This is a genomic window from Mesorhizobium onobrychidis (assembly GCF_024707545.1).
GTDB lineage: Bacteria > Pseudomonadota > Alphaproteobacteria > Rhizobiales > Rhizobiaceae > Mesorhizobium > Mesorhizobium onobrychidis.
Genome location: NZ_CP062229.1, coordinates 4500269 through 4553539 on the forward strand (window position 1 = coordinate 4500269; position 53271 = coordinate 4553539).

61 protein-coding genes and 1 pseudogene (1 of these 62 running past the window's edge) are annotated in these 53271 nt (G+C 61.7%); 12 read left to right on the plus strand and 50 right to left on the minus strand.

The features are described from left to right. From pdhA to IHQ72_RS22385, 7 genes are all read right to left on the minus strand, one after another. Window positions 1-178: the beginning of a pyruvate dehydrogenase (acetyl-transferring) E1 component subunit alpha gene (gene pdhA, locus IHQ72_RS22355; RefSeq protein WP_374120268.1), read on the minus strand. Its footprint begins 863 nt before the window's first position; the window shows 178 of its 1041 coding nt (coding positions 1-178); the start codon lies at window positions 176-178; its stop codon lies off the left edge, out of view. 171 nt (window positions 179-349) lie between these two features. Further along, window positions 350-673 (minus strand): FtsB family cell division protein, encoded by a 324-nt coding sequence (locus tag IHQ72_RS22360; protein WP_258117302.1) that lies wholly within the window; start codon window positions 671-673, stop codon window positions 350-352. 185 nt (window positions 674-858) lie between these two features. Further along, complete coding sequence (gene eno, locus IHQ72_RS22365; protein WP_258117303.1) at window positions 859-2133, minus strand: phosphopyruvate hydratase; 1275 nt, start codon at window positions 2131-2133, stop codon at window positions 859-861. A gap of 402 nt (window positions 2134-2535) precedes the next feature. After that, on the minus strand, window positions 2536-2901 hold the full coding sequence (locus IHQ72_RS22370; protein WP_258117304.1) for a PRC-barrel domain-containing protein: 366 nt from the start codon (window positions 2899-2901) through the stop codon (window positions 2536-2538). Between the two features lie 185 nt (window positions 2902-3086). Next, complete coding sequence (locus IHQ72_RS22375; protein ID WP_095494875.1) at window positions 3087-3290, minus strand: dodecin family protein; 204 nt, start codon at window positions 3288-3290, stop codon at window positions 3087-3089. 102 nt (window positions 3291-3392) lie between these two features. Then, window positions 3393-4223, minus strand: coding sequence for a 3-deoxy-8-phosphooctulonate synthase (gene kdsA, locus IHQ72_RS22380; protein ID WP_258117306.1), 831 nt, complete (start codon window positions 4221-4223; stop codon window positions 3393-3395). Further along, window positions 4220-5143: a VOC family protein gene (locus IHQ72_RS22385; RefSeq protein ID WP_258117307.1), complete on the minus strand. Its 924-nt coding sequence runs from the start codon at window positions 5141-5143 to the stop codon at window positions 4220-4222. The genes kdsA and IHQ72_RS22385 overlap by 4 nt, the downstream gene beginning before the upstream one ends. Window positions 5144-5288: 145 nt before the next feature. Here IHQ72_RS22385 and IHQ72_RS22390 point away from each other — a divergent pair, with 145 nt between their 5' ends. Continuing rightward, window positions 5289-5414, plus strand: a complete 126-nt coding sequence (locus tag IHQ72_RS22390) for a hypothetical protein (RefSeq protein ID WP_258117308.1) — start codon at window positions 5289-5291, stop codon at window positions 5412-5414. Window positions 5415-5442: 28 nt separating this feature from the next. Here IHQ72_RS22390 and IHQ72_RS22395 read toward each other — a convergent pair whose 3' ends face one another. Beyond that, a complete protein-coding gene (locus IHQ72_RS22395) occupies window positions 5443-5733 on the minus strand; it encodes a Dabb family protein (RefSeq protein WP_258117309.1) in 291 nt (96 codons plus the stop codon). Between the two features lie 106 nt (window positions 5734-5839). After that, window positions 5840-5974, minus strand: coding sequence for a hypothetical protein (locus IHQ72_RS22400; protein ID WP_258117310.1), 135 nt, complete (start codon window positions 5972-5974; stop codon window positions 5840-5842). Window positions 5975-6214: 240 nt separating this feature from the next. Between IHQ72_RS22400 and IHQ72_RS22405 the strand changes: the two genes are divergently transcribed. Further along, window positions 6215-7471, plus strand: a complete 1257-nt coding sequence (locus tag IHQ72_RS22405; protein ID WP_258117311.1) for an SAM-dependent methyltransferase — start codon at window positions 6215-6217, stop codon at window positions 7469-7471. Here the strand turns inward: IHQ72_RS22405 and IHQ72_RS22410 are convergent. From IHQ72_RS22410 to IHQ72_RS22420, 3 genes and pseudogenes are all read right to left on the minus strand, one after another. Further along, complete coding sequence (locus tag IHQ72_RS22410) at window positions 7468-8418, minus strand: IS481 family transposase (protein ID WP_258117312.1); 951 nt, start codon at window positions 8416-8418, stop codon at window positions 7468-7470. The genes IHQ72_RS22405 and IHQ72_RS22410 overlap by 4 nt on opposite strands. A 64-nt stretch (window positions 8419-8482) precedes the next feature. Continuing rightward, a pseudogene (locus tag IHQ72_RS22415) lies at window positions 8483-8696 on the minus strand (5'-nucleotidase C-terminal domain-containing protein); the annotation flags it as partial. Window positions 8697-8825: 129 nt separating this feature from the next. Then, window positions 8826-10091 (minus strand): NAD(P)/FAD-dependent oxidoreductase, encoded by a 1266-nt coding sequence (locus tag IHQ72_RS22420; RefSeq protein WP_258117313.1) that lies wholly within the window; start codon window positions 10089-10091, stop codon window positions 8826-8828. A gap of 353 nt (window positions 10092-10444) precedes the next feature. Here IHQ72_RS22420 and IHQ72_RS22425 point away from each other — a divergent pair, with 353 nt between their 5' ends. Continuing rightward, entirely contained in the window at window positions 10445-11047 is a 603-nt protein-coding gene (locus IHQ72_RS22425; RefSeq protein ID WP_374120405.1) for a 5-formyltetrahydrofolate cyclo-ligase, read from the plus strand. On the opposite strand, the gene IHQ72_RS22430 is transcribed toward IHQ72_RS22425, so the two are convergent. Beyond that, window positions 11044-11517, minus strand: a complete 474-nt coding sequence (locus IHQ72_RS22430; RefSeq protein WP_258117315.1) for an Lrp/AsnC family transcriptional regulator — start codon at window positions 11515-11517, stop codon at window positions 11044-11046. The two genes, IHQ72_RS22425 and IHQ72_RS22430, sit on opposite strands and share 4 nt — an antisense overlap. 159 nt (window positions 11518-11676) lie before the next feature. On the opposite strand from IHQ72_RS22430, the gene ald reads away from it, so the two are divergent. Both ald and IHQ72_RS22440 read left to right on the plus strand, forming a co-directional pair. Beyond that, window positions 11677-12792 carry an alanine dehydrogenase gene (ald, locus tag IHQ72_RS22435; RefSeq protein ID WP_258117316.1) on the plus strand — a complete coding sequence of 372 codons (1116 nt, stop codon included), beginning with the start codon at window positions 11677-11679 and terminating at the stop codon, window positions 12790-12792. Window positions 12793-12992: 200 nt separating this feature from the next. Then, entirely contained in the window at window positions 12993-14291 is a 1299-nt protein-coding gene (locus IHQ72_RS22440; RefSeq protein WP_258117317.1) for an outer membrane protein, read from the plus strand. Between the two features lie 240 nt (window positions 14292-14531). Here the strand turns inward: IHQ72_RS22440 and IHQ72_RS22445 are convergent, their stop codons facing one another. The 7 genes from IHQ72_RS22445 to IHQ72_RS22475 form a co-directional block, all read right to left on the minus strand. After that, window positions 14532-14999: a DUF1203 domain-containing protein gene (locus IHQ72_RS22445; RefSeq protein ID WP_192365496.1), complete on the minus strand. Its 468-nt coding sequence runs from the start codon at window positions 14997-14999 to the stop codon at window positions 14532-14534. Between the two features lie 77 nt (window positions 15000-15076). Then, window positions 15077-15883: a 4-hydroxy-tetrahydrodipicolinate reductase gene (dapB, locus tag IHQ72_RS22450; RefSeq protein WP_258117318.1), complete on the minus strand. Its 807-nt coding sequence runs from the start codon at window positions 15881-15883 to the stop codon at window positions 15077-15079. A 315-nt stretch (window positions 15884-16198) separates the two neighbouring features. Further along, window positions 16199-16756 (minus strand): OmpA family protein, encoded by a 558-nt coding sequence (locus IHQ72_RS22455; RefSeq protein WP_258117319.1) that lies wholly within the window; start codon window positions 16754-16756, stop codon window positions 16199-16201. Between the two features lie 99 nt (window positions 16757-16855). Then, entirely contained in the window at window positions 16856-17419 is a 564-nt protein-coding gene (locus IHQ72_RS22460; protein ID WP_258117320.1) for a GNAT family N-acetyltransferase, read from the minus strand. Further along, entirely contained in the window at window positions 17419-18276 is an 858-nt protein-coding gene (gene sseA, locus IHQ72_RS22465; RefSeq protein ID WP_258117321.1) for a 3-mercaptopyruvate sulfurtransferase, read from the minus strand. Before sseA ends, IHQ72_RS22460 begins: the two co-directional genes overlap by 1 nt. 39 nt (window positions 18277-18315) lie before the next feature. Next, window positions 18316-19059 carry an alanyl-tRNA editing protein gene (locus IHQ72_RS22470; protein WP_258117322.1) on the minus strand — a complete coding sequence of 248 codons (744 nt, stop codon included), beginning with the start codon at window positions 19057-19059 and terminating at the stop codon, window positions 18316-18318. Further along, window positions 19059-20093: a cysteine synthase A gene (locus IHQ72_RS22475; RefSeq protein WP_258117323.1), complete on the minus strand. Its 1035-nt coding sequence runs from the start codon at window positions 20091-20093 to the stop codon at window positions 19059-19061. Before IHQ72_RS22475 ends, IHQ72_RS22470 begins: the two co-directional genes overlap by 1 nt. A gap of 212 nt (window positions 20094-20305) precedes the next feature. On the opposite strand from IHQ72_RS22475, the gene IHQ72_RS22480 reads away from it, so the two are divergent. Together IHQ72_RS22480 and IHQ72_RS22485 are read left to right on the plus strand one after the other, a co-directional pair. After that, on the plus strand, window positions 20306-21127 hold the full coding sequence (locus IHQ72_RS22480; RefSeq protein ID WP_258117324.1) for an SDR family oxidoreductase: 822 nt from the start codon (window positions 20306-20308) through the stop codon (window positions 21125-21127). 98 nt (window positions 21128-21225) lie between these two features. Next, the gene (locus IHQ72_RS22485) at window positions 21226-22200 is read left to right on the plus strand and encodes an alpha/beta hydrolase (protein WP_258117325.1); all 975 of its coding nucleotides are present in this window, start codon (window positions 21226-21228) and stop codon (window positions 22198-22200) included. A gap of 102 nt (window positions 22201-22302) precedes the next feature. On the opposite strand, the gene IHQ72_RS22490 is transcribed toward IHQ72_RS22485, so the two are convergent. Then, window positions 22303-23721: a DEAD/DEAH box helicase gene (locus IHQ72_RS22490; protein WP_258117326.1), complete on the minus strand. Its 1419-nt coding sequence runs from the start codon at window positions 23719-23721 to the stop codon at window positions 22303-22305. A gap of 388 nt (window positions 23722-24109) precedes the next feature. Here IHQ72_RS22490 and IHQ72_RS22495 point away from each other — a divergent pair, with 388 nt between their 5' ends. Together IHQ72_RS22495 and IHQ72_RS22500 are read left to right on the plus strand one after the other, a co-directional pair. Further along, the gene (locus IHQ72_RS22495; protein ID WP_258117327.1) at window positions 24110-25642 is read left to right on the plus strand and encodes an acyl-CoA carboxylase subunit beta; all 1533 of its coding nucleotides are present in this window, start codon (window positions 24110-24112) and stop codon (window positions 25640-25642) included. A gap of 7 nt (window positions 25643-25649) precedes the next feature. After that, window positions 25650-26720 (plus strand): M48 family metallopeptidase, encoded by a 1071-nt coding sequence (locus IHQ72_RS22500; protein WP_258117328.1) that lies wholly within the window; start codon window positions 25650-25652, stop codon window positions 26718-26720. Window positions 26721-26754: 34 nt separating this feature from the next. Here the strand turns inward: IHQ72_RS22500 and IHQ72_RS22505 are convergent, their stop codons facing one another. Next, window positions 26755-28758 (minus strand): hypothetical protein, encoded by a 2004-nt coding sequence (locus IHQ72_RS22505; protein WP_258117330.1) that lies wholly within the window; start codon window positions 28756-28758, stop codon window positions 26755-26757. Further along, on the minus strand, window positions 28755-30287 hold the full coding sequence (locus tag IHQ72_RS22510) for an NAD(P)H-hydrate dehydratase (protein WP_258117331.1): 1533 nt from the start codon (window positions 30285-30287) through the stop codon (window positions 28755-28757). Before IHQ72_RS22510 ends, IHQ72_RS22505 begins: the two co-directional genes overlap by 4 nt. Before the next feature lie 397 nt (window positions 30288-30684). Here IHQ72_RS22510 and IHQ72_RS22515 point away from each other — a divergent pair, with 397 nt between their 5' ends. Together IHQ72_RS22515 and glnA are read left to right on the plus strand one after the other, a co-directional pair. Then, the gene (locus tag IHQ72_RS22515) at window positions 30685-31023 is read left to right on the plus strand and encodes a P-II family nitrogen regulator (RefSeq protein WP_095494897.1); all 339 of its coding nucleotides are present in this window, start codon (window positions 30685-30687) and stop codon (window positions 31021-31023) included. A 54-nt stretch (window positions 31024-31077) separates the two neighbouring features. Beyond that, window positions 31078-32487: a type I glutamate--ammonia ligase gene (gene glnA, locus IHQ72_RS22520; protein WP_258117332.1), complete on the plus strand. Its 1410-nt coding sequence runs from the start codon at window positions 31078-31080 to the stop codon at window positions 32485-32487. Between the two features lie 152 nt (window positions 32488-32639). On the opposite strand, the gene IHQ72_RS22525 is transcribed toward glnA, so the two are convergent. Next, window positions 32640-33680: a glutamine synthetase beta-grasp domain-containing protein gene (locus tag IHQ72_RS22525; protein ID WP_258117333.1), complete on the minus strand. Its 1041-nt coding sequence runs from the start codon at window positions 33678-33680 to the stop codon at window positions 32640-32642. A 317-nt stretch (window positions 33681-33997) separates the two neighbouring features. Between IHQ72_RS22525 and IHQ72_RS22530 the strand changes: the two genes are divergently transcribed. Continuing rightward, window positions 33998-34192 (plus strand): DUF2735 domain-containing protein, encoded by a 195-nt coding sequence (locus IHQ72_RS22530; protein ID WP_128345508.1) that lies wholly within the window; start codon window positions 33998-34000, stop codon window positions 34190-34192. Between the two features lie 88 nt (window positions 34193-34280). Here the strand turns inward: IHQ72_RS22530 and IHQ72_RS22535 are convergent, their stop codons facing one another. From IHQ72_RS22535 to rplP, 26 genes are all read right to left on the minus strand, one after another. Continuing rightward, window positions 34281-36170, minus strand: coding sequence for an MFS transporter (locus IHQ72_RS22535; protein WP_258117334.1), 1890 nt, complete (start codon window positions 36168-36170; stop codon window positions 34281-34283). Window positions 36171-36455: 285 nt separating this feature from the next. After that, window positions 36456-37247 (minus strand): ATP12 family chaperone protein, encoded by a 792-nt coding sequence (locus IHQ72_RS22540; protein WP_258117335.1) that lies wholly within the window; start codon window positions 37245-37247, stop codon window positions 36456-36458. Between the two features lie 11 nt (window positions 37248-37258). Further along, window positions 37259-38116: a DMT family transporter gene (locus tag IHQ72_RS22545; RefSeq protein WP_374120406.1), complete on the minus strand. Its 858-nt coding sequence runs from the start codon at window positions 38114-38116 to the stop codon at window positions 37259-37261. Window positions 38117-38184: 68 nt separating this feature from the next. Continuing rightward, a complete protein-coding gene (locus IHQ72_RS22550) occupies window positions 38185-39165 on the minus strand; it encodes an RluA family pseudouridine synthase (protein ID WP_258117338.1) in 981 nt (326 codons plus the stop codon). Between the two features lie 132 nt (window positions 39166-39297). Continuing rightward, window positions 39298-39675, minus strand: coding sequence for a fluoride efflux transporter CrcB (gene crcB, locus IHQ72_RS22555; RefSeq protein ID WP_029352249.1), 378 nt, complete (start codon window positions 39673-39675; stop codon window positions 39298-39300). Between the two features lie 69 nt (window positions 39676-39744). Beyond that, complete coding sequence (locus IHQ72_RS22560; protein WP_258117339.1) at window positions 39745-41055, minus strand: replication-associated recombination protein A; 1311 nt, start codon at window positions 41053-41055, stop codon at window positions 39745-39747. 51 nt (window positions 41056-41106) lie between these two features. Next, the gene (locus tag IHQ72_RS22565; protein WP_258117340.1) at window positions 41107-42594 is read right to left on the minus strand and encodes a Do family serine endopeptidase; all 1488 of its coding nucleotides are present in this window, start codon (window positions 42592-42594) and stop codon (window positions 41107-41109) included. 191 nt (window positions 42595-42785) lie between these two features. Continuing rightward, window positions 42786-43217 (minus strand): 50S ribosomal protein L17, encoded by a 432-nt coding sequence (gene rplQ, locus IHQ72_RS22570; protein WP_023799277.1) that lies wholly within the window; start codon window positions 43215-43217, stop codon window positions 42786-42788. A gap of 96 nt (window positions 43218-43313) precedes the next feature. Then, the gene (locus tag IHQ72_RS22575; protein ID WP_023799278.1) at window positions 43314-44324 is read right to left on the minus strand and encodes a DNA-directed RNA polymerase subunit alpha; all 1011 of its coding nucleotides are present in this window, start codon (window positions 44322-44324) and stop codon (window positions 43314-43316) included. Between the two features lie 183 nt (window positions 44325-44507). Next, window positions 44508-44897 (minus strand): 30S ribosomal protein S11, encoded by a 390-nt coding sequence (rpsK, locus tag IHQ72_RS22580; RefSeq protein ID WP_023799279.1) that lies wholly within the window; start codon window positions 44895-44897, stop codon window positions 44508-44510. A gap of 157 nt (window positions 44898-45054) precedes the next feature. Continuing rightward, window positions 45055-45423: a 30S ribosomal protein S13 gene (gene rpsM, locus IHQ72_RS22585; RefSeq protein WP_029352234.1), complete on the minus strand. Its 369-nt coding sequence runs from the start codon at window positions 45421-45423 to the stop codon at window positions 45055-45057. Between the two features lie 199 nt (window positions 45424-45622). Beyond that, window positions 45623-46234, minus strand: a complete 612-nt coding sequence (locus IHQ72_RS22590) for an adenylate kinase (protein WP_258117352.1) — start codon at window positions 46232-46234, stop codon at window positions 45623-45625. Then, window positions 46231-47571, minus strand: coding sequence for a preprotein translocase subunit SecY (secY, locus tag IHQ72_RS22595; RefSeq protein ID WP_095494912.1), 1341 nt, complete (start codon window positions 47569-47571; stop codon window positions 46231-46233). Before secY ends, IHQ72_RS22590 begins: the two co-directional genes overlap by 4 nt. 193 nt (window positions 47572-47764) lie before the next feature. After that, window positions 47765-48238: a 50S ribosomal protein L15 gene (rplO, locus tag IHQ72_RS22600; protein ID WP_258117353.1), complete on the minus strand. Its 474-nt coding sequence runs from the start codon at window positions 48236-48238 to the stop codon at window positions 47765-47767. Window positions 48239-48260: 22 nt separating this feature from the next. Further along, window positions 48261-48458, minus strand: a complete 198-nt coding sequence (rpmD, locus tag IHQ72_RS22605; RefSeq protein ID WP_258117355.1) for a 50S ribosomal protein L30 — start codon at window positions 48456-48458, stop codon at window positions 48261-48263. 25 nt (window positions 48459-48483) lie between these two features. Continuing rightward, window positions 48484-49047, minus strand: coding sequence for a 30S ribosomal protein S5 (gene rpsE, locus IHQ72_RS22610; RefSeq protein WP_006333394.1), 564 nt, complete (start codon window positions 49045-49047; stop codon window positions 48484-48486). Window positions 49048-49202: 155 nt separating this feature from the next. After that, window positions 49203-49562 (minus strand): 50S ribosomal protein L18, encoded by a 360-nt coding sequence (gene rplR, locus IHQ72_RS22615; protein ID WP_029352225.1) that lies wholly within the window; start codon window positions 49560-49562, stop codon window positions 49203-49205. Between the two features lie 85 nt (window positions 49563-49647). Then, on the minus strand, window positions 49648-50181 hold the full coding sequence (gene rplF, locus IHQ72_RS22620; RefSeq protein WP_023799285.1) for a 50S ribosomal protein L6: 534 nt from the start codon (window positions 50179-50181) through the stop codon (window positions 49648-49650). Window positions 50182-50293: 112 nt separating this feature from the next. After that, window positions 50294-50692: a 30S ribosomal protein S8 gene (gene rpsH / locus IHQ72_RS22625; protein ID WP_006205453.1), complete on the minus strand. Its 399-nt coding sequence runs from the start codon at window positions 50690-50692 to the stop codon at window positions 50294-50296. A gap of 12 nt (window positions 50693-50704) precedes the next feature. Further along, window positions 50705-51010, minus strand: coding sequence for a 30S ribosomal protein S14 (gene rpsN / locus IHQ72_RS22630; RefSeq protein WP_029352223.1), 306 nt, complete (start codon window positions 51008-51010; stop codon window positions 50705-50707). A gap of 27 nt (window positions 51011-51037) precedes the next feature. Further along, on the minus strand, window positions 51038-51616 hold the full coding sequence (gene rplE / locus IHQ72_RS22635; protein WP_023799287.1) for a 50S ribosomal protein L5: 579 nt from the start codon (window positions 51614-51616) through the stop codon (window positions 51038-51040). Then, the gene (rplX, locus tag IHQ72_RS22640) at window positions 51609-51923 is read right to left on the minus strand and encodes a 50S ribosomal protein L24 (RefSeq protein WP_013531428.1); all 315 of its coding nucleotides are present in this window, start codon (window positions 51921-51923) and stop codon (window positions 51609-51611) included. The genes rplE and rplX overlap by 8 nt, the downstream gene beginning before the upstream one ends. Window positions 51924-51935: 12 nt before the next feature. Beyond that, entirely contained in the window at window positions 51936-52304 is a 369-nt protein-coding gene (rplN, locus tag IHQ72_RS22645; protein ID WP_006205457.1) for a 50S ribosomal protein L14, read from the minus strand. Window positions 52305-52386: 82 nt separating this feature from the next. Continuing rightward, window positions 52387-52626 carry a 30S ribosomal protein S17 gene (rpsQ, locus tag IHQ72_RS22650; RefSeq protein ID WP_023799288.1) on the minus strand — a complete coding sequence of 80 codons (240 nt, stop codon included), beginning with the start codon at window positions 52624-52626 and terminating at the stop codon, window positions 52387-52389. 11 nt (window positions 52627-52637) lie between these two features. Further along, window positions 52638-52838 carry a 50S ribosomal protein L29 gene (gene rpmC / locus IHQ72_RS22655; protein ID WP_006205459.1) on the minus strand — a complete coding sequence of 67 codons (201 nt, stop codon included), beginning with the start codon at window positions 52836-52838 and terminating at the stop codon, window positions 52638-52640. Window positions 52839-52851: 13 nt separating this feature from the next. Further along, window positions 52852-53265 (minus strand): 50S ribosomal protein L16, encoded by a 414-nt coding sequence (gene rplP / locus IHQ72_RS22660; protein WP_023799290.1) that lies wholly within the window; start codon window positions 53263-53265, stop codon window positions 52852-52854. Between the last annotated feature and the right edge of the window lie 6 nt (window positions 53266-53271).

A 53271-nucleotide genomic window follows, 5' to 3' on the forward strand; every position in this document is an offset into this window, starting at 1 on the left:
TGAAGCCCATGCCGTAGAGCTGGCCGGCCTTTTCCTCGAAGCGGCGGATAAGCAGCATGCGCCGGTAGGCGTCAAGCTCCTCGTCCTTGGTGAAGTCGACAGGTTTGGGGGCTGAAAGCCCCGCCGATTTGCCGTCGGATCTAGATTTGGCAGGCGCTTTTCTGGCGGCGGTGGCCATGCATCACTCCCTGTTGGCGTCTCTTGCGGACACTGAGGGAGATCAGTTCTCCCCACCGATTTGGGGAGGCTAACACGCGAGAAAGCGTTTCGCCATGCTGAAAAATGCATGGCTGACATGCATCTAAGCGATTAAAATCGTTGTAAATATCGGCGATTAACTCGAATTTGGTTATCTTGCCGTAACCGGTAACATGATGGTGATTTCGTCGGCATGGGACATATTGAGCGCCTTGCGCGCCTGCTCGTCGAGCATGTCCTTCTCCAGCGTGCCCTGATGCATCAGCTGAACGCGCCGCTGCAGATCGATCCGGCGCGCCTTGACGGCATCGAGCTTGCTTTGCAGATCGACGGCTTCGGTTTCCAACCGATACTTGGAATAGATGCCGAACTCGCCGTGATAGGCGTGGAAGCCGAAATAGGCGAGGAATGCCACGCAGAGCGAGGGAATGATCAGCCGACCGGTATTTCTCTGCTTGTGCTGACGTGTCCACATGATCCAAATCCCTTAGAGCGCCGCGCGTCCTCTTGGACGCGCAAAGGACGCTCTAACACTCTGCGACCTAGCCCTTTCTCGCTCGATTGTGCTTAATGGACGGTTACGGACGACCGGATTTGGCGGTGTTGAAACAGAAAAGGCGGGGAATGCCCCGCCTTTTCATTCGGGTTATTTGTGTGGACTCAGCCTTTCACGATCGACTTGCCGGCGTAGAGCGCCTGCTTGCCGAGCTCTTCCTCGATGCGGATGAGCTGGTTGTACTTGGCCATGCGATCCGAGCGCGACAAAGAGCCCGTCTTGATCTGCCCGCAATTGGTGGCAACGGCGAGATCGGCGATGGTCGAATCTTCGGTTTCGCCCGAGCGGTGCGACATGACAGCGGTGTAGCCGGCCTTGTGCGCGGTCTCGACGGCGTCGAGCGTTTCGGTCAGTGAGCCGATCTGGTTGACCTTGACCAGGATAGAATTGGCGACGCCCATGCGGATGCCGTCGCGCAGCCGCGCCGTATTGGTGACAAACAAATCGTCACCGACCAGCTGGGTCTTCTTGCCGATGAGGTCGGTCAGCGTTTTCCAGCCATCCCAATCGTCTTCGGCCAACCCGTCCTCGATGGTGATGATCGGATAGTCCGCCGCGAGCTTGGCCAGATATTTGGCCTGGGTCCTCGGGTCGCGGGTCTTCTTCTCGCCTTCGTAGACGTAGTTGCCGTCCTTGAAGAATTCGGTCGCGGCGCAATCGAGGCCGAGCGCAACCTCTTCGCCCGGCTTGAAGCCAGCCTTCTCGATCGATTCCATGATGAAATCGAGCGCAGCGGGCGCGCTTTTCAAGGTAGGAGCGAAGCCGCCCTCGTCGCCGACATTGGTGTTATGGCCGGCGTCCTTCAGCCGCGTCCTCAATGTGTGAAAGATTTCCGAGCCCCAGCGCACGCCGTCACGCAGTGTCGGCGCACCGATCGGCAGGATCATGAATTCCTGGAAGTCGATCGGGTTGTCGGCATGGGCGCCACCGTTGATGATGTTCATCATCGGCACTGGAAGCACATGCGCCTTGGTGCCACCGACATAGCGGTAGAGCGGCAGGCCGGCCGCTTCCGCCGCAGCCTTGGCGACAGCCAGCGAGACGCCGAGGATGGCATTGGCACCGAGCCGGCTCTTGTTGGGCGTGCCGTCGAGCTCGATCATGGTCTGGTCGATGTGGATCTGGTTCTCGGCTTCCATACCGCCGATCGCCTCGAACAGATCGCCATTGACGGCCTCTACCGCCCGCAGGACCCCCTTGCCGAGGTAGCGGGCGCCGCCGTCGCGCAGTTCGACCGCCTCATGCGCCCCGGTCGAGGCGCCGGAGGGCACCGCAGCGCGGCCCATCGAGCCGTCTTCGAGCACGACGTCGACCTCAACGGTCGGGTTTCCGCGGCTGTCCAGGATTTCACGCCCGACAATGTCGATGATGGCAGTCATTGCGATGTCCCCGATTGATCTGACGAAGCGTCGCGCACGTCTTAGCCAAAGTGCTGCAAAACGCAATCGGGGCGTCCGCAAATATTGCCGCCACCTCCGCCACATCGATTCACGAAGCACAAATTGCTGTCATCATAAGTCATGTCAGTCATAAGTCTTGGCGGCATGCGGCTTTCTGGTTTATGCTCGCGCTGCGCGGGGCGAAACAGGAGGAGTTTCGCCATGTCTCAGTTGAGCGGTATTGTGAGTTTGTTCCTGATCGCGGCGGCGTTTTTGACGTCGTGTGACACTCAGCAGCCTCAACAGGGCGCGGTAGAGTTGTCGACCCTTGCGGCGGAGTAGATATCCTGCAAAAAGGCCCCCGGTCCAACCGGGGGCCTTTTTGATTCCGGCAGAGCAAGGTCAATGCCAATAAGGCTCGACCTTGTAGTAACTGTATGAAGCATCACGCGCGCCCTCGCCGTCGGCGCCCGTCAATTCGTTGATCGAATAGGCGGGAGCAGCCTTCAGTTGCTCCTTCGTGAACGGCACGACGTAGCCGCCCTTGTCCTCGTCATAGTCGAGGCTCGCCCACGGAATGGCGTGGTACTTCTCGCCGATGCCGAGAAATCCGCCAAAGCCGATCACGGCAAACATGATTCCATTCGACAACTTGTCGAGCATGACATCCTCGATGTCGCCGATGTGCGTGCCTTCCGTGTTGTAGACGGATGTGCCGATGACCCGCGAGGCGGCGATGGCTTCAGTGTGTCCTGTCTGGGTGGTCATTGTGTACTCCTCGTTGTCGTTGACGCTATGCCTGACAATGAGGGGCGCGGATGAAGGTTCCAGAGTTTTCGACGCTAGAGCGGGATGCATTCAAATTGAACTGAGCATCCCGCTCTATCTATTTGTTTTAGCCGCATTTCTGCGACGTCAAGTGATTCCACTTGGCTGCAAAATGCTCTAACCGGTCACTCAGCGAGGATGAAGGTGACCTTCATGTTGACGCGATACGCGGAGATCTTGCCGTCCTCGACGACCACCTTCTGGTCCTGGATCCAGGCGCCTTCGACGTTCTTCAAGGTCTTTGCGGCGCGCGCAATTCCCAGTTCGATGGCTTCCTGAAAACTCTTATTAGACGATGATGTGATTTCGGTGACGCGGGCGACGGACATGGCTTTCTCCTCCAAGGCACTCTGTTGCCTGGGCAGCGTACAACCGGCACCTGTTGACCACAAGTTTAGGGGCCGGGACTTGGGCCCGGCCCCTCAGCTTGCTCAGCCCTTGGCGACGCGATCGAAAGCCATCAGCCTTTCGAGCAGCGCCCGAAGGTCCTTCAGCGGCACCATGTTGGGACCATCGGAGGGGGCATTGTCGGGATCCTGATGCGTCTCGATGAAAACACCGGCGACACCGACCGCAACCGCGGCGCGCGCCAGCGTCTCGACGAAGCGCCGATCGCCACCTGAGGAGCCGCCCTGGCCGCCCGGCTGCTGCACCGAATGCGTGGCGTCGAAAATCACCGGCGCGCCGATCTCGGCCATGATCGGCAGGGCGCGCATATCGGACACCAGCGTGTTGTAGCCGAAGGACGCGCCGCGCTCGGTGACCAGCACGTTGGCGTTTCCGGAACCGGTGATCTTGGCGACAACGTTCTTCATGTCCCACGGTGCGAGGAACTGGCCCTTCTTCACGTTGACGACCTTGCCGGTTCTTGCCGCCGCGATCAGCAGATCGGTCTGGCGGCTGAGGAAAGCCGGGATCTGCAGGATATCGACATGCGGCGCCACAAGCGCGCACTGTTCCTCGGTGTGGATATCGGTCAGGATCGGCAGCGAAAACGCCTTGCGCAAATCGTCGAAGACGGGCAGCGCCGCATCGAGGCCGGCGCCGCGCGTGCCGCCAAGCGAGGTGCGGTTGGCCTTGTCATAACTGGTCTTGTAGACGAGGCCCAGCCCCAGCTTCTCAGTCAGTTCCTTCAGCGCGCCAGCCATGTCGAAGGCGTGCTGGCGCGATTCAAGCTGGCACGGGCCGGCAATCAGCGATAGCGGCGCGGTGTTGCTGAAGACGACATTGCCGACAGTTACGGACGAATTGGGCTTGCTCATGCGATCTCCCGGAAAATGAAGGCCGCACCCTGCCCGGATGCCGGCCGCACGACAATATCATCGCCGCGTATGTCGTGTTCGACGGAACTGGCTGCAAGCAGCTTGGCGACCGTGTCTGCGAAGCGAACTGAAAAGACGATCCCCGCGAAGCGGAGTTCCGATGGCGCGCCGGCAGGTATGCCGAAGCGCGTTTCGAAAGCAACGGGGTCAAGCAGGGTCAAGGTTGCGTTCGGCAGGCCAAACGCCGTGCTGCTCCCCTGTCCGGCAGCCGGACTGCGCGTCGCGATCGAAATCAATCGGTGCTGTTCGGATGGCTGGTTGCTGACCGCCACCACTTCGATGATGCCGGTTGCGCCATTGGCGTGGATCTGCAACGCGGTGCGGTCTACTTTCGGCGCATTGATCCGCTCGCAGGCGAACAGGAATGCGTCCGTCGCCCCGGTGCCGGAGGCGAAGGCCAGTTTGAACGATGCCGTGTCGCTCTCTCCCGCCGGGTCGGTGAAGGCGCGCGAAAAGCTCAGCATGTCTCCGGCAGACAGGCCGGCTTCGACATAGCGCACGTGATCGGCATCCGCATCTTCGGTGCCCAAGACCAGGGCGGAAAATCCCTCATTGCCGCGCTTGTCGCGATAGGCGCGATCGCGCGCGACGAAGACGTTGCCGTCGGCGATCGCTTTCGCCACCGCCTGCTCGTTGCCCACCGCCAGCGGCTCGAGATAGGTGCCGTCCTCAAGGAAGACACAGCAGTTTTCCGTCCCGAAAGGATGGATGCCGGTCGGCGCCACGACAAAGCCAAGCGAAACCAGCCGCGCCCGCGCCACGTCGAGGCTCGCGGTCGGCAGCACAAGATGGTCAAGCGGATAGGTGCCCGGCGGATAAGGGCCTGGCGGATAAGGGCCTGCTGTCTTCGTCTCGGTCATCCCGGCGCGGTGTGCATCATTCCGGAAGTTGGTTCAAGAGCCTCGCCTGACGCCGCAAGGATCCAAGGCAGCCGATCGCGTGGCCGCATTACGCGAACCTCCGGGATACTTGCCGCTGCCGGAAAACCAACCTATGTGGTCCAAAATGAGAAAGATCCTTTTCATAGCGGCAGCGGTCATCGCAATGGCTGTTCTCGCCATGCTGGTCTGGGACGCGCCGAAGCGGCCGGGCGCCGCTTCGACAGAACCGACCGCCGCTCAGACGGAGTAACGTTGCACCTGCTTCGCTCAATTTCCCTTCAGGTTGCAGCCACAACATCCGCCGAATATCGCAATTCGCGCAGCGGTTTGACCTGGCTGGTCGTCTCGGCATAGAGCGGATGCGCCTTGTAGGCGGCCAGAGCGCCATCATCCTCGAACTCGGCATAAACGACCACGTCGATCTCGTCCGAAAGCGGGTCAACCTTGCTGTTGAGCGTCACCTCGAATAGACGGGAATGGGGGATGTTGCCCAGCGCCAGCAAGCCCGTGCGTACGGCCTCGACGTCCTCTTTGTGCCGCGCGCTGAAGAAAACGATATGCCGGATCAACCCCAGCCTCCTCGATCGATGTGCAAGCATGTTTTGTGTGGGCAAAACGGTCGCGTCAACCGGCAACGATGTCGCGGCGACAACGCATTGGACAGGGAAAAGAACCCTACACCATCCCGGTGATGTAGCGCATGATGCGCGTTATCTCCCTGACCGTGGTGTCGAGATAGTGGCCCTGATTGTAGAGTCCGTCCCAGATCAGGAAGAACGTGACGGCGCAGATGACGATGACATAACGCATGGCTATAACTACTGCACCTGGGTGGCTGCAACCATAGTGATTCCGGCGTTGATCAGCGCCCTCCCCCAAAATCTATCCATTGATCCATGTTCGCTTGCCTTGGCTCTTGAAGTTCCCTTTGATGACGTGAAAGATTGCTGCGGGGATTCATCGGGAAGCGGCGCGCCCTGGCGAATGAACTGAGAGAGAGTGGAAACCGGCCATTTTGCGCCGGCGCCGCAGAGGTCCCGGGGGCGTGACATGGCTCACAAGGAAGACACCGGTGTTGCGTCGGGCGACGCGGTCAAATTGGACGAATTCAATTTCGCCGAGACCGTCAAAGGCCTGCCGGCCAAGGCGCGCATGGTGCTGTCGGCGGCGATGAACCTGCCGCGTGGCTCGCTCAAGGTGAGGATGCCGGACGGCCGCGCCGTCCTCGTCGGCGGCAAGGGCCCGGGTCCGGACGCCGAACTGGTGCTCAAGAACTGGCGCTTGCCCGGCCGTGCCTTCACCGGCGGCACCATCGGCATCGCCGAATCCTACATCGACGGCGATTGGGACAGTCCCGATGTGACCAGTTTCCTGGAACTGTTCGTAGTCAATTCAGAAATCGGAGAGCGCATCGCCGGCGGCGCCAGCTGGCTGATCAACGCCGTCCAGCGTGTCCGCCACTGGTTCAACCAAAACACCCGCACCGGCTCGAAGCGCAACATTTCGGCGCATTACGATCTCGGCAACGCCTTTTACAAGGAATGGCTGGATCCGAGCATGACCTATTCGTCGGCGCTCTATGCGGCTGGCGCCAACGATCTGGAAAGCGCGCAAGCCGCCAAATATCGCGCGCTGGCCAAGGACACGGGCATCGGCGCGAACGACCACGTGCTTGAAATCGGTTGCGGCTGGGGCGGCTTTGCCGAATTCGCGGCGCGCGAGATCGGCTGCCGCGTCACCGGGCTGACGATCAGCCGCGAGCAGCATGATTTCGCCAGAGCACGCGTCCAGAAGGCTGGATTTGCCGACAAGGTCGACATCAAGCTGCAGGACTACCGCGACGAAACCGGTTCCTACGACCGCATCGCTTCGATCGAGATGTTCGAGGCGGTCGGCGAAAAATACTGGCCTGTGTTTTTCGGCAAGATGAAGGATTGCCTGCGGCCTGGCGGCACCGCCGGCCTGCAGATCATCACCATCAACGAGAAAGCCTACGATACCTATCGCGCCCGGCCGGATTTCATCCAGCGTTACGTCTTCCCGGGCGGCATGCTGCCGACGCCGTCGATCCTGAAAACGCTCGGCAAAGACCATGGCCTTGCTCATCTGCGCGAGCGCATTTTCCCGGACGACTATGCCCGCACGCTCGCCGAATGGCGCCACCGCTTTTGGGGGTCATGGGAAAAGATCGTCCCGCTCGGTTTCGACGACCGCTTCAAGAAGCTCTGGGAGTTTTATCTGCACTATTGCGAAGCCGGCTTCCGCGCCAGCTACATCGATGTCCGCCAGGTGGTTTACAGGGCCTAGGTGTTTAGTCCCGGCATTTGATGGGTGGGATCGAGTCGGAACCGTTCGGGCTCTTTTGCCCAGATTTTGCAGATGAATTCGTGGGGCGTGAGGCCCTTGAGGGTCTTAAGCCGGCGCGCGAAATTGTAAGCTAAGATGAAGTCGGCGAGATGCCGACGCAGTTGCTCGTGATCGTCATAGTGGAAGCGCTTGACGGTGGCGTCCTTGATGGTCCGATTCATCCGCTCGACCTGGCCGTTCGTCCAGGGATGGTTGATCTTTGTGAGCCGGTGCTCGATGCCATGTTCGTCGCAGATGCCGTCGAAGATGTGCTGAAGGGCATGCCGGTCGCAGGTCCGGTTGGCGAACTGAATGCCGTTGTCGGTCAGAATGGTATGGATGGCATAGGGCACGGTCGCGATCAGGTTGCGAAGGAATTGGGCCACCGCCATCTTGCCCGCCGTCGGGTGCAATTCCGCATAGGCGAATTTCGACGTCCGATCGATGGCCAAGAAAAGGCGCAGCTTGCCCTCGGCGGTCTGCACCTCGGCGAGGTCGATATGGAAATAGCCGAGCGGATAGGCGTTGAACTTCTTCCTGGCCGGCTTGTCGGCGTCCACCTGCGGCAGCCGCGAAATGCCATGGCGCTGAAGGCAGCGATGCAACGACGAGCGCGTCAGATGCGGGATCGAGGGCTGTAGGGCATAGAGACAATCATCCAGCGCCAGCAACGTGTGCTTGCGAAAGGCGACGATCACCGCTTCCTCTTCGAGCGACAGCACTGTCGATCTTGGTTTCTTCGGGCCGGTGGGAAGATCGGCGGTCGAGATCCGGTTCCTCCACTTTCTAACTGTCTTCTGATCGACGCCGTAGCGCTTGGCCAGCGCTCTCAGGCTCTCTTGACTATGCTGTATCGCTCGACGGACTGCCTCTGTCGTCGTGGCGCGGCGGTGTAGAACCTGTCCCATAGCGCATCCTTTGATTCGGACGGCAATGATGCGCCATTAAAGTCCGGGATCAAACACCTAGGGCGTCCGCCGACGGGTTGATCGTGCCCTGGCTGATGGGGTAGCACAATCACGTCGCGGTTGGTGACGGGCGCCTTGCAGATGATCTTCGAGGTGTTGATCTCCGGGAAATTGCCGCCACCGCCGGCGCGGTAGTTGTTGGTGACGACGACGAATTCCCACATGGGATCAATTGGTATTCCGTCGAACATCAAGTCGATGATGCGGTTCGAGGCGGCTGCTGTTCAACGACGTGCCTGCCCTCAACAGCGTGCCAAGTCCTGCCCGGAGGCAATGCTTCGCGCCTGAATCCAGTCGAGTCCATCAGGAACAGATAATGTGCGGATGCATGTGCGCGCGCGGAGACTTCAGTTCCTGTCGTCGTCGCCTTGGGTGATCAGCCGCGCGCTGCGCTGACCTGTCGCGTAAATCCATAGCCAGCTCAGCGAAACCGCAAGCCGGTTACGGAAGCCGATCAGGAAATAGATGTGCGCGAGACCCCACAGCCACCAGGCCAGCCTGCCGGTGAGCTTGATCCAGCCGAAATCGATCGCGGCGGCGCGCTTGCCGATCGTCGCCAGATCGCCGTCATGCTTGTAGCGGAAAGGCCGCGGGGTCATGTCGCCGGCAAGCCGGGCCTTGATTGTCGCGGCGACATGCCGGCCCTGCTGTTTGGCGGCGGGTGCTACGCCGGGCACCATGCGGCCATCCGGCCGCAGGACGTGTGCTGCGTCGCCGACGACGAAAATCTCCGGGCTGCCCGGCACGGTCAGGTCGGGCTCGACCAGCACCCTGCCCGCGCGGTCCGCTGCCACCCCCAGCCATTCAGCGGCCGGCGAAGCGGCAACGCCTGCTGCCCACAGAATGGTTCTGGCCGGCAGGTGCGTGTCGCCGAAGACGACGCCCTCGGCATCGCAGCATGTAACGGGCCGGCCGAGTTCGACCGTCACGCCAAGCCGCTCAAGCGCCTTGCTGGCATAGCCGGAGAGTTCTTGCGCAAAATTGGGAAGAATGCGGTCACCGGCCTCAATCAGCACCACGCGCGTCTGCCGCGTATCGATGTTGCGGAACTCACCGCGCAGCATGTCGTGCGCCAGTTCGACAATGGTGCCGGCCAGTTCCACGCCGGTCGGTCCGCCACCAACGATCGCCAGCGTCAGCAGCGCTTGGCGCTTGGCGGGATCGGTTTCCCGCTCGGCCTGCTCGAAGGCCAGCAGAATGCGCCGTCGAATGGTGGTGGCATCCTCCAGCGTCTTCAACCCTGGCGCGAAAGGCTCCCATTCGTCATGGCCGAAATAGGCGTGGCGGGCGCCGGTGGCCAGCAGCAGCGTGTCGTAGGCGACCGCGCCGCCATCATCGAACAGCACGCGCTTGCCGACGCGGTCGACGCCGCTGACGGTGGCGAGCAGCGTCGTCACGTCCTTGCGCTTGCGCAGGAGATGGCGGATCGGCCAGGCGACTTCCGAGGTCGCCAGCGCCGTGGTCGCCACCTGGTAGAGCAGCGGCTGGAAGAGATGATGGTTGCGCTTGTCGATCATGGTGATGCGCACCGGCGCACCGGCAAGCGCGCGGGTGAATTCAAGCCCCCCAAAGCCCGCCCCGACGACGACGACATGATGGCTGGATTCGTTCATCTCATTCACTCCGGGAGAACAGGTTGGCCGGGAGAACAGGTTGGCCGGGAGAACAGGTTGGCCGGGAGAACAGGTTGGCCGGGAGAACAGGTTGGCCGGGAGAACAGGTTGGCCGGGAGAGCAGGTCGACCGGGAGAGCAGGCTAGAGAGCAATTTCGCCAAATCTGATGTAAGGACTTTTGTGCACTGCAACAACATCCGACTTTGCCGACTGCCCGCCCTACGATGTCGCGAATGTACATGGCCTATCCTGCCGCCGAGTATAATTTCATTGAAACTGACGACAGGAGTGGAACTTGGATAGCGATCATGACGATGAAGGTCCGGCGCACTATTCCTCGCCGCCTTGCTTCATGCACGAACTCGACCCGGAATTCCGGGCGCCCCTATCCGACTGGACCGATGTGAAACGATGGCGCATGGCCGAGCGCGAGCGGCTGATTGCGGCGCGCCTCGCTGTCTTGGCTGACGTGCGGAAGGCAATGTCGCAGCGCATCGGCGAAAGCCTCGACGCGGTGATCGGCGACATTGCCGGCCGCATGGTCAGCCTCTACTGGCCGTTCCGCGGCGAGCCGGATCTGCGGCCATGGATAGCTTCCGTCAATGAGCGCGGCGGCCGTACCGCACTGCCTGTTGTCGTCGAGAAAGGCCAGCCGCTTGTCTTTCGCGCCTACACACCGGGCGACCGGCTGGAGAAGGGTGTCTGGAATATCCCGATCCCGGCTGAAGGCGATCAGGTGCTGCCCGACATCGTCATTTCGCCGATCGTCGGCATCGATCCGGGACAATACCGGCTGGGCTATGGCGGCGGCTTCTTCGACCGCACGCTGGCGGCGATGCCGTTCAAGCCGCTGGTCATCGGTGTCGGCTACGAACTGCAGCGCATCGCCACCATCTACCCGCAGCCGCATGACATCCCGATGGACCGGGTGGTGACGGAGGCCTTCAGGGCCTAAGCAAGTTCCGGCTTCATCCCCACCGCCGTCCGGTCGACGATCTCGCGCAAGGCGAAGGATGAATTGATCTTCGTCACATGCGGCATCGCCGACAGCCATTCCTTATGGATGCGCTCATAGTCGACGAGGTCCTTTGCCGCGATGCGCAGGATATAATCGTATTCACCCGACATCAGGTGGCAGGACAGGACATTCGGGCAGCGCTTTATCGCCGCCTCGAAATCCGACAGCGTCTTCTCGAATTGCCCCGACAGCGATATATGCACGATCGCCGTCATCTGGTGGCCAAGAGCGGCATTGGAAAGCCGGGCGTGGTAGCTGCGGATGGTTCCGGATTTCTCCAGATTGTCCAGCCGCCGCGAGCAGGCCGACTGCGACAGGCCGACCTTCTCGGCAAGCGCCGCATTGGGTATCCGTCCATCCTTCTGCAACGTTTCGAGAATGGCGATATCGATCCTGTCGAGCGGCATTTTTCGGGATTCCTGCGACAATCCAGCTGTTTTGCGCAACGATTAGCGAACCGTGCCCTTCTGCGCAAGCGCATTCGCAAACACTTACGGGACGATTCGTGGTTCACTATCTCTAAACAGGGAACGTGCCTCAAAGGGCCGGATCAGGAGGAGAAGAAGATGCGCGTCGGCTGCCCCCGGGAAATCAAGAACCACGAGTACCGCGTCGGCCTGACGCCGGGCTCGGTCCGCGAATATATCGCGCATGGCCACGAAGTATTGGTCGAGACCGGCGCCGGCGCCGGCATCGGCGCCGACGACAACGCCTATCGAGCAGCCGGCGCTACCATCGCCAAGACCGCCGCCGACGTGTTTGCCAAGTCCGACATGATCGTCAAGGTCAAGGAGCCGCAGCCCAACGAATGGGTTCAGCTCCGCGACGGCCAGATCCTCTACACCTATCTCCATCTCGCTCCGGATCCAGAGCAGACCAAGGGCCTGCTGGCCTCGGGCGTGACTGCCATCGCCTACGAGACGGTCACCGACGACCGCGGCGGCCTGCCGCTGCTGGCGCCGATGTCGGAGGTCGCCGGCCGCCTGTCGATCCAGGCCGGCGCCACTGCGTTGCAGAAGGCCAATGGCGGCCGCGGCGTGCTGCTCGGCGGCGTGCCCGGCGTGCTGCCCGGCAAGGTCACCGTGCTCGGCGGCGGCGTCGTCGGCCTGCATGCGGCCCGGATGGCGGCCGGCCTTGGCGCCGACGTCACCATCATCGACCGCTCGATCCCGCGCCTGCGCCAGCTCGACGACATCTTCGGCGGCCGCGTCCACACCCGCTACTCGACCGTCGAGGCGCTGGAAGAGGAATGTTTTTCGGCCGACATCGTCGTCGGCGCCGTGCTGATCCCGGGTGCCGCCGCGCCGAAACTCGTTTCGCGCGAGATGCTGTCGGGCATGAAGAAAGGCTCGGTGCTTGTCGACGTCGCCATCGACCAAGGCGGCTGCTTCGAGACCTCGCACGCCACAACTCATGCCGTGCCGACCTATGAGGTCGACGGCGTCATTCACTATTGCGTCGCCAATATGCCGGGTGCGGTGCCGGTCACTTCTGCCCACGCGCTCAACAACGCAACGCTGCATTACGGCCTGCAGCTCGCCGACAAGGGCCTGAAGGCGCTGATCGACGATCATCATTTGCGCAACGGCCTGAATGTCCACAAGGGCAAGATCACCAACCGCGCGGTGGCCGAAGCACTCGGCTATGAGTTGGTCGAGCCGAAGGCCGTTCTCGCCGCCTGAACCTGCCGCTCAATCCTCTCCCGACAGAGCCGCCGACCCCCTCGGCGGCTCTTTTTCCACAAGCAAATTTCACGGTTTGCGATTAGCTGACCGGCTTTGCCCGTCATGCTTGCAATGTGTCTTTCCTGTGGCTTTTTTGTTACAGCCGCCAGCATGGGCGGGTGCTAGACGCGTGGTGGGTTTTTCAAAAGGTAGGGGCAATGACCAGCAAACGATTCGCAAATTCTCTTCTTCTTGGCGCAGTTTCCGTCCTGGCGCTCGGATCGGTTTCCCATGCCGCCGACGCGGTTGTGCCGGTCGTCGAGACGTCGGCCTTCAACTGGAGTGGCATCTATGTCGGCTTTGGCGTTGGCGCCGGCGCCAATGTCCATGAGCTCAGCACCGACTTGGCTCCCGTATCATTGAACGGCATTGGTGGCGAAGGCGTATACGGTGAACTGACCGTTGGGTACGACTATATGGTGTCGCCGCGCTTCCTGATCGGCGGACTTCTGGACGCCCAGGCCGGCAACATTGAAACCACGCTCGACGTTGCTGGATTCGATGCTTCGATCCGCGAGACCTACGGCTTCGACGCTGGTTTGCGGCTTGGTTACCTCTTCACGCCAAATACTTTGGGTTATGTGCTGGGTGGCTATTCCTGGCAGAAATACAAACTCGACACGAACGCTGGTTTTGATCTCGATTGGGACCAGAGCGGCTACTTCGTCGGAGCTGGCGTTGAAACGGCCATCAACAGCAACTGGACCATCAAGTCAGAATATCGCTATACCCGCTTCGGTACTAATGATGATCTCCTTTCCGATTTCGGTGTGCCGGATGGCACCCTCAACCTCGACACGTCGCGGCATACGTTCCAGGTTGCGGCCAACTATCGCTTTGGCGCCCAGAATGGCGGCGTCGCCTCTTTTGAAGCGCCTGCCTACAACTGGACCGGCTTCTACGTCGGCGGCGCCGCCGGTGCGGGTGCGTCGGTGCATCAGATCGACGTTCCGCCGCTTGGCGGCCTCGAGTTCAACGGGCTCGGTGGCGAAGGTGTGTTCGGCGAATTGAACGTCGGCTATGACCATGATTTCGGCAGCTGGGTCGCCGGCGTCATGGTGGATGCCCGCTACTCCGGCATGACTTCGGAGTTGGAAATTCCGGGCGCATCGATCAATCTGGATACTGATTACGGTTTCGATGTGCTTGGCCGCGTCGGTATGAAAGTCAACGAATCAACGCTCGCCTACGTGCTCGGCGGTTACAGCTGGCAGCACTTCGATCTGGATGCGCCTGCACCCATCGGCGATATCCTCGATTGGGACTCCAGCGGCTTCTCGGTGGGTGGTGGTCTGGAAACGGCCATGTCCAGCAACGTGACCGTCGGCCTCGAGTACCGCTATTCGCAGTTCTCCGAGAAGGATTTCTCGTCGGATCTTGGGCTGCCGGACGACACTCTCACCTCCACGCCTTCGTTCCACACCGTCCGCATCGGCGCGAAGTACAAGTTTAACTAAAAACCGTCCAGACAACAGTCAAAGCCCGCCGGTCATTCCGGCGGGCTTTTTCTTTGGGGCGGAAGAAATGCGGGGCGGACAGGGCGGGGCAACAAAAAGCGGAGCCAAAGCCCCGCTTCCTCTGATATCGAGACTTCCCGCCGGTTCATCCGCGGTCGGCAAATCGATCGACAATCATTCCGTAACGCGACAATGCGACAGGCGTACGACAGCTGCGACCGATGAATACCGCCCGGATCGTCACGCGCGCTCGATACGGCACTGGTAGCAATTGTTCCGCGCCGAGCGGACATGCACATAGGCGATATCGTTGCGCTCGAACAAGGTCTCGGCCCGCGCCGCGATAGCGGCTGTCGGAATGACGCCGCCGCTGCCATAGACGATGCGGTCGTCCCTGCCGTAGCCGCGCACGATGTAGTCGGCACTTTCGAGCATTTCTGGAAGCGCCTCGGCTTCGGCGGCGCGCTCGCATTCCTCGGCATGCAGAAAGATCGGTCCGGTTTCGGCGTAGGGCTGCAATTCCGGGAATGGCCGGTAGGCCAGGATGAGATAGGCGTCTCCGGCGGTCACGTTCTTCAGGCAGTGGCGGCAAGGCACGCCGTCGCCGTCGGATATTTTCCGCTCTGGTATCAGGCCATAGGCGTCCGGCGCGCCGCGCTGCAAGGCTCTGACATCTTCCGTGGGCAAGGCTTTGAACTGGATGGTCATGGCGAAAACTCCGGTATCGTCGACCGGAAATTACGCCGCTGCGCCAGCGTCTCCCACCCGATTCCTGCCAATTTGGATCAGTCCATCAAGGCGTCGAGACCGCGCACCAGCCCTGTGATCTCCTGTACCCGCCTGATAGCGAGCAGTGTGCCGGCCACGTAAGGAGTAGCGGACGAGCCGGCGTCGTGACGAATGGTCAGCCGCTCGTCGGGCAGGCCGAACAGCGCCTCACAGGACAGGATGTAGGAAGGCAGGCGAAGCGCATGCACCTGCACCCCCTCGCCCGTACCGACCGCCGCACCGCGGGTTCCCGGCACACCCGAGACCTCCGAGACCGGCCGCACCGTCGAAGCCTTGCGGACATCGGCCAGCGCTTCGGCAAGCTCGCGCGCGGTGCCGGACGGCGCGTCGGGTTTTTTGGCGCTCGCATAGTCGATCACCTCGACATCCGGCACGTATTTCGCCGCCATCACGGCAAACCGCTTCATCAGAGTGGCGGTGATCGAAAAATTGCCGGCTGCAATGACGCCGACACGATTGGCGCGTGCTGCAGCGTCGATCTCGCCGAAATCGGTCGCACCCAGCCCCGACGTGCCGATCACAACGTGCCGCCCCTTCTCTATGGCCAGCAGCGCATGGTCTTTCACCACATGCGGCTTGGTGTAGTCGACCAGCACGTCCGACGGTACCTCCAGCGCCTCGGCCAGCGAGGCAGAAACGGTGATGCCGTTGGCCGGCATGCCAATCAGGAGGCCGGAATCCTGCCCCGCGCCGCTGCGCGACACAGCCCCGGCCAGTGCCATGTCGCCTTGCGCACCGATCGCCGGAACCAGTGCCTTGCCGACCCAGCCTGTCGCACCGGCCATCACCACCCGAATCGTCATCGTTTGATCCTCCATCACCATTGGAGCGCCACGCGTCCTTTTTGGACGCGCAAAGGACACTCCAACATTTGAGTCTACGCACCGTGCTTTCCGAAAATCGATTCCGATTTCGGGCCGATGCGGTAGGCTTTGACCGACAGCGATATGGAAAGAGCGCGGCTCATTCAAGCCAGGCTCTTTTTCGGGTGTTGATCCAGACCGCACTGACTGAGCCTGTTTCGAAAGTCACAGTGGCGAGTCAGATGATGGTGTCTTCGAGAACCGGAAGCGCAGAAAACCCCTTCAGATGGCCGCCAATGCGGATTTCGGACAGGCTCAGCGGATGAAGTCGTCGAAGCGGCGGAGCGTCACCCGGCGATTGCGCCAATTCTCGTTCTGCGTCTGCACCAGCAGGAATTCCTCGCCGTAGCCGACGGTTTCCAGTGCATAGCCCGGCACGCCGAATTCGCGCACCAAGGTGCGCTTCAGCGAAGCGGCGCGCTGTTCGGAGAGGATCTGGTTCGACTGGAAAGAGCCGACCGCGTCGGTATGGCCTTCGATCAGCACGCGGGCACCGCGGTCGCGCCGCAGGATGCGCCGAAGCGCATCGGCGATATTTTCGATCTTGCCATATTGCGATTCGGAAATGGCCGCCGAGCCAAAGGCGAAATTGATCGACTGGATATCAATCGAACGGGCCATGCGCCGCAGGTCCGGCCGCCTCTTGAATTCGCGGATGGTGACGCGCTGGTTCGGGCGCAGCTTAACGCGGGGCGCGGCCTCGAGCTGACGCTCGATCGTCGCCGCCGAAGGCGTGGTTGCCTGGGCGGCGGCAAGGGTCGGCACGACGAGGGCCGCAATCAGCGCGGCGGCAAATGTGCGTCGGGTCAGCATGTCTTTTCTCCTTCGGCCTCTGCCGCATTGATGGTGCCGGCAAGATGGCAAAGACAAGCTGAAGCATTGAAGAACAATAGGTTCAGTTTGCGGAGAAAATCATGGCCGCATGACACTGGCCGCACGCTCGGCGAAGGTCATTGGATGCACGATCTCCTTCTTTTGCGCGACCGGTGCAAAGCCGAGCTTCTGGTAGAGCGGCAATGCCGCCGGATGGTCGAGTGTGCAGGTCTGCACCGTCACCCGCCTTGGGCCGTGCGACCAGGCGGCGGCGATCGCCGCACCGAGGAACCAGCGGCCGATGCCTTGGCCGGTCGCGTGCTCCATCATGCCGAAATAGGCAAGTTCCACTTCTTCCGGCAGATGCGGCTTGAGGTCGAAGAAGCCGGCCGGAGACCCATCGAGATACAGCACACTGATGTCGCGGTCCTCGCGATGGATGCCTGCAGAAAGCTCCTCGTCGCTCAGCCTCAGCACGTTGACCCAGTGCCATTTGCGGCCTACCCGATCCATCAAATAGCGGTAGAAATGCAGCGGAATGTCTTTGGTCTTCAGCAGAGCGATCTGGCGGTTGTACGGCACCGGCGGCGAATAGGCCGGCGGCACATGCATTTCGAGAAACGTCACCGTGACCTCGATGTCTTCAAGCGCTCCGTTTTCCATCACTGTCGATCCTTGCCCGTCACGACGGGCGTATCGCCAAGCCCACCCCATTCCGTCCATGAACCGTCGTAGAGCCTGTTGTCGGTATGGCCAAGCGTCTCAAGCGCCAGCGTGATCGCCGCCGCAGTGACGCCTGAGCCGCAAGAGGTGACAACCGGTTTCGACAGGTCGATGCCGGCGTCCTCGATCACCTTGCGCAATCGGTCTTTCGGCAGCAGCTCGCCGTCCTCGGCAAGCGCCGAAAACGGCACATTGTGCGCGCCGGGCATATGGCCTGAGCGGATGCCGGCGCGAGGCTCCGGCTCGGTACCGGCAAACCGGCCAGGCGAACGCGCGTCGGCGATCTGGCTTTCCCCGGTCTCGACGATCCGGCGCATATCGGCCAGGCTGGCGACGCGAGCGGCATCGAAGTCGGCATGAAACACGCAGGGCGCGATCTTCGTCGGCTCCGCCGTTACCGGCCGTCCCTCCGCTTTCCAGCGGTCGAAACCGCCGCCCAATACGTAGACCTGGAACACCCCCATGACACGAAACATCCACCAGGCGCGCGGCGCCGAGAAGAAGCCCGGACCGTCATAGACGACGATGGTGTCGTCGGCCGAAATGCCCATGGCGCCGACATATTGGGCGAAATGCTGCGGCGACGGCAGCGTGTGTGGCAGTGGCGAATCGGGATCCGAGATCGCATCCTGATCCAGGAAAGAGGCGCCCGGAATGTGCGCTGCGTCATATTCGGCGCGCGCGTCGCGCTTTTGCGCCGGCAGATACCAGGACGCGTCGACGATGGTCAGGCCGGGCTCGCCGAGGCGCTTCTGCAACCAATCGGCGTCGACGGTGAAAGGGCTGTCTTCGGCCATTCTTCTTCTTCTCCTGTCCCGCCAGTGGCAAACTATATATCAAGCCGCGGGCATCGGGCCAAAGCGTATGCGGAAGCGCCGGTTTTCGCGACCCTTCTTCTCGATTTTGCCGATATGGATCTCGCCGACTTCTCCAGTGCTCTTCACATGGGTGCCGCCGCAAGGCTGGCTGTCGATCGAGGCGTTCTCGCCGATGCAGACCAGGCGGATCTTGCCGGTGCCGACGGGTGGCCGAACATTCTTGGACTTCACCAGTCCGGGATTAGCCGCCAGTTCCTCGTCGGTGATCAGCCTGACAAAGACCGGGTGGTCGGCCCGCACCAGTCCCATCATTCTGGCCGTCACGTCCTCCTTGGTGAAGCCGGCATCCGGAATATCGAAGTCGACACGGCTGTCGTCCTCGGAAACCGAGGCGCCGGTGATCGGGAACGGGCAGACGACGGTGAGCAAATGGCAGGCTGTGTGCATGCGCATCAGCAGATGCCGCCTCTCCCAATCGACGGCGAGCTTTATCGGCTCGCCGATCTCAAGCGCCGCCTGCTCAGGCGGCGGCACGTGGATGATCTCGTCCTTGGTCTCGCCGGTGATGGTGGCGGCAACAGCGATCAGGCTGCCGTCGGCGCGTTGGAGTGTGCCCGTATCGCCCGGCTGCCCGCCCGACGTGGCATAGAAGATCGTCCGGTCCAGAATGATGCCGCCACGATCGTTGACGGCGACAACCACGGCATCAGCCGTCCTGAGATAGGCGTCGTCGCGAAACAGGGCGTCCGTCCTGTAAGCCATCACGCAACCTTTTCGAACGGCACCGAAATTGTGCTTCGCTGTTCCATCCAACCCGGCACCGGCAGTTTCTTTTGGCGCAGGAATTCCGGGTTGAACAATTTCGACTGATAGCGCGTGCCGTAGTCGCAAAGCACGGTCACGATGGTGTGGCCGGGACCCATTTCACGCGCCAACCGGACGGCGCCGGCAATGTTGATGCCGGTCGAGCCGCCGACACACAGGCCTTCCTCCTGGATCAGGTCGAAGACGATCGGCAGCGCGTCCTCATCCGGAATCTGGAACGAGAAATCCGGCGTGAACCCTTCCAAATTGGCGGTGATCCGCCCCTGCCCGATGCCTTCGGTGATCGAGCTGCCTTCGGATTTCAACTCACCGCTTGTGTAGAAACTGTAGAGCGCCGCGCCCAGCGGATCGGCGAGCGCGATCTTGATGTCCTTGCTCCTGGCCTTCAGCCCGAACGCGACGCCGGCCAGCGTTCCGCCCGAGCCGACCGCCGAGACGAAACCGTCGACCTTGCCGCCGGTCTGGGCCCAGATTTCTTCTGCCGTGGTGCGGGTATGGCCGTCACGGTTGGCGACGTTGTCGAACTGATTGGCCCAGATCGCGCCGTTCGGCTCAGTCCTCGCCATCTGCTCGGCCAGGCGGCCCGACAGTTTCACGTAATTGTTGGGGTTCTTGTAGGGAACGGCAGGCACCTCGATCAGCTCGGCGCCGAGCAATTTGATCGTGTCCTTCTTCTCCTGGCTTTGCGTCTCGGGGATGACGATCACGGTGCGGTAGCCGAGTGCCTTGGCGACCAGCGTCAATCCGATGCCGGTGTTGCCGGCCGTCCCCTCGACGATGACCCCGCCCGGCCTCAAGAGCCCGCGCTGCTCGGCGTCGCGGATGATGAACAGCGCGGCGCGGTCCTTCACCGACTGGCCCGGATTCATGAATTCGGCCTTGCCCAGGATCTCGCAGCCGGTTTCTTCCGAGGCTTTGTTGAGGCGGATCAGAGGCGTATTGCCGATCGCTTCGATCACAGAACGGGGCATTGAGATTCCTTTATGCTTGCGGCGGAACCCTAGAAACCCGAAGCTTCGGTTTCAAGGCAAGAATTTGTCTGGTCCAGCGGCATTTCTGGGCTGCAATTCCTAAAACAGACGTCGCCTTCCGCTATTCGTTGAAGCTCCCACTGAAAAGCGCTCTTTTCATTCGATTTCTTCACCGCTAGAGCACAGGCTAAGAAAAAGTCGCAGGGCATAGCATGACTCTCTACCGGGCCAACCCGAAAGACGGCGTCGCGTGGATCACAGGCGGCAGCAGCGGCATCGGCCGTTCATTGGCCAAGGACCTTGCGGAGCAAGGCTATGCCGTCGCGGTGACGGCGCTCGACGACGAACCGATCGACACGCTTGTCGTCGAGACGGCGCAGATGCCAGGCCGTGTCACGGCCTATCCCTGCGACGTCACCGACGAGAAGCGCATGGCAAAGACGGTCGCGGCGATCGAGAAGGACCTCGGCCCGATCGTCTTGGCCGTCTTCAATGCCGGGAACTATATTGCGACCGCCGGCGAAGATCTCACCGTCCGCGGGTTTCGCCAGTCCTTCGATGTCAATTATTTCGGCATCATCAACGGCCTGGTGCCGGTCATCGAACGCATGCGCGTCCGCGCGCGCGGCCATGTCGTTCTGGTCGGTTCGGTCACCGCCTATTTCGGCTGGCCGACCACGGCCGCCTATGGCGGCACCAAGGCGGCGATCAATATTCTGGCTGAATCGCTGAAATACGACTTTGATAAGATGAACGTGCGCATCCAGGTGATGAATCCGGGCTTTGTCGACACGCCGCTGACCGAGAAGAACTTGCTGCCGATGCCCGGGCTGATGCCCGTCAACCGCGCCTCGCGCCGCATGGCGCGCGGCATCAAATCCGGCGGCTTCGAAGTTACCTTCCCGCGCCGCTTGAGCTGGGGCCTGAAGCTGCTCAGCATGCTGCCGAGACCACTCTGCCGGTGGGTCATCAGCACCGCGACCCGCTGGAAGGCACGTCCGCTGAATTTCGACCGCAAGCCGCCGAGCGAATAGGCCGGCTATCAAAGTTGGCGATCCCGCCGCCGGCAGGACGCCCGCTGCGTGTTTGCATTTTGCGGCCATAGGTTGAGAATTGTTGCGTGGAGTCTGCAATGGGGCAACGGATCGTGCTTGCGGTACTGGGTCTCGCCGTCATTCTTGTCCTGGCCTTCGTGCTTGGCCCGCGCGTCCAAGCCGACACCACGATCCGCTTCGACCCTTCCGTGATCGGCGATGACCCGCAAGCCTATCTGGCACGCAACGAGGCTGCCGTACCGGGCATCTACGACGGGCTGGAGAAGGAGATCATCTGGGCCAATCCGATGGTGCATGCCAGGACGCCGCTCGCGATCGTCTACGTCCACGGCTTTTCGGCGTCGAAGGGCGAGGTTCGTCCGCTGCCCGACCAGGTGGCCGACGAGCTGGACGCCAATCTTTACTACACCCGCCTCACCGGCCACGGACAGGGCGGTGCTGCGATGGCCGAAGGCAGCGTCAACGCCTGGATCAACGACTATGAGGAAGCGCTCGCCATCGGCCGGGCGATCGGCGACAAGGTGATCGTCATCTCGACCTCGACCGGCGGCTCGCTGGCGGCGTGGGCTGCGACGCAGCCGGGCGGGTCGGACGGGGTGGCGGCCATCGCGTTCATCTCGCCGAATTTCGGCGTCAAGGCTTCCGGCGCCGAACTCCTGACCATGCCGTGGGGCCGAGAGATCGCCGAGCTGGTCGCCGGCAAGCAACGCAGCTTCGTGCCACGCAATGCGCTGCACGAGAAATTCTGGACCTACCGCTATCCGATCGCGGCGACGCTGCCGATGGTGGCGCTGACCGAGCTTGCCTATGGCGCGCCGGTGGAGAAGGCGACCATCCCTGCCCTGTTCATCTTTTCGGATTCGGACAGGATCGTGCGGCCCGACCGCACCCGCGAAATCGCTGGGCGCTGGGGCGCCGCGCACGAACTTGTGCCGGTCGACGACACCGGCGATCGGGACAACCATGTCATAGCCGGCGACGCGCTGTCGCCAGCAACCACAGCTTTCCTCGCGCAGCGCATTACGGTGTGGGTAGAGGCGGTGGTGAAGTAGGTCTCAGGCGAAAAAGGCGACCGAAGCATCGCTCCGATCGCCTTTTTCAATTGTGAGCAGCCAAGCCGAGCCCGACAGGCTCGGCCGGATGCAACTATCTGATTACGCAGCCCGCGCCGCTGGCCGCTTGCCGCCGAAACGACGCTTGTTGTTGCCCTTGAAGGGCTTGGCGCCTTCCGGCTTGCGCTCGCCGGCAAAGGCCGGCTTGTCGCCGAAGCGCTTCTTGCCGTTGTTCTGGCCGCCTGGCCGCCTGCCGTCGCGACGGCCATTGCGGTCGTTGGCCGGCTCGAAACTGCGCTCGTTCTTTTCGGCGGGATTGCGCTGCGGATCGGGGCTGCCGAGATGGTCGGCAACGATCGGCAGCTTGGTGCGGATGATGCGCTCGACCTGACGCAGCTTGCTGTTTTCGGAGGGATCGCAAAGCGTGATGGCGATGCCGTCCATGCCGTTACGGCCGGTACGGCCGATGCGGTGGACATAGCTCTCCGCCTCGTCCGGCAGGTCGAAATTCACCACATGGCTGATGCCGGGCACGTCGATGCCGCGCGCCGCGATATCGGTCGCCACAAGAATGCGCACCGAACCCTCGCGGAAATCGTTCAGCGCCTTCTGGCGGGCGTTCTGCGACTTGTTGCCGTGGATGACGGCGGCCTTGAAGCCGTCGCGCTCGAGGTCCTTGGTCACCCTGTCGGCGCCATGCTTGGTGCGCGAAAAGATGATGACGGACTTCATTGCCTCGTCGGCGAGCATCGTCGACAGCACCTGGCGCTTCTGCTTGGTGCGGGCAAAGACGACGCCCTGTACGATCTCGGCCGCCGCGGTGCTGTGAGGCGCCACTTCGACGCGGATCGGGTTCTTCAACAGGCCCTTGGCCAGTTCGGCGATTTCGGCCGGCATGGTCGCCGAGAACAGCACGGTCTGACGGTCCGGCGCGGTCGCCCTGGCGATGCGCTTGACGTCGTTGATGAAGCCCATGTCGAGCATGCGGTCGCCTTCGTCCAGCACCAGCCATTTGGTGTCGGCAAGCACGAGATCGCCCTCACGCACCAGATCCGTCAGCCGGCCGGGCGTGGCAATAAGGATGTCGACGCCGGGAGCAATCTTTTTCACCTGGCTGAAGCGCGAGACGCCGCCAAGCACGAGTGCTGTCGAGACATGCGCGCCTTTGGCGAGAAGCTTGATCATCTCTTCGATCTGGACAGCAAGTTCACGCGTCGGCGCCAGGATCAGCGCACGAGCGGTCTTCGGCCGGCGCTTGGTGCCGAGCGCGATGATCTTCGACAGGATCGGCAGCGCGAACGCCGCGGTCTTGCCCGAACCGGTCTGGGCGATGCCGAAAATGTCACGGCCTTCCAGCTGCGGCGGGATCGCCTGCATTTGGATCGGCTTCGGCTCGGTAAAGCCGGCGCCATGGGTCGCCTTGAGCAGAGCGCCGGTAATTCCAAGGGCTGCGAAACCGGTGAGTTCCGCAGTGTTACCGGTCGAGGTGGTGTTACCGGCAAAAGTGTTTTCGTTGGTCAAAATAGTCTTCTTTCACGCGGCCTGTGGCCGCAAACATCGATGGCGGCAGGGCGCAACCTGCCGTCGAAAAAATTGATATGAAACGACAAGGCGGGCGGACGCAAACGTCCACTCGGCTGCGCTGTCGTGCCCGCAGGCATCATGCCACGGGGCTTTTTCGCCACCTTGCCGATTGTCGGGAAGAGGGAAAACAGACGCAACCAGTCTCATTCGTCGAGAAGGCCGGATACTCCCGGCCCAAGCGCCTATGTCGCCGCATATGGCCCAGTTCGCTACGGAATGCAAGGGGCGCCATGTTGCGGCGCAGCAAATCCACGGCAAAAGCGGCGCTTGCGCTCCCCTGCCTGCATGATTACCACAAATCAGCTTCCGTTTTGGGGATCGACCGATGAAGGACGTGCTGAAGGAACTCGAGCGCCGCCGCGACATGGCGCGCATGGGCGGCGGCCAGGCCCGCATCGACGCGCAGCACAAGAAGGGCAAGCTCACCGCCCGCGAGCGCATCGACGTCTTTCTCGACGAGGGCTCGTTCGAGGAGTTCGACATGTATGTCGAGCATCGCTCGACCGATTTCGGCATGGAGAAGACCAAGATCGCCGGCGACGGCGTCGTCACCGGCTGGGGTACCGTCAATGGCCGCCCGGTCTATGTCTTCGCCAAGGATTTTACCGTGTTCGGCGGCTCGCTTTCGGAGGCCCACGCCGAAAAGGTGGTCAAGGTGCAGGAGATGGCGCTGCGCAACCGCGCGCCGATCATCGGCCTCTACGACGCCGGCGGCGCCCGCATTCAGGAAGGCGTGGCAGCACTTGGCGGCTATGCCGAGATCTTCCAGCGCAATGTGCTGGCGTCCGGCGTCATCCCGCAGATTTCACTGATCATGGGCCCTTGTGCCGGCGGCGACGTTTATTCGCCGGCCATGACCGACTTCATCTTCATGGTGCGCGACACCTCCTACATGTTCGTCACCGGCCCGGACGTGGTGAAGACCGTCACCAACGAGACGGTCACCGCCGAGAGCCTCGGCGGCGCCTCCGTCCACACGACGAAGTCCTCGATCGCCGATGGGGCCTATGACAATGATGTAGAGGCGTTGCTGCAGATGCGCCGGCTGGTCGATCTGCTACCGGCATCCAACACGGCTGATATCCCCGAGATCGAATGCTACCAGTCGGTCACCGATCACGATCTGTCGCTCGACCGGCTGATCCCCGACAACGCCAACAAACCCTATGACATCAAGGAGTTGATCCTTAAAGTTGCCGACGAGGGTGACTTCTTCGAGATCCAGCAGAATTTTGCGAAAAACATCGTCACCGGCTTCGGGCGCGTCGAAGGCCGCACGGTCGGCTTCGTCGCCAACCAACCGATGGTGCTTGCCGGCGTGCTCGATTCGGACGCCAGCCGCAAGGCGGCGCGATTCGTGCGCTTCTGCGACTGTTTCTCAATTCCGATCGTCACCTTCGTCGACGTCCCAGGCTTCCTGCCCGGCACCGCGCAGGAATATGGCGGGTTGATCAAGCATGGCGCCAAGCTCTTGTTCGCCTATGCCGAGGCGACCGTTCCGAAGATCACCGTCATTACACGAAAGGCCTATGGCGGCGCTTATGACGTGATGGCGTCAAAGCATCTGCGCGGCGACATGAATTATGCCTGGCCGACGGCACAGATCGCGGTGATGGGCGCCAGGGGCGCGGTCGAGATCATCTATCGCAAGGACATCGGCCATGCGGAGAAGATCGCAGCGCATACAAAGGCTTACGAGGACCGCTTCCTGTCGCCCTTCGTCGCCGCCGAGCGCGGCTATGTCGATGAGGTGATCATGCCGCATTCGACCCGCCGCCGCATTGCGCGCGCGCTCCGCATGCTGCGCAACAAGGATATGCAGAACCCCTGGAAGAAGCACGACAACATTCCGCTATGAAACGCTGATGTCGCGTCTGGTCCTCTACACGGGAGAGCACTTCGGCAGATTTGCCGTCCTGCTTTTTGTTCTGCCGCTTTTCTGCCCGGTGCTCCTCTGGCTGCTGCTCCTTGATCGGCATCCGCTCGCGGTTATCGCGGGCGGTGTTATTGCCGTACCGGCTGCAATGCTGGCTTTCGTTCTGTTAATTGGAGCATTGTTTGCCGGTTTTCGGCCTAGCAGGGTGGAAGGGATTACTCGGGAATCGGCGCCAAAATTGTGGGCAGTGTGGGAAAGCGTGGCTGGCAAACACCGCGCCAGCCAGACGACGATTGTGCTGAGCAGTGACCTGAACGCCAGCATTGGGGAAGAGCGCCCGTTTCTGGGTCTGCTCGGCCGTCGAGCGATGTTGACCGTCGGTATCCCGTTGCTTGCCGTGACCGACGAAAAGGCATTTTCGGCGATCCTTGCTCACGAAAACGCTCATCTGAAAAACAGGGATACAAACGGCGGCCTCAATCTCGCCGAGCTCGACAAAAGCTTCGATTTGATCTTCGAATATGCTCCTCCCGGAAAGACCGTTTCCGGCAGCCTGTTTTACTGGATACTGGCTCCGCTGTCGTACTCTCTGGAACGTGAAGGAATACGGCTATCGCGACGAGCGGAAATCGATGCCGATCGTCATGCGGCAATGTCAGGCGATTCGTACGAAGCAGCACGCGCCCTGCTCCTGATTGCAGCGGCCGACAAGTTCTTCAATGACCAAGTCTACAATCCGCTAAAGCGTGAGTTGCTTGGCGCGATGGCACCGCCTCGCCCGCCGCTTGATAGAGTTCTGGCGGTGTGCAGCGACTTGTCGAGCACGAGCCTTCTGCAAGAATATGCACTCAAGGCCTGGGACGCCCCCGATGACGAGAAGGCGGACCATCCACCATGGTCGGAACGTCTGACTGCTCTTGGATATAGCTCCGTTCCAACGATAGAGCCGGTTTTGGTTCCTGCCCTGTCGAGCCTGCTGAGCAATGAAATGGTCGCAGAGCGGGTTCGCCATTTCGACAGTGAATGGACATCGAAAATCGCCGATTATCTCGATCGGTAGGCGATCCCTTTGGATTTTTGCGACGAGGTACCGGTCACTCCGCTTCCGCCGCGCCAAACCCCGCCCCCATGGTGGCGCGGACAGCGCCCGCCCAGGGTGTCGCATGGTTGTCCATGCGCATCTGGAAAATGAAGTAGGTCGGCGAGCAGAAGCCGACACCTTTCAACTTGCCGATACCAGGCGTATCGGGCGGCAGCGACTGGCACATATAATCCTCCCGGCAGAAATGATCGGCCGAGCAAGCCGGCCGGTTGCCGCGGTTGACCGCGCCGCCAAGGCACTGGTCGAAATTGTTGGTCGCCACGCAAATGTCGAATTTTTTCCCGCCGACCAGCCCGCAGATCTCGTTCGGCATCGGCTCGCCCGGCTTGAAGCCGGCAAAGGCACGATCCTTTTCATTGCAGCCGCGATAGGCGATGCCGGCCGGCACGCCGATCTTCGGCGGCCGGCAGGTGTAGGCGGTGCGCGAAATATCGGTCGCGAAGGCCGCGAACTGGCCGGATATGCTGTAACGGTCGTTGAAAGGCTGCGCCGGGTTGCTGGCGATCGAGCCGGTCAGACATGGATGGCCGGAGAACATCTTTTCGCTGTCCTTGGGCAACAGGCATTGCGCCAGTTTCGTCCGCACGCCCGATGCAGTCGCCAGCACCGTGCAGACGGTGCCGCCGCCGCATTGCCAAGTCGTGCCGAAGCGGACCGCATCCTCCGGCATCAGGCACGGCATCGCCACCTCGGCCGGCAGATAGGCGACCTCGCCGGCGTCCCTCCATGCGGCGGGCGGCGCGAAGGACAGCGGGCGGAAGCGGTTCGGCTTCTTGCCCTCGACGGTCGCGCGCAGCCACGCTTCGCGCCGCGGCATCTCGGCGTGGAGATGCGGCGAGATGACGACCTCGATGCGGTTCAGCGGCGAGGTCGTCTTGTCGTCGAGGCCGATGAAATGGAAACCGGCGGTCGAGCCCGCCTGATGGCAACCCTGGCAGGCGCCATTGTCCAGCCGCTCGACCAGCGCTTCCGGCGTACGCACCAGCTTCAGCGCGGAATAGTCGAGCCCAGAAAAATCCGCGGGCTGAAACAGCGGCGTGAACGGGTGATTGGCCTGCCTTGCGCTGCCGAAAGTCGACCACGAGATGACTTTCTTCGCCAGGAATTCATGCGGGATTTCGTAGACACCGAGATCGACCGCCGCGAGATTGGCGCTGATATAGTCGGCGAGTTTTGCTTTCAGCGCGGCGTCTTCCAAGAGCAGCGCCCCATCCGGCGTGTTTTCCAGCGGCCTCTCGCTGACCGCTGCTCCGTCGATGCCAAAAATCCGCATGAGATAGGCGGCCTGCCCGCCGAATTCGGTCTCCTGGCCGGAGGGAAAGCGCACCACCTGGGCGTTGAGCTCGAGCTGCTTGAAGCTCAGCCCGGCCTTTTCAAGCGGCCCGCCGATAAGCCAGCCGATGTCGACGGCCTCATCGAGCTGCGGCGTCCAGCGCCCGGCAACGCCGACGCAGCCGCCGTCGGCGTCCGGCGCAACACTATAGATGGCATTGAAGTTGAACGGCAGGCGCGAGGCCAGAACCTTGCCGTTTTTCTTGAAACTGTAGGCAAGGCGGTAGATGAAACGCACCTCGCCGCAGCGCCCGCCGTCTCGTATTTCGGCGAAATCACGCCGATCGAGCCGGTTGACGACACCGACCAGCCGGAAGCGCGCGGCGTCGGTCTTCAGCCAGCGCATGTCCATGATGCGGCCGACATTGTCGTCGGTGACTTCGTGGAGCAGCCGCCCACCAGCCTTCATCTCGGCTCGCAGTGCGGCGACATCGCTTGCAACCGTCTCGACGATCCGGTGATAGGCCGGCGCCTTGTCATAGAGCGTATTCAGGTCGCCCCCGCCATCGACGCCAAAAATGCCGGCGAAGCCAAAACCCTTGGCGTCGAGGGCGGCGAGCAAGGCCGGATCGTCGACGATCATCACCGGACCTTCGGCACGCGCGAGGTTGGCTAAGAAAAGGTTGGCGAAAATCACAGCGATCAAGGCGAGCCGACGGTTCATTCAGCGGTCATCCCGTTGCGATTTTCGGCAAGCTCGCGCAGCACCGGCACCAGCGCCAGCGGCAAGTCTTCAGCGATCAGCCCAGGCCCGAAACGGCTGCCGGCCTCGGCATGGATCCAGACCGCCGCGCAGGCGGCTTCGAAAGCCGGCATGCCTTGCGCCAGGAAGCCGGCAATGACGCCCGACAGCACGTCGCCCGAACCGGCGGTGGCCAGCCATGGCGCGCCGTTACCGTTGATCGCCGCCCTGCCATCGGCCGTCGCGATCACCGTGTCCGCGCCCTTATAGACGACGATGGCGCCGGCGCGCTCGGCGGCAGTGCGCGCCTTGGCCAGCTTGGACAGGTTCTTGTCCCCGGCGATGTCCGAAAACAGCCTGGCGAATTCGCCCTCATGCGGCGTCACCACCAGCGCCGGCGCGGTAGGACGACGGGCGGCTTCGAACAAAACGTTCGGCGCATCACGAAACGAAGTGATGCCGTCGGCATCGAGCACCAGCCCGTCGACCCTGCCGTCTTGCCGCTGCCGGGTGGCCAGCACGCCAAGGGCAAACTCCCGTGTTTTTTCGCCTATGCCAAATCCGGGTCCGAGGACAAAAGCCGACGGCCGGCGATCGCCGATGAATTCCTGTACGTCCGCGATGGTGTCGGCCTTGCGCAGCATGATCGAAGTCAAATGCGCGGCATTCACCTGCAGCCCGTTCGACGGCGACAGCACGGTCACGGCCCCTGCCCCGCTTCTGGCCGCGGCAAGCGCTGACAGCCGTGCGGCGCCCGTCGTAGACGGCCCGGCGGAAAAGACGCCGACATGACCGCGCTGGTATTTGTGAGCGTTGATGGCTGGAATCGGGAAATTCCCTAGCCAAAGCGGCGGGGTGTTCTCAAAGGTTCGCGGTTCGAGCTGCGCAACGATCCCATCGCCGATGCCGATGTCGGCAAGCACCAGCTTGCCGCACATCTCGCGCCCAGGCAACAGCAGATGGCCGGGCTTTTTTCGCGCAAACGTCACTGTCATCCGGGCGCGGAATGCATGGCCGAGAACCTGGCCGCTCTCGCCTGACACGCCTGAGGGCAGATCGACCGCAACGACAGGCAGGTTCAGTTCTGTCGCAACCTCGACCGCTCTGGCGGCATCACCGGACAGCGGCTTCGACAGCCCTGCCCCATAAAGCGCGTCGACCAGGATCGAACCTGTCTCGGCAGCAAATTCCGACAGCGGCCGAGGCCTGACCGGGCACTCCGAAGCAGCGAGCGCCGCGTCGCTGCCGGCTTTGGGCGAGCCGGATGCCCACATCAAGACGTCGACGGCGCTGTCCTGAAGAATGCGGGCGACGACATATCCGTCGCCGCCATTGTTGCCAGGCCCGCACAGTACGTGGACGCGCCTGGCAGCCGGAAAATGGGCGAGCACCACCGCAGCGACCGCGGCACCTGCATTGCGCATCAGGCCAATGCCGTCGAGAGGTCCGGCGGAGATCGTCAACCGGTCGGCCTCAGCCATTTCGGCCGGAGACAAAATTTCATTGTTCATGGATGCCGATCCGCATTGGCTCAAGCCCGATCCCTGTGGTCAAACCCCGATCCCTGTGGTCAAACATTGTCCAGTTTTCGGTTCGAAGCAAACAGTGATGAGAAGGCACGATCTACAAGCACATCGTTGACGATAGTGGCGTCGACGAGGCACAAATGCTCGCGAAATGCGCTATCTGCCCAATTATTGTGCGGACGGAAGGAGTGACAATGTGTAGGTTCCCGGTGTCCATGACGCAGCAACGCAGCGAATGACGCGAATTTACCCCCCAACGCGGCATGGCATCGAAATCGCGTGATACCGCTTCGAATCCCCTCAAATTGGCACAGTTCGTGCTTGAAGGAGGCGCAAGCGGGGCTCACAACCCGTCTTTTTGGCAGTGGAGGCCACTTTTTACATGAAAAAGATCGAAGCGATCATCAAGCCGTTCAAGCTAGACGAAGTGAAGGAAGCGCTTCAGGAGGCCGGGCTGCAAGGCATCACAGTTACGGAGGCCAAGGGTTTTGGCCGCCAGAAGGGCCATACCGAACTCTATCGCGGCGCTGAATATGTCGTGGATTTTCTGCCCAAGGTGAAAATCGAGGTCGTGCTCGGCGACGAGGCGGTCGAAGGCGCGATCGAAGCTATCCGCAAGGCGGCCCAGACCGGCCGCATCGGCGACGGCAAGATCTTCGTCTCCAACATCGAGGAAGTGGTGCGCATCCGCACCGGCGAAACAGGGATGGACGCGGTCTGAGCTTTCTGATTTCAGATCATCTCCTCGAAACGTCATCAGACAGGGATACATGACATGACGACAGCCAAAGACATCATGAAGCAGATCAAGGACAACGACGTGAAGTTCGTTGATCTGCGCTTCACCGATCCGAAGGGCAAGCTTCAGCACGTGACGATGGATGTCGTCGAGGTCGAGGAAGACATGTTTGCCGACGGCGTCATGTTCGATGGGTCCTCCATCGCCGGCTGGAAGGCGATCAACGAGTCCGACATGGTGCTGATGCCCGATACCGAGACGGTGCATATGGACCCGTTCTTCGCGCAGTCGACCATGGTCATCCTGTGCGACATCCTCGACCCGATCTCCGGAGAATCCTACAACCGCGACCCGCGCGGCACCGCCAAGAAGGCCGAAGCCTATATGAAGGCGGAAGGCATCGGCGATCAGATCTTCGTCGGCCCGGAAGCCGAGTTCTTCGTGTTCGATGACGTCAAGTACAAGGCCGACCCGTACAACACCGGCTTCAAGCTCGACTCCACCGAATTGCCGTCCAACGACGACACCGATTATGAGACCGGCAATCTCGGCCACCGTCCGCGCATCAAGGGCGGCTATTTCCCGGTGCCGCCGATCGACTCGGCGCAGGACATGCGCTCGGAGATGCTGACCGTGCTCGCCGAAATGGGCGTGCGCGTCGAAAAGCATCACCACGAAGTGGCCGCTGCCCAGCACGAACTCGGCATCAAGTTCGACACGCTGGTCCGCAACGCCGACAAGATGCTGATCTACAAGTATGTCGTGCATCAGGTCGCCAATGCCTACGGCAAGACGGCCACCTTCATGCCGAAGCCGGTCTTCGGCGACAACGGCTCGGGCATGCACGTCCACCAGTCGATCTGGAAGGGCGGCAAGCCGACCTTCGCCGGCAATGAATATGCCGGCCTCTCGGAGAGCTGCCTGTTTTACATCGGCGGCATCATCAAGCACGCCAAGGCCATCAACGCGTTCACCAACCCGCTGACCAACTCCTACAAGCGCCTGGTGCCGGGCTATGAAGCGCCGGTGCTGCTCGCCTATTCGGCCCGCAACCGCTCTGCCTCCTGCCGCATTCCATTCGGCTCGTCGCCGAAGGCCAAGCGCGTCGAGGTCCGCTTCCCCGATCCGGGCGCGAACCCCTACCTCGCCTTTGCCGCCATGCTTATGGCCGGCCTCGACGGCATCAAGAACAAGATCCATCCCGGCCAGCCGATGGACAAGGATCTCTACGACTTGCCGCCGAAGGAACTGAAGAAGATCCCGACCGTGTGCGGCTCGCTGCGCGAGGCGCTGCAGAGCCTCGACAAGGATCGCGGCTTCCTGAAGGCCGGCGGCGTGTTCGACGACGACCAGATCGACAGCTATATCGAGCTCAAGATGGCCGAAGTGATGCGCTTCGAAATGACCCCGCATCCGGTCGAGTACGACATGTATTATTCGATCTGAGCGGATCGGCTAAGGGACAAACAAAAACCCCGCCGGAGCGATCCGGCGGGGTTTTTTTGTTTGGGATGGAGAACACTCAATCCTGGAAAAACGCCGACGCGACGAGGAGCAGTCACGGCGCAGACACTCAAGTCCGCACCGTGACTACATGTTCAAGCGGCAGCCGAAACCTCGGCGCTGGTCGGGACTGAGGCGATCGTCTTCAGGATCTGCGAGGCGATCTGGTAGGGGTCGCCCTGCGAGTTCGGGCGGCGATCCTCGAGATAACCCTTGTAGCCGTTGCTGATGAAGGAATGCGGCACGCGGATCGAGGCGCCGCGGTCGGCAATGCCATAGCTGAACCTGTTCCACGGCGCGGTCTCATGCTTGCCGGTCAAACGCTTGTCGTTGTCCGGCCCGTAGACGGCGATGTGGTCCATCAGGTTCTTGTCGAAGGCGGCCATCAGCGCCTCGAAATAGGCCTTGCCGCCGACCTCGCGCATGTGGGCGGTCGAGAAATTGGCGTGCATGCCGGAACCGTTCCAGTCGGTGTCGCCGAGCGGCTTGCAGTGGTATTCGATGTCGATGCCGTATTTCTCGGTGAGGCGCTGCATCAGGTAGCGGGCCATCCACATCTGGTCGGCGGCCTTCTTGGAGCCTTTGCCGAAGATCTGGAATTCCCACTGGCCCTTGGCCACCTCGGCGTTGATGCCTTCATGGTTGATGCCAGCGGCAAGGCAGAGGTCGAGATGCTCCTCGACGATCTGCCTGGCGACGCTGCCGACATTGCTGTAGCCGACGCCGGTGTAGTATGGGCCTTGCGGCGCAGGGTAACCGCTCTCGGGGAAGCCGAGCGGGCGGCCGTCCTTGTAGAAGAAATACTCCTGCTCGAAACCGAACCAGGCGCCCTCGTCGTCGAGGATGGTGGCGCGCTTGTTGGATGCATGCGGCGTCACGCCGTCCGGCATCATGACTTCGCACATGACGAGTACGCCATTGGTGCGCGCGGGATCCGGATAAATGGCGACCGGCTTCAGCACGCAGTCGGACGAGTGGCCTTCGGCCTGCATGGTCGAAGAACCGTCGAAGCCCCACAGCGGAAGCTGGTCGAGCGTCGGGAACTCGGCATATTCCTTGATCTGCGTCTTTCCACGAAGGTTGGGAACCGGGGTGTATCCATCGAGCCAAATGTACTCGAGCTTGTATTTCGTCATTCTAGCCTCTCGTTGCTTTGATCACCGAACCTTGAACGGCGCCGGCATGCCAGCCACCCTGCAGCCGACCTGCCGGATTATTAAAAAGCAATTCGTGTGCCATTCTCGCCGGCAAAGAATGCGGCAGAATTGACGTTGCATCCCGACAAATTCGTTGTGCCGTTACCGCAATGCGTCTGGATCAGTCACAAGCATGTTTCGCACAAATAATAGGCAACTACTGATCTTTTCGTAATCATGTTGCCTAACTCGATTGCAGAACCTATCTTGGGGAAAGATTGAATCGGCAAGGTTCTGCAGAAGAAGGGAGACCGACAATGGAAATCACTTCCACCCGCCAGTCGGCCAAAATCCTGATGTTCCCGGTGGCAGCGCGTGCTTCTGCCTCAAATTTAAGCGGAAAGGCTAAGTTCGCGGCAGAGCTTGCTTCATTGCGCAACCGTACGGATTTCGGAAGCGGCTGGTATCACGAGGCGGCCATCGAGGAAGAAAAACAGGACCGGAAGAGCTAAGCCTTTCCTTCCGCATCGCTTTTGACGAATTGAAAAGCCCGGCGCGATCACTCGCGCCGGGCTTTGCATTTTTGCTGTCAGGCCAGGATCAGGTCTTGGCGTGCAAGTTGGTTCCCAGCGTATCCCTGACGAAGATCATACCAATGATCAGCGACATCGCCGCGATCACCACCGGATACCAGAGGCCGTAATAGATATCGCCCTTGTAGGCGCTGAGCGCGAACACCGTTGCTGGCAGCAGGCCCCCGAACCAGCCATTGCCGATGTGATAGGGCAACGACATGCCGGTATAGCGGATGCGTGTCGGGAACATCTCGACCAAGATCGCGGCGATCGGTCCGTAGACCATGGTCACGTAAAGGACCAGGACGAAAAGGATGCCGATGACCTTTGCCCAGCTGACCTGTTCAGGGTCGGCAAACATCGCAAAGGCGCCTGCTCCCGGGACATTGTAGACGGTGATCTCGGGTGCTCCCGCCGCTGCCTCATCGGCCGTCAGCAGCTTGTCCTTGATCGCCTGGTCGGCCGCAACCGTCGTCTTGTCGCCGGCGCGGATTGCGGCGGCGTCGAGCTTCAGTTCCGGATTGGCCGCGACGAAGGCGTCAAGCTTCTGGTCGGCGACCTTGGCCGCAGCACGCTTGAGCGGATAGCCGCCGTCCTGCAATGCAATGTTGATTGCCTTCTTGAACGCGGCGTCGCTTGAAGCTGCCTTGTCTGCGGCTGCCACGGCATCATAGGACGTCACCGTTTCGTTGCCGATCTTGACACTGGCCGCGGTCCCCGCTGCCGCTGTCGTGACAATGTCATAGGGGACGGAGCTCTTGGCAAGGAAATCCGTCGCGATGTCACACGACGTGAGAGGCTTGCGCGTTCCAGTTGGATTGAACTGGAACTTGCAGTCGCCAGGCGCAGCGGTAATCGTGGCACGGGTGTTTTGCTGCGCGGTGGCGAGCGCCGGGTTGGCTGCCCAGGTCAGCGCCTTGAACAGCGGGAAGGTCGTGACGATCGCCAGCGCCAGGCCCGCCATGATGATCGGCTTGCGGCCAATCTTGTCGGAGAGCCAGCCGAACACGACGAAGAATATCGTGCCGAGCGCCAGTGCGATGGCGATCATGATGTTGACCGACTGGCCGTCAACCTTGAGCACGTTCTGCAGGAAGAACAGCGCATAGAATTGGCCATTGTACCAGACCACGGCCTGGCCGGCGGTAAGGCCGAGAAGCGCCAGAATGGCGATCTTGGCATTTTTCCATTGGCCGAACGCTTCCGTCAGCGGCGCCTTGGAACCCTTACCTTCGTCCTTCATCCGCTGGAATGTCGGCGATTCGGCAAGGGACAGGCGAATCCAGACCGAAATGCCCAGCAGGATCGCTGAAACCAGGAACGGAATGCGCCAGCCCCACTCCGCGAAGTCTTCCTTGCTCAGCGAATTCTGCACGGTCAGGATGACGATCAGCGACAGGAACAGGCCGAGCGTGGCTGTCGTCTGGATCCACGACGTGTAGAAGCCACGACGGTCGTCGGGTGCGTGCTCGGCGACGTAGGTCGCGGCACCGCCATACTCGCCACCGAGCGCCAGGCCTTGCAGCATGCGCAGCGCGACCAGGATGATCGGCGCCGCGATGCCCCAACTGGCTGCGCCAGGAAGTATGCCGACCAGGAAGGTCGACAGGCCCATGATCATGATGGTGACGAGAAAGGTGTATTTGCGGCCGACGAGATCGCCGATGCGGCCGAACACCAGCGCACCGAACGGGCGCACGAGGAAGCCTGCGGCGAAAGCCAGCAGCGTGAAGATGTTGCGCGTTGTTTCCGGATATTGCGTGAAGAACGCAGCGCCGATCGCGGCCGCCAAGGTGCCGTAGAGATAAAAATCATACCATTCGAAAACGGTGCCGAGTGAGGAAGCGAAGATGACTTTCTTCTCTTCCCGCGTCATGCCGCGGCTTGCTCTGCCGGCGGTCGCTGCCATTACCATGAATTCTTCCTCCCGTGATTTCTCGCTGTGCTTGATGCTGCGCCGTGTCGTGCCTCTGGACACGAACTCGGCCAGCTATCGCCGCGAGAAATGACAGAAAGCACCGCCCTGAGGCAGCCCGCCTTTGGGATTATGACTTTGGTCCAATGCATCGGCCCGAAGATCGGAATCGATCTTCGGAAAGCACGATGCATAGATTCAAAGTGTTAGTGCGTACTTTGTGCGTCCAACTTGAGCAAGTTGGTCTAATGTGCAACGCGAAACGAATGCGGGCGGCGATTGCCGTCAGCCCTTGAGCGCCTCGACAAGGCCGACCGCCGCCAAGAAATCGCGCTTGCGGGCCGAGCCGCGGGCGACAGCCTCCGCGTCATGGCCCCATTGCTCGGCCTGCCAGTCCTCGTCGACATGGCCGGCAGTCCAGGCGGCGTCGCCGTCGATCTCGCCGAACTCGACGGCCAGCGCCAGCAGAGCCGATCCTGTCAGCGACGTCATGACGTGGATGGCCGCCAGTCGTAGCGGGTCGGCACGCTGGGCAAGATGAACCCCGAGCACCGCGATGCTCTCGCGCGGCTGCTCGACATGGATCACCCCTTCGGCGAGGTGAAACCGGGCGCCAAGCGCGCTTCGCGCCCAGTCGATGATGGGATCCCAATGTTCGTTCTGCCGGTCGACCAGCCCTTGTGGGGCATCGGCGCGATAGCAGAGCAGGTCGGACGAGGCGAAGCGCAGGATGTCCTCCAGCACCGCCTGCGGGTCGCTGGCGACGCCATCGATGGCCGTATTGACCAAACGCATGACCGGCATTGTCACCGGGTCGATGATCTCACCTTGCGCGGCGAACTCGTCGGCGACCAGAGCGGCCGCTTTTTCGGTCGGCAGCACCAGCAGCGCCTTGCCCGGCGTGCGAACCGGCTTGCCATCGAGATGAATGGCAAAACCATTTTCGGCCGGTGCGACCGAGACGGCTTTGTAGAAGCGTTTCGGCAGGTGCGTCTTCATCTGGATTTGGGCACGGCGTACCGGATCCGGATCGGAGAGCTGCTTTCCCGCTTCGAGGTCGTTGAGAATATCGCGCATGCCGGAGCCTTTCATCCGGGGATCTGTTTTCGGGCCGGCCGATTCACAATGATCAGACCGGCTGCGATGAGGCCGAGTGCCAGGAAAATACGAATGGTCAGCGGCTCGTTCAAGAAGATGGCGCCGCACAGCACGCCGAACACCGGCGACAGGAAGGTGAAGCTCGACAGGCCCGATGCCGGATAGCGCCGCAGCAGCCAGAACCACAGCACATAGGTGAAGGCAACGATGTAGACCGCCTGGAAAAGCAGCGCCAAGGTCGGCAAAGCGGCGAAGTTGCGGACGGGCGGCCCGGCGAAAGGCAGCACCAATGCGCCTACCATCGCAGCGCCGGCCAATTGGTAGAGCAGCAATTTCTCGGCGCTCGTTTCCGCCAATTTCGTCCGCTTGATGACGATGTAGGTCAAGGCCCACAGAATGCCGGCGCCAAGACTGAGCAGATCACCGGTCAGTGTCGCACCATTATCGGCGCTCAACTGGTCGGAGAACACCGCGACCAATCCAGCGAATGCGAGCAGAAGTCCGACGAGCCGGCGCGCGGTGATGCGTTCGTCCAGCAGGAAATGCCCGCCGACCAGTACCCAGAACGGCATGGTGTTGACCAGCAAGGTGTTGCGCGCGACGGTCGTCTGTTCGAGCCCGACATAGAGAAACAGGAACTCAAGACCAAAAAGGGCGCCTGCCAGAATGCCGGCGACAAGCGTTCCGTCGCGGGTAAAAAGCACAATACCGCGCCAGCGGCACCAGGCGAGAACGCACAGCCCGCCAATGATCGACCGCGCAATCGACAGGAAAACGGGATCATAGCCGGCATAGGAGATTTTGGCGGCGACGTAGTTCAGCCCCCAGGAAAACGTCAGTCCGACCATGATGGCGGCGGCCGCTATGTCGACTCTGTCGCGGCGGTCGAGTGTATCGCTGGCGATACCCACTGGACCTAGTCCTCCGCGCTGGCGTCGTCGAAGCCGATCAGGTTCCAGCTCTGGCGCATATGCGGCGGCATCGGTGCGGTGACGTCGATAAGACCCTTGTCGGGATGCGGGATGACGATGCGGCGCGCGTGCAGGTGCAAGCGGTTCTGCATGCCGCCGGGAAAATCCCAATTGGTGTCGGCCTCGAAATATTTGGGGTCGCCGATGATCGGGCAGCCGATGTGAGCGGCATGGACGCGAAGCTGGTGGGTGCGGCCGGTATAGGGTTCCATCTCCAGCCAGGATAGGGTTTGCGCCGCCTGTTCGATGATCCGGTAATAGGACACCGCGTGGTCGGCGCCCTTTTCGCCATGCTTGGCGACGCGCACGCGGTCGCCGTCGGGCGTCGGCTCCTTGATCAGCCAGGTCGAGATCTTGTCCTCACGCTTCGGCGGCACGCCCTTGACCAGCGCCCAGTAGGTCTTCTTAGTTTCACGCGCCCGGAAGGCCTCGGCAAGCTTCATGGCGGCGAGCCTGGTGCGGGCGACGACGAGCACGCCTGACGTGTCGCGGTCGAGCCGATGCACCAGACGTGGTTTCTCGCCCTTCTGGTTGCGCCAGGCTTCCAGCATGTCGTCGACATTGCGGGTGACGCCCGAACCGCCCTGAACGGCGAGGCCTGCAGGCTTGTTGAAGACGAAGACTTTCGGATCTTCATGGATCAGCATCTTGGCCAGAACGTCAGCGTCGCCCTGGTTGCGGATCGAGTGACCGGTGAGCGGGCTCTCGCCCTTCTTGTCCACTTCGAGGGGTGGGATGCGAACCGTCTGGCCCGGCTCGACGCGGGTATCAGCCTTCACCCTGCCACCATCGACACGGATCTGGCCGGAGCGCAGCAGCTTTTGCAGATGGCCGAAGCCAAGACCCGGAAAATGGGTCTTGAACCAGCGATCGAGCCGCATACCCGCCTCGCCGGCCTCCACCGTGATCTGTTCAACGCCTGCCATTGTCTCGTTTTACCCGTTTCTAGCGCATGACCTGAAATCGATTTTCGGAAGGGTCATGCGCAAAATCAAAATGCTACAGCGTCCTTTGCGCGTCCTAAGGGACACGCGGCGATGTAAGCGGGGGCAATAGCATTAAGGCAGGCTTCTTGCGAGCCAAAGGCCCAGAAACAGGGCAATGATCGCGCCAATGAGGCTGGCAAGGGCATATCCGAACGCCGGCAGCGTCGCGCCACGCTCCCACAGCGTCGCGAAATCGAGCGAAAAGGCGGAGAAGGTGGTGAAGCCGCCGAGGATGCCGGTGGCGACAAACAGCCGAAGCTCGTTCGATCCGCCGTAGCGCCGCGCCAGGGTCGTGATGAACAGACCCATGGCAAAGGAGCCGACAATGTTGATCGCCATCGTACCCCAGGGAAAACTCGGGCCGACAAGACGCAGCGCGACGAAATTGGCGACGTGGCGCAGCCCGGCACCAATAGCGCCGCCTGCGGCAACGAGGAGGAGATTAATCATCGCCGTTTACTGCCCTTACAGGGCACTCCCGGTCAATCCCTGCCGCGTGAGCGGGAAAATTGCGCGAGCCTACTTTTGCCGCTCGCCGCGCAGCTTCGCCCAATAGTCGAGCCGTTTCCTGATATCACGCTCGAAACCGCGCTCCGGCGGATCATAGAATGTGCGGCGGCCCATCTTTTCCGGAAAATAATCCTGTCCGGAAAAAGCGTCCGGCTCGTCGTGGTCGTAACGGTAGCCGGCGCCGTAATCTTCTTCTTTCATCAGCTTGGTCGGCGCGTTGAGGATGTGTTTGGGCGGCAGCAGCGAGCCGAACTCCTTCGCCGCCTGTGTGGCGGCCTTGAAGGCTGTGTAGACGGCGTTGGATTTGGGTGCGCTGGCGAGATAGACGGTGGCCTCGGCGAAGGCGAGCTCGCCCTCTGGCGAGCCCAGATAGTCGTAGGCGTCCTTGGCGGCATTGGCGATGACCAGCGCCTGCGGGTCGGCCAGCCCGATATCCTCCATCGCCATGCGCACCAGGCGGCGGCCGAGATAGAGCGGATCTTCGCCGGCGTCGAACATGCGGGCGAGATAATAGAGGGCGGCATCCGGATCGGAGCCGCGCACCGATTTGTGCAGCGCCGAGATCAGATTGTAGTGGCCATCCTGGCCCTTGTCGTAAATCGGTGCGCGGCGCTGGACGATGCGCTGCAGGCCCTCGGCGCCGAACACCTCGCCTGACTTGGCGGCGCGCCAGACCTCCTCGGCCAGCGTCAGCGCCGCGCGGCCATCGCCATCGCTCATGCGGACGAGCATCGCCCTCGCCTCGTCGTCGAGCGGCAGCGCCCTGCCCTCGGTTTCCTCGGCACGTGCCAGCAGCTTGGCGATGCTGTCCTCACCAAGCGAATGGAAGACCAGCACGCGCGCGCGGGACAGAAGCGCCGCGTTCAGCTCGAAGGACGGGTTCTCGGTGGTGGCGCCAACCAGCACGACGGTGCCGTCTTCCATGACAGGCAGAAAACTGTCCTGCTGGGCGCGGTTGAAGCGATGGATCTCGTCGACGAAGAGCAGCGTCTGACGGCCATTGGAGCGGCGCAGCTTCGCCGCCTCGAACACTTTCTTCAGGTCGGCGACACCGGAAAACACCGCCGATATCTGTTGGAAGGCAAGGCTGGTTTCGCCGGCAAGCAGCCGCGCGACCGTGGTCTTGCCCGTCCCGGGCGGCCCCCAGAAGATCATCGAGCCGAGCGAGCCGGAGCCGATCAGCCGCGTCAGTGCGCCGTCGGGCCCGGTCAGATGCTCCTGGCCAACGACCTCGTCGAGGTTCTTCGGGCGCAGCCGGTCGGCCAGCGGCCTGCCGGGCGGCGCCTTTTCCGGTTCATCGACACTGAACAGATCGGCCATGCACTTCGTTTCGTTGGAGCGCGATCTCGTCCGAAGGATCGACGCTCGGGCTCAGTAACGCAACACCTGGCGCAGTATCTGCCCGCCGCGCTCGACGGTAAAGCGCCACCAGCGCGTCTCTTCCATGGCTGCCTGTTCCAGGGTCGCGGCGGTATCGATGGTCAAGCCATTGACCTCGCGAACGATGTCGCCCGGCTGGAAGCCGAAATCGGCTGCTGGCGAACCGCGATTGATGTCGACCACCGTAACACCCTTGACATCCGTGCGCATGCCGAGCCGCTGGGCGAGCCGGGGCGACAGTTCCGCAACCTTGGCACCGGAAAACGGGCTGCGACCGCGCAGTGTCACTTCCGCGAGTTTTGCACCTTCCGGCGCGCGCGTCAGCGCGATATCCATCGTCGCTTGCTGGCCCTTGCTCAGGACGCCGAAGCTGGCATTGGTGCCGATCGACAGCGTCGCCATCCGGTAATCCAGCGCCTCGATACTCTCGACCGGCGTGCCATTGAGCGACAGCACGACGTCGCCGGCCTTGAGCCCCGCCGCGGCCGCTGGCCCTGCTTCTTCGACGGACGAGACCAGCGCGCCGGTCGAGGTCTCCATGCCGAGCGATTCGGCGATCTGCGGCGTCACGCGCTCGAATTCGGCGCCGATATAGGGCCGCTCGAAGAAGTCGCGCCCGGCCTTGGCCGCATCGGCAAACGCGCGAACCATGTTGGAGGGAATAGCAAAGCCGATGCCGATCGAGCCGCCGCTGCGGCTGTAGATCGCCGTGTTGATGCCTACCAGTTGGCCACCCATGTTGATCAGCGCACCGCCGGAATTGCCGGGGTTGATCGCGGCGTCGGTCTGGATAAAGAAACTGGAATCGGAAACGCCGATGTGGCTGCGGGCAAGCGCCGAAACGATGCCGCTGGTGGTGGTCTGGCCGACACCGAAGGGATTGCCGATGGCCAACAACAGGTCGCCAACCTCAAGCGCGTCGGAATCGCCGATGGCGACGACCGGAAATGGCTTGTCGGCGGAGATCTTGAGCACGGCGAGGTCAAGCGTCTCGTCCTTGAGCAGCACCTTGCTGTCGAATTCACGCCCGTCCGCGGTGGCGACCTTGACCTGATCGGCGTCCTTGATGAGGTGGAAATTGGTGACCACTATGCCTGTCGGATCGACCAGCACGCCGGAGCCGAGCGAGGACTGCGCACGCGGCTGCGAACGGCCGAAGAACTCTTCGAAGAAAGGATCGCCGTCGAAGGGCGACCTCAACTTGGCCGTTTGCGAAGCATAGACATTGACCACGGCTGGCGCGGTCTGCTTGACCAGCGGCGCGAAGGACAGTTGCACCTCCTCGCGGCCGAACGGCACGCGCTTGTCTGGACCGGAGGTGGCATTTTCGCCTTCGGCGCCGCGCAGCATGTCGGTCAGCACATCGGACAGACCTGGATCGGCCTTGGTGTCCTGAGCCAGCGCCTGCCTGGCCGCCGGCACGACTGCCAGCGCCATCAAGGCGCAGAGTAGAACAAGAGACAGCCGTTTTACGCGCATTCCGAATCCTCCGGGTCGGGCGCCATTGTCCCGACGATTGTGCAAAATGAAAGGCTAAGGTGATGAAATCGAATTATTCTCGAGGAAAAGACATGAGATGAGTCAAGAAAATCGCCGCAATGCTCCGTACCGCCTCCAGAATGCACAAAAGGGCCCGCAGGCCCTTTTAACTCTTTCAAGCAAACCGAAGCTTATGCGGCTGCGGCCTCCTCGTCGGTGCCTTCTGCCTCGATGCGGGCACGGTCGCCGGCGCCCTTGGCCGAGGTGTCGCGATCGACGAACTCGATGACCGCCATGGCGGCATTGTCGCCGTGGCGGAAGCCCGCCTTCATGATGCGCAGATAGCCGCCGTTGCGGGTGGCGTAGCGCGGCGCGATCGTGTCGAACAGGCGCTTGACGACGCCTTCATTGCCGATCTGGGCAATCACCTGGCGGCGGGCATGCAGATCGCCGCGCTTGCCGAGCGTCACCAGCTTCTCGACGATCGGACGCAGATCCTTCGCCTTCGGCAAGGTGGTGAGGATCTGCTCATGCTCGATGAGCGATACGGCAAGGTTGGCAAACATCGACTTGCGATGGCTTATGCTGCGGGCGAACCGGCGGCCTTTAAATCCGTGGCGCATGGCTCTTCTCCTTCATTCCGGGTTCAAGAGGCCACAGCCTCTGTTGGTTAGCCGCATGATCTTGTCCGAAAAGTCTGCAACTTTTCGGGATCAAGCTTAGTATTGATCTTCGTAACGCTTGGCGAGGTCTTCGATGTTTTCCGGCGGCCAATCCGGCACTTCCATGCCGAGGTGCAGGCCCATCGCCGCCAGGACTTCCTTGATCTCGTTCAGCGATTTGCGGCCGAAGTTCGGGGTGCGCAGCATCTCGGCTTCGGTCTTCTGGATCAGGTCGCCGATATAGACGATGTTGTCGTTCTTCAGGCAGTTGGCCGAACGCACCGAAAGCTCGAGCTCGTCGACCTTCTTAAGCAGCGCCGGGTTGAAGGCAAGCTCTGTCACCTGCTCGGCAGCGACTTCCTTCTGCGGCTCGTCGAAATTGACGAACAGGCCAAGCTGGTCCTGCAGGATGCGAGCGGCGAAAGCCACCGCGTCCTCGCCCGAGATCGAACCGTCGGTGTCAATCGTCATGGTCAGCTTGTCATAGTCGAGAACCTGGCCCTCACGGGTGTTCTCGACCTTGTAGGAAACCTTCTTGACCGGTGAGTAGAGGCTGTCGACCGGGATGAGGCCGATCGGGGCGTCTTCGGCGCGATTGCGGTCGGCCGGCACATAGCCCTTGCCGGTATCGACGGTGAACTCCATGCGGATTTCAGCGCCCTCGTCCAGCGTGCAGATGACGTGGTCGGGATTGAGGATCTCAACGTCGCCAACCGTCTGGATGTCGCCGGCGAGAACAGCGCCCGGTCCCTGCTTGCGCACGACCATGCGCTTGGGGCCGTCACCTTCCATGCGGATGGCGATTTCCTTGATGTTCAAAACGATGTCGGTCACGTCCTCGCGCACGCCGGCGATGGACGAGAATTCATGCAGAACGCCGTCGATCTGCACGGCGGTCACAGCCGCGCCACGCAGCGAAGACAGAAGCACGCGACGCAGCGCATTGCCGAGGGTGAGACCAAAGCCGCGCTCGAGCGGCTCGGCGACCAGCGTGGTCAGCGTCTTCTTCTTCGACGAAAACTCGATCTTGTTCGGCTTGATCAGTTCCTGCCAATTTTTCTGGATCATAGTGCTTTCCTTCCGTTGACCCGCCACCATCCAATCGTGGCGGGCGACCTGGAATGCCGTGGAGGAACGCTCCTGGGCGTTCGCGCGGCGTTCGGTAATTTCCTAAAGCGCGTAGCGCTTTAGATCTCTGTTTTTATGCATGTCGTTGCCCCAAAACCGCTGCGCACTTTTGGGCGACAAGCATTAGACGCGGCGCTTCTTGCGCGGGCGGCAGCCATTGTGCGGGATCGGCGTCACATCACGGATCGAGGTGATGGTGAAGCCGGCTGCCTGCAGCGCACGCAGCGCCGATTCACGACCGGAGCCGGGTCCGCAAACCTCGACCTCGAGCATGCGCATGCCGTGTTCCTGGGCCTTCTTGGCAACGTCCTCGGCAGCCATCTGGGCAGCAAACGGGGTCGACTTGCGAGACCCCTTGAAGCCCTGGGCTCCCGCCGACGACCAGGCAATCGAATTGCCCTGCGCGTCGGTGATGGTGATCATCGTGTTGTTGAAGGTCGAGTTGACGTGGGCAACGCCCGACGAAATATTCTTGCGTTCGCGACGGCGAACACGTGTGGCTTCCTTGGCCATGATGGTCCTTTCAGTTGATCTCTACACCGCCGTAATGCCAGCGGCTCCACCTGGTAAGGGAGTAGGGGAATATGGCAGTAGGGGAGTATGTCTTGGCCGCGGACGCCCGCGCCGTATTACATACTGCCCTACTGCCCTACTCCCATATTCCCCTAAATTACTTCTTCTTGCCGGCGATCGACTTGGCCGGGCCCTTGCGGGTGCGCGCATTGGTATGCGTGCGCTGGCCGCGAACCGGCAGCGAGCGGCGATGACGCAGGCCGCGATAGCAGCCGAGGTCCATGAGCCGCTTGATGTTCATCGACACTTCGCGGCGCAAATCGCCCTCGACCTGATAGTCGCGGTCGATCGTCTCGCGGATCTGCAGCACTTCCGCGTCGGTCAGCTGGTTGACGCGGCGCTCGGCCGGGATGCCGACCTTGTCGACGATCTCCTGGGCGAAGTTCTTGCCAATGCCGTGAATGTACTGAAGCGCAATGACGACGCGCTTGTTGGTCGGAATGTTGACGCCGGCTATACGAGCCATGTTCTTCTCTTCTCCATGTGGGCCGGACAAGCCGGCGCTATCAAAGTTGCCCCGCGTCCGGTGGAGGCCGGCCCATGCGGGAGTTTCCAGTTCAAAGTGGCTGCCTTGCCCTTGCGGGCAAGCAAGCCTCGTGCCTGATAGGAAGACGGGCCGCCATACCCCAGCGAACCGCTCCCGTCAAGCGCAATCGTTCAATTCTCTAGCTGGCCGCCTGGCCAACCTGCTGGGTCGTCGCCGTGAGCACCATTTCGATCTGTCGCGTCACCGCGTCGATGTCGGCCATGCCGTCGACACCCCTCAGCTTGCCCTTGGCATAGTAGTAGCCGATCAGCGGCGACGTTTTCTTATAGTACTCCTTCAGGCGCTCTTCGAACACCGCTGGATTGTCGTCCTTGCGTACCGGCAGACCCGCGGCCTTGGCCTCTTCGGCGCGCTTGCCGATTCGACCAACCAGCGCCTTGTCGTCAACGACAAGCTCAATGACAGCGTCGAGAGTGAGGCCACGATCCGAGAGCATCGATTCAACCGCGTCCGCCTGCACCAAGGTTCGCGGATATCCGTCAAGGATGAAACCCTTTGCGCAATCGGCCTGATCGATGCGCTCGGCCACGATGGCGTTGACGATGGCGTCGGAAACCAGTTCGCCAGCATCCATCACCGCCTTGGCGCGCTTGCCGACTTCGGTGCCGGCCTGGACAGCAGCGCGCAGCATATCCCCCGTGGAGAGTTGGGGTATGCCGTATTTTTCTACCAGTCTTTGTGCTTGTGTCCCCTTGCCCGCCCCTGGCGGCCCAAGCAATATCAACCTCATCTGGCCTTCTTCCCCCCGCGCAGCTTCGACTTCTTGATCAGGCCCTCATACTGGTGCGCGATCAGGTGACCCTGAATCTGCGCCACCGTATCGAGCGTTACACTGACCACGATCAGAAGCGATGTGCCACCGAGGTAGAATGGTACGCCAGTCGCTGAAATCAGGAACTCGGGCAGCAGACACACCAGCACCAGATAGATGGCGCCGACGACGGTGATGCGGGTGAGAACATAGTCGATGTAATCGGCGGTGCGCTCGCCCGGACGGTAGCCCGGAATGAAACCCGAATGCTTCTTGAGCTGGTCGGCGGTGTCCTTCGGGTTGAAGACGATCGCCGTATAGAAGAAGGCGAAAAACACGATCATCGCCGCATAGAACGCCATGTAGAGCGGCTGGCCATGGCCGAGTGCCGCCAGGACGGTGCTGGCCCAGGCAGGCATGTTGGTCGTCTGCGAGAAGCCTGCGACCGTCGCCGGCAGCAACAGCAGCGAAGAGGCGAAGATCGGCGGAATGACGCCGGCCGTGTTGAGCTTGAGAGGCAGGTGCGAGGTGTCGCCCTGGAACATGCGGTTGCCGACCTGGCGCTTCGGATACTGGATCAGCAAGCGCCGCTGGGCGCGCTCGAAGAACACGATCAGCGCGATAACGACGACGGCAAGAACGATGATCGCCAGGATCAGACCGGTCGACAGCGCGCCGGTGCGGCCAAGTTCCAGCGTACCGGAGATGGCTTGCGGCAGCCCGGCGACGATGCCGGAAAAGATGATCAGCGAAATGCCGTTGCCGATGCCGCGGGCGGTGATCTGCTCGCCGAGCCACATCAGGAACATGGTGCCGCCGACCAGCGTGATGACGGTCGAGATGCGGAAGAACATGCCGGGATCGCTGACGATGCCGTTGCCGCCTTCCAGTCCGACCGCAATGCCGTAGGCCTGGACCAGTGCCAAAAGCACGGTGCCGTAGCGGGTATACTGGTTGATGACCTTGCGGCCCTGCTCGCCTTCCTTCTTCAGCGCCTCCAGAGACGGGATGACAGAGGTCATCAGCTGCATGATGATGGAAGCGGAGATATAGGGCATGATGCCGAGGGCAAAGATCGCCATGCGCTCCACGGCGCCGCCGGCGAACATGTTGAACATGCCAAGCACGCCCTTGCTCTGCGACGAGAAGGCCTGGGCGAAAGCGTCGGGATTGATGCCGGGCAGCGGGATATAGGTGCCGAGGCGGTAGACGAGCAGCGCGCCGATGGTGAACCAGATGCGCTTCTTCAGATCCTCCGCCTTGGCGAAGGCCGAGAAATTCAGATTCGAGGCTAGTTGTTCAGCAGCCGAAGCCATGCCTGATTCTCCGCTTGGTCACGCTCGATGGCCCGCAACTCAGGCGGCGCGTGTCACCGAAGCTCACGAGATAAGCTCCGGACTGCAAACATGCAAGCGGCCGCGTTGACGCGGCCGCCATATTGATCGGATCAAAGCGCAAATCGAAAGCGAAACGTGTCCCACTCTTGCCGATCGCGGCTTCAAATCGCCGTTACTCGGCGGCTGCCTGTTCCGGCAGCTTCACCGAACCGCCGGCCTTTTCGATCTTCTCGATGGCAGCCTTGGAGGCGCCGGCCACGTCGAAGGCGAGCTTGGCCTTGATGTCGCCGTCCGAGAGGATGCGCACGCCGTCCTTGACGCGGCGGATGACGCCGGCCGCGACCAGCGCTTCGGCCGTCACGGTCGTCTTGGCGTCGAGCTTCTTGGCGTCGAGCGCGGCCTGGATGCGGGCCAGCGACACGACGGCAAAGCTCTTGGCGAAGATGTTGTTGAAGCCACGCTTCGGCAGGCGCCGGTAGAGCGGCATCTGGCCACCCTCGAAGCCGTTGACGGCGACGCCGGAGCGGGCCTTCTGGCCCTTGACGCCGCGACCAGCGGTCTTGCCCGAGCCGGAACCGATGCCGCGGCCGAGACGCTTCTTAGAATGCGTCGCGCCGTCCTTGTCACGCAGATCGTTGAGTTTCATCTGAGTTCTCCTGCGCTCTGGTTCAGCCCTCGTCCACGACGCGGACGAGATGCTGGACGGCAGCGATCATGCCGCGCACGGAGGGGGTGTCCTCCAGCGTGCGCTGCTTGTGCATCTTGTTGAGGCCGAGGCCGACCAGCGTCGCGCGCTGCTCCTTCGGCCGGCGGATCGGTGAACCGATCTGCTCGACGGTGATGGTCTTGGTTGATTTCTTGGCCATGGTCAAAATCCCTGGTCAGCGTCGACTATTCTTCGGCCGCAACGGCGGTGCCGCGGCGGGCCTGAAGGGTCGAATACTTGATGCCGCGCGCAGCAGCCACATCCTTGGGATGCATCTGGCTCTTCAGCGCGTCGAAGGTGGCGCGAACCATGTTGTACGGGTTCGACGAACCCATCGACTTGGCGACCACGTCATGCATGCCGAGCGTCTCGAAGACGGCGCGCATCGGGCCGCCGGCGATGATGCCGGTACCCTGCTTGGCAGCGCGCAGCAGAACGCGTCCGGCACCCCAGCGTCCTTCGACGTCGTGGTGCAGCGTACGGCCCGAGCGCAGCGGCACGAAGATCATGTCGCGCTTGGCCGATTCGGTCGCCTTGCGGATCGCCTCAGGCACTTCGCGCGCCTTGCCATGACCGAAGCCGACTCGGCCCTTCTGGTCGCCGACGACGACGAGTGCTGCAAAGCCGAAGCGGCGGCCGCCCTTGACGACCTTGGCGACGCGGTTGATGTGGACGAGCTTGTCCACCATGCCGTCGTCGCGCTCTTCGCGATCACGGCCGCGGCCGCCATCCCTACGTTCCTGTGCCATATCCTGTTCCTTGTTTTTTTCCGGAAGCACGGTTGATGATGATATCCGGCACCTCTGTGGGTTGCCGGGGGCGAAACTCATTTTTCCCTTCGCATGATCTTATCCGAAAAGTCTGCAACTTTTTGCTGCGCTGACCTCCGGTTCGGGATCATGCTTTAGAAGCTCAAGCCACCTTCACGGGCGGCCTCGGCCAGCGCCTTGACGCGGCCGTGATAGATGTACGGTCCGCGGTCGAAGACGACTTCCTTGACGCCGGCCTTCGAAGCGCGCTCGGCGATCAGCTTGCCGATTGCCACAGCGGCGGCAGTGTCTGCACCGGTCTTGAGCGAACCCTTGAGGTCCTTCTCCAGCGTCGAGGCGGCAGCGATGGTGTGGCCCTTGGCGTCGTCGATCACCTGGACGTAGATGTTCTTCGACGTGCGGTGGACCGACAGACGCGGACGCTCGCCCGCGACTTTCTTGATCTGGCGGCGGACGCGCTGAGCGCGGCGTTGTGTGGATTCTTTCGAGCCCATGATATCAGTTCCTTGCCTTCAAAATACGGGGGCAACCCTGTGCGGTAGGACAAGCCTCCCGCGACCGCTCCCCGCGGCGTTGAAATTACTTCTTCTTGCCTTCCTTGCGGACGATCTTCTCGCCAGCGTAACGGACGCCCTTGCCCTTGTACGGCTCGGGACCGCGATATTCGCGGATCTCGGCAGCAACCTGACCGACCTTCTGCTTGTCGATGCCGGTCACGGTGATTTCCGTCGGCTTCGGCACGGTGATCGTGATGTCCTGCGGCGTTTCGTAGACGACGTCATGGCTGAAGCCGAGCGCCAGTTGCAGGTTCTTGCCCTGCATGGCGGCGCGATAGCCGACGCCGGTGATCTCAAGCTTCTTTTCGAAACCGTCCTTGACGCCCTGCAGGATGTTGACGATCTGCGTGCGCGACATGCCCCATTTGGAACGGGCGGTCTTGGTCTGGTCGCGTGGCTGGACAGCGATCTCGCTGCCTTCCATCTTGACCAGCACTTCGTCGTTCACCACGAACTTCAGCTCACCCTTGGGGCCCTTCGCCGTGACGGTCTGGCCGTCGACGGTCGCGGTCACGCCCTGCGGCAGCGAAACGGGTTTCTTTCCAATACGAGACATTTTGTTGTCCTCGTCACTTCTCTTGTTTCAGGTCTCTGTTTCGAGCGTGATCTTGTCCGAAAGCCGGGTTCCACTTTTCACTGCGTGGTTCGGTTCGGGATCGCGCTCCAGATCAGAAGATCTGGCAGAGGATTTCCCCGCCGACATTCTGTTCACGCGCTTCGTGGTCGGCCATCACGCCCTTCGGTGTCGAAAGGATGGCGATGCCGAGGCCGTTGGCGACGTGCGGGATCGACTTCGCCGAAACGTAAACGCGACGGCCCGGCTTCGAGACGCGGGCGATTTCGCGCACGACCGGCGCACCGTCGAAATACTTCAGCTCGATCTCGATTTCGGACTTGCCGTTGTCGAAGTCGGTCTGGCTGTAGTCGCGGATATAGCCTTCCGCCTTCAGCACGTCGAGGACGCGGGTACGCAGGCGCGAGGCCGGCGTCGAAACGCTCGACTTCTTGCGGCCATAGGCATTGCGGATGCGGGTCAGCATATCGCCGAGAGGATCGCTCAATGACATGTTATGTCCTCCTTACCAGCTCGACTTGACCAGGCCCGGGATCTGGCCATTGTTGCCGAGATCCCGAAGCGCGATGCGCGATACTTTGAGCTTGCGATAGTAGGCACGCGGGCGTCCGGTGACTTCGCAGCGGTTGCGGATGCGGATCTTGGCCGAGTTGCGCGGCAGTGCCGCAAGCTTCAGCTGAGCGCGGAAGCGCTCTTCCATCGGCTTGGACTGATCCATGATGATCGCCTTGAGAGCCTTACGCTTGGCAGCGTACTGGTCCACAAGCTTGCGGCGCCTGTTGTTCTTCTCGACTGAGCTGGTCTTTGCCATTTCAGATTTTTCCTTTTCTCGCTGCCGTTACTGGCGGAAGGGGAAGTTGAAGGCCTTGAGCAATGCCCTGGCTTCGTCGTCCGTCTTCGCAGTCGTACAAACGATGACGTCCATGCCCCAGATCTGATCAACCTTGTCGTAGTTGATCTCCGGGAACACGATGTGTTCCTTGATGCCCATGGCATAGTTGCCACGGCCATCGAAGCTCTTCGGATTGAGCCCGCGGAAGTCGCGGACGCGCGGCAGCGCGATGTTCACGAGGCGGTCGAGGAACTCGTACATGCGTTCCTTGCGCAGCGTGACTTTGGCGCCGATCGGCATCTTTTCGCGGACCTTGAAGCCGGCGATCGAGTTGCGGGCGTGCGTGACGACGGCCTTCTGGCCGGCGATCAGCGCAAGATCTTCCGCCGCGATCGAAGGCTTCTTCGAATCGCCGGTCGCTTCGCCGACGCCCATGTTCAGCACGATCTTGTCGATGCGCGGAACCTGCATCTCGTTCTCGTAGCCGAACTGCTCCTGCAGCGCCTTGCGGATGGTCTCGTTGTAGACCTGCTTGAGGCGCGGCGTGTTCTGGGCAGTCGCCTGCTTGGTTTGAGCCTTAGCCATTGATGACTTCTCCCGAGCGCTTGGCGACGCGCACCTTCTTGCCGTCCTTCTGGAAGATGAAACCGACGCGGGTCGGCTTGCCATCCTTGGGGTCGGCCAGCGCGATGTTCGACAGCTGGATCGGCGCTTCCTTGGTGATGATCCCGCCCTCTTGGGACTGGGACTGCTTCTGGTGACGACGGATCATGTTGACGCCGCGCACCAGCGCGGTGTCTTCCTTCGGCTGTACCGAGAGGACTTCGCCCGAACGGCCCTTGTCCTTGCCGGCCAGCACGACGACCTTGTCGCCTTTTCTAATCTTCTGCATTGGTCCGGCTCCTTACAGCACTTCAGGCGCGAGCGAGATGATCTTCATGTGGTTCTTGGCGCGGAGTTCGCGCGGAACCGGTCCGAAGATACGCGTGCCGATCGGCTCTTTCTTGTTGTCGACGAGAACGGCTGCGTTCTTGTCGAAACGGATCACGCTGCCGTCCGGACGGCGGATGTCCTTGGCCGTGCGAACCACGACCGCCTTCATCACATCGCCCTTCTTGACGCGGCCGCGCGGGATGGCTTCCTTGATCGACACCACGATGATGTCGCCCACGGAAGCGTATTTCCGCTTCGAGCCGCCCAGCACCTTGATGCACATGACACGACGGGCGCCGGAATTATCCGCGACGTCGAGGTTTGTTTGCATCTGAATCATGACTGGCCGCCTTCTTCTCTTCTAACGGGACGGGTTCTTCACCCTTCCCCGGTCTGTCCAAAATTCGTTTCGTTCGCCCTGATCAGGCCTGGTCCGAAGACACTACGGTCCAGCGCTTGTCCTTGGAAATCGGCTTCGATTCCTGGATGAACACCTGATCGCCGACCTTGTGGGCGTTGTTCTCGTCGTGCGCCTTGTACTTCTTGGTCATGCGCACGGTCTTCTTCATCACGGGATGCGTGAAGCGCCGTTCGACCTTGACGACAACCGTCTTCTCGTTTTTGTCGCTGACGACGGTGCCCTGCAGAATGCGCTTTGGCATGGTTTTCGTCCTTAAGCCTTCTTGGCCGCGGACTTTTCCGCAGCGATGGTCTTGATACGCGCAATGTCCTTGCGGACCTGCCTCACGCGCGCGGTCTTCTCGAGCTGGCCGGTGGCCTTCTGGAAGCGCAGGTTGAACTGCTCCTTCTTCAGGCTGGCCAGGTCGTCGGTCAGCTGGTCCTGGGTCTTGGTCCGGATGTCTTCGGCTTTCATGATCAACCCGTCCTTATTCTGCAATGCGCTGTACGAAGCGCGTCCTGACCGAGAGCTTGGCCGCGCCGAGACGCAGCGCCTCACGGGCGGTTTCCTCATTGACGCCGTCGATCTCGAACATGATGCGGCCGGGCTTGACGCGCGCCGCCCAGTAATCGACCGCGCCCTTGCCCTTGCCCATGCGGACTTCGGTCGGCTTCGAGGTCACCGGCACGTCCGGGAAGATACGGATCCAGACGCGGCCGGCGCGCTTCATCTCGCGGGTGATCGCGCGGCGGGCCGCCTCGATCTCGCGCGCGGTGACGCGGTTCGGCTCAAGCGCCTTCAGCCCGAAACCGCCGAAATCCAGATTGGTGCCACCCTTGGCGGCACCGTGGATACGACCCTTGAACTGCTTGCGGAACTTTGTGCGCTTTGGCTGCAGCATCGTTCT

Excerpts from the sequence above, each read along its gene's own strand:
- IHQ72_RS22360 (WP_258117302.1), bottom strand. The coding sequence starts at position 673 with ATGTGGACACGTCAGCACAAGCAGAGAAATACCGGTCGGCTGATCATT.
- eno (WP_258117303.1), bottom strand. The coding sequence starts at position 2,133 with ATGACTGCCATCATCGACATTGTCGGGCGTGAAATCCTGGACAGCCGC.
- IHQ72_RS22370 (WP_258117304.1), bottom strand. The coding sequence starts at position 2,901 with ATGACCACCCAGACAGGACACACTGAAGCCATCGCCGCCTCGCGGGTC.
- IHQ72_RS22375 (WP_095494875.1), bottom strand. The coding sequence starts at position 3,290 with ATGTCCGTCGCCCGCGTCACCGAAATCACATCATCGTCTAATAAGAGT.
- kdsA (WP_258117306.1), bottom strand. The coding sequence starts at position 4,223 with ATGAGCAAGCCCAATTCGTCCGTAACTGTCGGCAATGTCGTCTTCAGC.
- IHQ72_RS22385 (WP_258117307.1), bottom strand. The coding sequence starts at position 5,143 with ATGACCGAGACGAAGACAGCAGGCCCTTATCCGCCAGGCCCTTATCCG.
- IHQ72_RS22390 (WP_258117308.1), top strand. The coding sequence starts at position 5,289 with ATGAGAAAGATCCTTTTCATAGCGGCAGCGGTCATCGCAATGGCTGTT.
- IHQ72_RS22400 (WP_258117310.1), bottom strand. The coding sequence starts at position 5,974 with ATGCGTTATGTCATCGTCATCTGCGCCGTCACGTTCTTCCTGATCTGG.
- IHQ72_RS22405 (WP_258117311.1), top strand. The coding sequence starts at position 6,215 with ATGGCTCACAAGGAAGACACCGGTGTTGCGTCGGGCGACGCGGTCAAA.
- IHQ72_RS22410 (WP_258117312.1), bottom strand. The coding sequence starts at position 8,418 with ATGGGACAGGTTCTACACCGCCGCGCCACGACGACAGAGGCAGTCCGT.
- IHQ72_RS22420 (WP_258117313.1), bottom strand. The coding sequence starts at position 10,091 with ATGAACGAATCCAGCCATCATGTCGTCGTCGTCGGGGCGGGCTTTGGG.
- IHQ72_RS22425 (WP_374120405.1), top strand. The coding sequence starts at position 10,445 with ATGCACGAACTCGACCCGGAATTCCGGGCGCCCCTATCCGACTGGACC.
- IHQ72_RS22430 (WP_258117315.1), bottom strand. The coding sequence starts at position 11,517 with ATGCCGCTCGACAGGATCGATATCGCCATTCTCGAAACGTTGCAGAAG.
- ald (WP_258117316.1), top strand. The coding sequence starts at position 11,677 with ATGCGCGTCGGCTGCCCCCGGGAAATCAAGAACCACGAGTACCGCGTC.
- IHQ72_RS22440 (WP_258117317.1), top strand. The coding sequence starts at position 12,993 with ATGACCAGCAAACGATTCGCAAATTCTCTTCTTCTTGGCGCAGTTTCC.
- IHQ72_RS22445 (WP_192365496.1), bottom strand. The coding sequence starts at position 14,999 with ATGACCATCCAGTTCAAAGCCTTGCCCACGGAAGATGTCAGAGCCTTG.
- dapB (WP_258117318.1), bottom strand. The coding sequence starts at position 15,883 with ATGACGATTCGGGTGGTGATGGCCGGTGCGACAGGCTGGGTCGGCAAG.
- IHQ72_RS22455 (WP_258117319.1), bottom strand. The coding sequence starts at position 16,756 with ATGCTGACCCGACGCACATTTGCCGCCGCGCTGATTGCGGCCCTCGTC.
- IHQ72_RS22460 (WP_258117320.1), bottom strand. The coding sequence starts at position 17,419 with ATGGAAAACGGAGCGCTTGAAGACATCGAGGTCACGGTGACGTTTCTC.
- sseA (WP_258117321.1), bottom strand. The coding sequence starts at position 18,276 with ATGGCCGAAGACAGCCCTTTCACCGTCGACGCCGATTGGTTGCAGAAG.
- IHQ72_RS22470 (WP_258117322.1), bottom strand. The coding sequence starts at position 19,059 with ATGGCTTACAGGACGGACGCCCTGTTTCGCGACGACGCCTATCTCAGG.
- IHQ72_RS22475 (WP_258117323.1), bottom strand. The coding sequence starts at position 20,093 with ATGCCCCGTTCTGTGATCGAAGCGATCGGCAATACGCCTCTGATCCGC.
- IHQ72_RS22480 (WP_258117324.1), top strand. The coding sequence starts at position 20,306 with ATGACTCTCTACCGGGCCAACCCGAAAGACGGCGTCGCGTGGATCACA.
- IHQ72_RS22485 (WP_258117325.1), top strand. The coding sequence starts at position 21,226 with ATGGGGCAACGGATCGTGCTTGCGGTACTGGGTCTCGCCGTCATTCTT.
- IHQ72_RS22495 (WP_258117327.1), top strand. The coding sequence starts at position 24,110 with ATGAAGGACGTGCTGAAGGAACTCGAGCGCCGCCGCGACATGGCGCGC.
- IHQ72_RS22500 (WP_258117328.1), top strand. The coding sequence starts at position 25,650 with ATGTCGCGTCTGGTCCTCTACACGGGAGAGCACTTCGGCAGATTTGCC.
- IHQ72_RS22505 (WP_258117330.1), bottom strand. The coding sequence starts at position 28,758 with ATGAACCGTCGGCTCGCCTTGATCGCTGTGATTTTCGCCAACCTTTTC.
- IHQ72_RS22510 (WP_258117331.1), bottom strand. The coding sequence starts at position 30,287 with ATGAACAATGAAATTTTGTCTCCGGCCGAAATGGCTGAGGCCGACCGG.
- IHQ72_RS22515 (WP_095494897.1), top strand. The coding sequence starts at position 30,685 with ATGAAAAAGATCGAAGCGATCATCAAGCCGTTCAAGCTAGACGAAGTG.
- glnA (WP_258117332.1), top strand. The coding sequence starts at position 31,078 with ATGACGACAGCCAAAGACATCATGAAGCAGATCAAGGACAACGACGTG.
- IHQ72_RS22525 (WP_258117333.1), bottom strand. The coding sequence starts at position 33,680 with ATGACGAAATACAAGCTCGAGTACATTTGGCTCGATGGATACACCCCG.
- IHQ72_RS22530 (WP_128345508.1), top strand. The coding sequence starts at position 33,998 with ATGGAAATCACTTCCACCCGCCAGTCGGCCAAAATCCTGATGTTCCCG.
- IHQ72_RS22535 (WP_258117334.1), bottom strand. The coding sequence starts at position 36,170 with ATGGTAATGGCAGCGACCGCCGGCAGAGCAAGCCGCGGCATGACGCGG.
- IHQ72_RS22540 (WP_258117335.1), bottom strand. The coding sequence starts at position 37,247 with ATGCGCGATATTCTCAACGACCTCGAAGCGGGAAAGCAGCTCTCCGAT.
- IHQ72_RS22545 (WP_374120406.1), bottom strand. The coding sequence starts at position 38,116 with ATGGTCGGACTGACGTTTTCCTGGGGGCTGAACTACGTCGCCGCCAAA.
- IHQ72_RS22550 (WP_258117338.1), bottom strand. The coding sequence starts at position 39,165 with ATGGCAGGCGTTGAACAGATCACGGTGGAGGCCGGCGAGGCGGGTATG.
- crcB (WP_029352249.1), bottom strand. The coding sequence starts at position 39,675 with ATGATTAATCTCCTCCTCGTTGCCGCAGGCGGCGCTATTGGTGCCGGG.
- IHQ72_RS22560 (WP_258117339.1), bottom strand. The coding sequence starts at position 41,055 with ATGGCCGATCTGTTCAGTGTCGATGAACCGGAAAAGGCGCCGCCCGGC.
- IHQ72_RS22565 (WP_258117340.1), bottom strand. The coding sequence starts at position 42,594 with ATGCGCGTAAAACGGCTGTCTCTTGTTCTACTCTGCGCCTTGATGGCG.
- rplQ (WP_023799277.1), bottom strand. The coding sequence starts at position 43,217 with ATGCGCCACGGATTTAAAGGCCGCCGGTTCGCCCGCAGCATAAGCCAT.
- IHQ72_RS22575 (WP_023799278.1), bottom strand. The coding sequence starts at position 44,324 with ATGATCCAGAAAAATTGGCAGGAACTGATCAAGCCGAACAAGATCGAG.
- rpsK (WP_023799279.1), bottom strand. The coding sequence starts at position 44,897 with ATGGCCAAGGAAGCCACACGTGTTCGCCGTCGCGAACGCAAGAATATT.
- rpsM (WP_029352234.1), bottom strand. The coding sequence starts at position 45,423 with ATGGCTCGTATAGCCGGCGTCAACATTCCGACCAACAAGCGCGTCGTC.
- IHQ72_RS22590 (WP_258117352.1), bottom strand. The coding sequence starts at position 46,234 with ATGAGGTTGATATTGCTTGGGCCGCCAGGGGCGGGCAAGGGGACACAA.
- secY (WP_095494912.1), bottom strand. The coding sequence starts at position 47,571 with ATGGCTTCGGCTGCTGAACAACTAGCCTCGAATCTGAATTTCTCGGCC.
- rplO (WP_258117353.1), bottom strand. The coding sequence starts at position 48,238 with ATGAAACTCAACGATCTGCGTGACAAGGACGGCGCGACGCATTCTAAG.
- rpmD (WP_258117355.1), bottom strand. The coding sequence starts at position 48,458 with ATGGCCAAGAAATCAACCAAGACCATCACCGTCGAGCAGATCGGTTCA.
- rpsE (WP_006333394.1), bottom strand. The coding sequence starts at position 49,047 with ATGGCACAGGAACGTAGGGATGGCGGCCGCGGCCGTGATCGCGAAGAG.
- rplR (WP_029352225.1), bottom strand. The coding sequence starts at position 49,562 with ATGGGCTCGAAAGAATCCACACAACGCCGCGCTCAGCGCGTCCGCCGC.
- rplF (WP_023799285.1), bottom strand. The coding sequence starts at position 50,181 with ATGTCTCGTATTGGAAAGAAACCCGTTTCGCTGCCGCAGGGCGTGACC.
- rpsH (WP_006205453.1), bottom strand. The coding sequence starts at position 50,692 with ATGTCATTGAGCGATCCTCTCGGCGATATGCTGACCCGCATCCGCAAT.
- rpsN (WP_029352223.1), bottom strand. The coding sequence starts at position 51,010 with ATGGCAAAGACCAGCTCAGTCGAGAAGAACAACAGGCGCCGCAAGCTT.
- rplE (WP_023799287.1), bottom strand. The coding sequence starts at position 51,616 with ATGGCTAAGGCTCAAACCAAGCAGGCGACTGCCCAGAACACGCCGCGC.
- rplX (WP_013531428.1), bottom strand. The coding sequence starts at position 51,923 with ATGCAGAAGATTAGAAAAGGCGACAAGGTCGTCGTGCTGGCCGGCAAG.
- rplN (WP_006205457.1), bottom strand. The coding sequence starts at position 52,304 with ATGATTCAGATGCAAACAAACCTCGACGTCGCGGATAATTCCGGCGCC.
- rpsQ (WP_023799288.1), bottom strand. The coding sequence starts at position 52,626 with ATGCCAAAGCGCATTCTGCAGGGCACCGTCGTCAGCGACAAAAACGAG.
- rpmC (WP_006205459.1), bottom strand. The coding sequence starts at position 52,838 with ATGAAAGCCGAAGACATCCGGACCAAGACCCAGGACCAGCTGACCGAC.
- rplP (WP_023799290.1), bottom strand. The coding sequence starts at position 53,265 with ATGCTGCAGCCAAAGCGCACAAAGTTCCGCAAGCAGTTCAAGGGTCGT.